Origin of the sequence: Marisediminitalea oceani, assembly GCF_003731635.1 — a bacterium.
Classification (GTDB): domain Bacteria; phylum Pseudomonadota; class Gammaproteobacteria; order Enterobacterales; family Alteromonadaceae; genus Alteromonas; species Alteromonas oceani.
In genome coordinates, this window is the sequence record NZ_RCUA01000042.1 from 1 (window position 1) to 43722 (window position 43722).

At 50.1% G+C, this 43722-nt stretch carries 42 protein-coding genes; 20 read left to right on the forward strand and 22 right to left on the reverse strand.

Annotated features, from left to right (window positions below; translation table 11 throughout):
• Positions 1–359 precede the first annotated feature (359 nt).
• The 9 genes from D9T21_RS12935 to D9T21_RS12975 form a co-directional block, all read right to left on the reverse strand.
• Positions 360–1100 carry a dienelactone hydrolase family protein gene (locus D9T21_RS12935; RefSeq protein ID WP_123325401.1) on the reverse strand — a complete coding sequence of 247 codons (741 nt, stop codon included), beginning with the start codon at positions 1098–1100 and terminating at the stop codon, positions 360–362.
• Positions 1101–1140: 40 nt separating this feature from the next.
• Positions 1141–1860 (reverse strand): HAD-IA family hydrolase, encoded by a 720-nt coding sequence (locus tag D9T21_RS12940; protein ID WP_123325402.1) that lies wholly within the window; start codon positions 1858–1860, stop codon positions 1141–1143.
• Between the two features lie 21 nt (positions 1861–1881).
• Positions 1882–2808, reverse strand: a complete 927-nt coding sequence (xerC, locus tag D9T21_RS12945; protein WP_123325403.1) for a tyrosine recombinase XerC — start codon at positions 2806–2808, stop codon at positions 1882–1884.
• Complete coding sequence (locus D9T21_RS12950) at positions 2808–3506, reverse strand: DUF484 family protein (protein WP_123325404.1); 699 nt, start codon at positions 3504–3506, stop codon at positions 2808–2810. Before D9T21_RS12950 ends, xerC begins: the two co-directional genes overlap by 1 nt.
• The gene (gene dapF, locus D9T21_RS12955; protein ID WP_123325405.1) at positions 3503–4333 is read right to left on the reverse strand and encodes a diaminopimelate epimerase; all 831 of its coding nucleotides are present in this window, start codon (positions 4331–4333) and stop codon (positions 3503–3505) included. The genes D9T21_RS12950 and dapF overlap by 4 nt, the downstream gene beginning before the upstream one ends.
• A gap of 147 nt (positions 4334–4480) precedes the next feature.
• Positions 4481–5731 (reverse strand): diaminopimelate decarboxylase, encoded by a 1251-nt coding sequence (gene lysA / locus D9T21_RS12960; protein ID WP_123325406.1) that lies wholly within the window; start codon positions 5729–5731, stop codon positions 4481–4483.
• On the reverse strand, positions 5731–5883 hold the full coding sequence (lptM, locus tag D9T21_RS12965; protein ID WP_123325407.1) for an LPS translocon maturation chaperone LptM: 153 nt from the start codon (positions 5881–5883) through the stop codon (positions 5731–5733). Before lptM ends, lysA begins: the two co-directional genes overlap by 1 nt.
• A gap of 47 nt (positions 5884–5930) precedes the next feature.
• The gene (locus tag D9T21_RS12970) at positions 5931–6998 is read right to left on the reverse strand and encodes an MJ1255/VC2487 family glycosyltransferase (protein WP_123325408.1); all 1068 of its coding nucleotides are present in this window, start codon (positions 6996–6998) and stop codon (positions 5931–5933) included.
• Position 6999: 1 nt separating this feature from the next.
• Entirely contained in the window at positions 7000–7518 is a 519-nt protein-coding gene (locus D9T21_RS12975; protein ID WP_123325409.1) for a phosphatase PAP2 family protein, read from the reverse strand.
• 218 nt (positions 7519–7736) lie between these two features.
• Between D9T21_RS12975 and rraA the strand changes: the two genes are divergently transcribed.
• From rraA to D9T21_RS13010, 7 genes are all read left to right on the forward strand, one after another.
• Positions 7737–8222: a ribonuclease E activity regulator RraA gene (gene rraA / locus D9T21_RS12980; RefSeq protein WP_105934634.1), complete on the forward strand. Its 486-nt coding sequence runs from the start codon at positions 7737–7739 to the stop codon at positions 8220–8222.
• A gap of 328 nt (positions 8223–8550) precedes the next feature.
• Positions 8551–9981, forward strand: coding sequence for a hypothetical protein (locus D9T21_RS12985; RefSeq protein ID WP_123325410.1), 1431 nt, complete (start codon positions 8551–8553; stop codon positions 9979–9981).
• A gap of 182 nt (positions 9982–10163) precedes the next feature.
• The gene (locus D9T21_RS12990; RefSeq protein ID WP_105934632.1) at positions 10164–10715 is read left to right on the forward strand and encodes a GbsR/MarR family transcriptional regulator; all 552 of its coding nucleotides are present in this window, start codon (positions 10164–10166) and stop codon (positions 10713–10715) included.
• A 13-nt stretch (positions 10716–10728) separates the two neighbouring features.
• Positions 10729–12096, forward strand: a complete 1368-nt coding sequence (locus D9T21_RS12995; protein ID WP_123325411.1) for a cytochrome ubiquinol oxidase subunit I — start codon at positions 10729–10731, stop codon at positions 12094–12096.
• Between the two features lie 9 nt (positions 12097–12105).
• Entirely contained in the window at positions 12106–13116 is a 1011-nt protein-coding gene (locus D9T21_RS13000; protein ID WP_123325412.1) for a cytochrome d ubiquinol oxidase subunit II, read from the forward strand.
• 271 nt (positions 13117–13387) lie between these two features.
• A complete protein-coding gene (locus D9T21_RS13005) occupies positions 13388–15019 on the forward strand; it encodes a S41 family peptidase (RefSeq protein ID WP_123325413.1) in 1632 nt (543 codons plus the stop codon).
• A complete protein-coding gene (locus D9T21_RS13010) occupies positions 15019–15405 on the forward strand; it encodes a hypothetical protein (protein ID WP_123325414.1) in 387 nt (128 codons plus the stop codon). The genes D9T21_RS13005 and D9T21_RS13010 overlap by 1 nt, the downstream gene beginning before the upstream one ends.
• Positions 15406–15455: 50 nt before the next feature.
• On the opposite strand, the gene D9T21_RS13015 is transcribed toward D9T21_RS13010, so the two are convergent.
• Genes D9T21_RS13015 through mpl form a run of 3 tightly spaced genes read right to left on the reverse strand, consistent with a single transcriptional unit; the run spans position 15456 to position 18259 of the window.
• Complete coding sequence (locus tag D9T21_RS13015) at positions 15456–16253, reverse strand: S1/P1 nuclease (RefSeq protein ID WP_123325415.1); 798 nt, start codon at positions 16251–16253, stop codon at positions 15456–15458.
• Positions 16254–16286: 33 nt separating this feature from the next.
• Positions 16287–16898 (reverse strand): flavin prenyltransferase UbiX, encoded by a 612-nt coding sequence (locus D9T21_RS13020; RefSeq protein ID WP_123325416.1) that lies wholly within the window; start codon positions 16896–16898, stop codon positions 16287–16289.
• An 8-nt stretch (positions 16899–16906) separates the two neighbouring features.
• Positions 16907–18259, reverse strand: a complete 1353-nt coding sequence (mpl, locus tag D9T21_RS13025) for a UDP-N-acetylmuramate:L-alanyl-gamma-D-glutamyl-meso-diaminopimelate ligase (RefSeq protein WP_123325417.1) — start codon at positions 18257–18259, stop codon at positions 16907–16909.
• 217 nt (positions 18260–18476) lie between these two features.
• Between mpl and D9T21_RS13030 the strand changes: the two genes are divergently transcribed.
• The 4 genes from D9T21_RS13030 (at position 18477) to D9T21_RS13045 (ending at position 21097) form a co-directional block, all read left to right on the forward strand.
• The gene (locus D9T21_RS13030; protein WP_123325418.1) at positions 18477–19445 is read left to right on the forward strand and encodes a class 1 fructose-bisphosphatase; all 969 of its coding nucleotides are present in this window, start codon (positions 18477–18479) and stop codon (positions 19443–19445) included.
• A 116-nt stretch (positions 19446–19561) separates the two neighbouring features.
• Positions 19562–20095 (forward strand): inorganic diphosphatase, encoded by a 534-nt coding sequence (gene ppa, locus D9T21_RS13035; RefSeq protein ID WP_105934623.1) that lies wholly within the window; start codon positions 19562–19564, stop codon positions 20093–20095.
• A 58-nt stretch (positions 20096–20153) separates the two neighbouring features.
• Positions 20154–20639: a DUF3299 domain-containing protein gene (locus tag D9T21_RS13040; protein ID WP_123325419.1), complete on the forward strand. Its 486-nt coding sequence runs from the start codon at positions 20154–20156 to the stop codon at positions 20637–20639.
• A 71-nt stretch (positions 20640–20710) separates the two neighbouring features.
• On the forward strand, positions 20711–21097 hold the full coding sequence (locus D9T21_RS13045) for a VOC family protein (protein ID WP_123325420.1): 387 nt from the start codon (positions 20711–20713) through the stop codon (positions 21095–21097).
• A gap of 31 nt (positions 21098–21128) precedes the next feature.
• On the opposite strand, the gene D9T21_RS13050 is transcribed toward D9T21_RS13045, so the two are convergent.
• Together D9T21_RS13050 and D9T21_RS13055 are read right to left on the reverse strand one after the other, a co-directional pair.
• Positions 21129–21746 carry a LysE family translocator gene (locus D9T21_RS13050; protein ID WP_123325421.1) on the reverse strand — a complete coding sequence of 206 codons (618 nt, stop codon included), beginning with the start codon at positions 21744–21746 and terminating at the stop codon, positions 21129–21131.
• 135 nt (positions 21747–21881) lie between these two features.
• On the reverse strand, positions 21882–23675 hold the full coding sequence (locus D9T21_RS13055) for a hypothetical protein (RefSeq protein ID WP_123325422.1): 1794 nt from the start codon (positions 23673–23675) through the stop codon (positions 21882–21884).
• 277 nt (positions 23676–23952) lie between these two features.
• Here D9T21_RS13055 and D9T21_RS13060 point away from each other — a divergent pair, with 277 nt between their 5' ends.
• From D9T21_RS13060 to D9T21_RS13075, 4 genes are read left to right on the forward strand one after another with little or no spacing between them, the layout of a single operon-like run.
• Positions 23953–24450, forward strand: a complete 498-nt coding sequence (locus D9T21_RS13060) for a TlpA disulfide reductase family protein (protein WP_123325423.1) — start codon at positions 23953–23955, stop codon at positions 24448–24450.
• 9 nt (positions 24451–24459) lie between these two features.
• Positions 24460–24684 (forward strand): DUF4266 domain-containing protein, encoded by a 225-nt coding sequence (locus D9T21_RS13065; RefSeq protein WP_123325424.1) that lies wholly within the window; start codon positions 24460–24462, stop codon positions 24682–24684.
• Positions 24675–25994, forward strand: coding sequence for a DUF3570 domain-containing protein (locus D9T21_RS13070; protein WP_123325425.1), 1320 nt, complete (start codon positions 24675–24677; stop codon positions 25992–25994). The genes D9T21_RS13065 and D9T21_RS13070 overlap by 10 nt, the downstream gene beginning before the upstream one ends.
• Before the next feature lie 18 nt (positions 25995–26012).
• Complete coding sequence (locus tag D9T21_RS13075; protein WP_338134018.1) at positions 26013–26948, forward strand: FAD:protein FMN transferase; 936 nt, start codon at positions 26013–26015, stop codon at positions 26946–26948.
• Positions 26949–27004: 56 nt separating this feature from the next.
• On the opposite strand, the gene D9T21_RS13080 is transcribed toward D9T21_RS13075, so the two are convergent.
• Positions 27005–27394, reverse strand: a complete 390-nt coding sequence (locus D9T21_RS13080) for a DUF3718 domain-containing protein (protein WP_123325426.1) — start codon at positions 27392–27394, stop codon at positions 27005–27007.
• 401 nt (positions 27395–27795) lie between these two features.
• Here D9T21_RS13080 and D9T21_RS13085 point away from each other — a divergent pair, with 401 nt between their 5' ends.
• Together D9T21_RS13085 and D9T21_RS13090 are read left to right on the forward strand one after the other, a co-directional pair.
• Positions 27796–31857, forward strand: coding sequence for a two-component regulator propeller domain-containing protein (locus tag D9T21_RS13085; protein ID WP_123325427.1), 4062 nt, complete (start codon positions 27796–27798; stop codon positions 31855–31857).
• A gap of 121 nt (positions 31858–31978) precedes the next feature.
• Entirely contained in the window at positions 31979–32365 is a 387-nt protein-coding gene (locus D9T21_RS13090) for a hypothetical protein (RefSeq protein ID WP_123325428.1), read from the forward strand.
• On the opposite strand, the gene D9T21_RS13095 is transcribed toward D9T21_RS13090, so the two are convergent.
• The 3 genes from D9T21_RS13095 to uvrA are packed head-to-tail and all read right to left on the reverse strand — an operon-like array spanning position 32362 to position 36306.
• Positions 32362–33069 carry a 2OG-Fe(II) oxygenase gene (locus tag D9T21_RS13095; RefSeq protein ID WP_123325429.1) on the reverse strand — a complete coding sequence of 236 codons (708 nt, stop codon included), beginning with the start codon at positions 33067–33069 and terminating at the stop codon, positions 32362–32364. The two genes, D9T21_RS13090 and D9T21_RS13095, sit on opposite strands and share 4 nt — an antisense overlap.
• Positions 33066–33473 (reverse strand): acyl-CoA thioesterase, encoded by a 408-nt coding sequence (locus tag D9T21_RS13100; RefSeq protein ID WP_123325430.1) that lies wholly within the window; start codon positions 33471–33473, stop codon positions 33066–33068. The genes D9T21_RS13095 and D9T21_RS13100 overlap by 4 nt, the downstream gene beginning before the upstream one ends.
• 7 nt (positions 33474–33480) lie before the next feature.
• Positions 33481–36306, reverse strand: a complete 2826-nt coding sequence (uvrA, locus tag D9T21_RS13105; RefSeq protein ID WP_123325431.1) for an excinuclease ABC subunit UvrA — start codon at positions 36304–36306, stop codon at positions 33481–33483.
• Positions 36307–36534: 228 nt separating this feature from the next.
• Between uvrA and D9T21_RS13110 the strand changes: the two genes are divergently transcribed.
• Positions 36535–37878, forward strand: coding sequence for an MFS transporter (locus D9T21_RS13110; RefSeq protein WP_123325432.1), 1344 nt, complete (start codon positions 36535–36537; stop codon positions 37876–37878).
• Positions 37879–37910: 32 nt separating this feature from the next.
• Here the strand turns inward: D9T21_RS13110 and D9T21_RS13115 are convergent, their stop codons facing one another.
• The 3 genes from D9T21_RS13115 to D9T21_RS13125 form a co-directional block, all read right to left on the reverse strand.
• Entirely contained in the window at positions 37911–38372 is a 462-nt protein-coding gene (locus D9T21_RS13115) for an NfeD family protein (protein WP_123325433.1), read from the reverse strand.
• A 5-nt stretch (positions 38373–38377) separates the two neighbouring features.
• A complete protein-coding gene (locus D9T21_RS13120; RefSeq protein WP_123325434.1) occupies positions 38378–39316 on the reverse strand; it encodes an SPFH domain-containing protein in 939 nt (312 codons plus the stop codon).
• 100 nt (positions 39317–39416) lie between these two features.
• On the reverse strand, positions 39417–39821 hold the full coding sequence (locus D9T21_RS13125; protein ID WP_123325435.1) for a VOC family protein: 405 nt from the start codon (positions 39819–39821) through the stop codon (positions 39417–39419).
• A gap of 209 nt (positions 39822–40030) precedes the next feature.
• On the opposite strand from D9T21_RS13125, the gene tkt reads away from it, so the two are divergent.
• Together tkt and D9T21_RS13135 are read left to right on the forward strand one after the other, a co-directional pair.
• Positions 40031–42028: a transketolase gene (gene tkt / locus D9T21_RS13130; RefSeq protein WP_123325436.1), complete on the forward strand. Its 1998-nt coding sequence runs from the start codon at positions 40031–40033 to the stop codon at positions 42026–42028.
• Positions 42029–42409: 381 nt separating this feature from the next.
• Positions 42410–43438 carry an IS110 family RNA-guided transposase gene (locus D9T21_RS13135; protein ID WP_123325438.1) on the forward strand — a complete coding sequence of 343 codons (1029 nt, stop codon included), beginning with the start codon at positions 42410–42412 and terminating at the stop codon, positions 43436–43438.
• A 94-nt stretch (positions 43439–43532) separates the two neighbouring features.
• Here D9T21_RS13135 and D9T21_RS22870 read toward each other — a convergent pair.
• Positions 43533–43722 (reverse strand): hypothetical protein (locus D9T21_RS22870; protein WP_206427267.1); only part of this gene is annotated, 190 nt, incomplete at its 5' end.

Genomic DNA, 43722 nt, shown 5'->3' on the forward strand with positions numbered 1-43722 from the left:
TGGCGTTTTAGATATAACCTTTCAGTACAGGTCTGACCCACCTTCCGGGGTCGCCCCTATCAGCGGCGTTTAACTTTTCTATTGATTTTAAATCCCGGAGGCCTGCAAAAAGCCTATGCTTTTTGGCAGTCCCGGAAACGCATTGCGTTGTCCGGGAGCCCCTCAACAGGATGGCGTTTTAGATATAACCTTTCAGTACAGGTCTGACCCACCTTCCGGGGTCGCCCCTCTCAGCGGCGTTTAACTTTTCTATTGATTTTAAATCCCGGAATTCTGCAAAAAGCTTATGCTTTTTGGCAGTCCCGGAAACGCATTGCGTTGTCCGGGAGCGCCCCTACCGTATTGTTTAAATTAGTACTTCAGCTAAGCAACGTGCGCTGAAAAAACTGCACAGCTTGCTGGTAAATCTGTAACGCCAGTGCGCCGTCATACCGCTCTCCTTCATCGCGCATAAAGGCGTGAACGGCGTTCACTTCCTGCCACTGGTAATTGAGGCCGCTGGCTACGCATTGCTGATAAATCTTCAAACGCCCTTCGGCCGGCACGTGGGGATCTTGTTTACCCCACACAAAATACACTTCGCCCTGAATGTCGGCCATGCGGTTGAAGCTTTGGTCTGCGTCGCTGGCTGGCAGGGTGTCGCTGTGAATGTCGGTGGCATACAGGCAATACGCGCTGGCCACAGCCGGATTAATTGCTGCCCGGTACGCCAGATGGCCACCAAGGCAAACGCCCATGGCTCCCACAGCGCCAGTGCAATAGGGCACGGCTTTACAGTGCTCAATAATAGCGTCGAGGTCTGAGTCGTAACTGGTTAACGGCTTTTGCCATTTGTCGTTATTGCCTTTGTCTTTGCCCTCATCATCATAGCCAAGTACCGTACCAATGGGGTTCAGCTCGTGGAAGACTTCCGGCACAATAACCACAAACCCGTGGCTTGCCATTATCGCCGCAGAGCGAGCGATGGGCGCGGTGTGCTGAAATATTTCAGAGTAAAAAACGATAGCCGGATAGCGTTGTTCACTGGCCGGGCGATAAATATAGTTGCGCATAGTGCCGGTGGCTGTGGCCAGGTCTTCGCTGTGCTGAATAATTTGCATGGTATTTCCGATTATTTCTGATTAGGTGTTGTAAAGGTTGTCAGGCAACAAACCACAGTAATTCAGCCAGGCTGTGCAGATGAACACTGGGCAGCACACTTACGTCTTCATGACGTAAGTCCATGGGCCGGTTTACCGCAATCCAGGCAGTTTGTAAGCCCGCCCGGTGTGCGCCGAGCACGTCTTTTTCGAGGTTGTCGCCCACATGGAGAATCTCCTGCGGCGCAAGATCAAAGGCTTTTGCCGCCTCATCAAACATATGGCGGTGAGGTTTGCTGGGGCGGCTCAGGCTGGCGTGATAGGTAGCAGTGAAAAATTCGTCAATACCTATTTGTACCGTGTCTACATTGCCATTGGTTATGGCGATTAACGGGATTTTTGCGGCCAGCGTGGCCAGTACCTGCCTGACCTCATCAGTCACAGCAAAGTCGCTGCGGGCATGATAAAAATAATCAAATAATGATTGCGCCGCCTGGTGCCTTTGGTCATCGTTTAACTGCTCTGCAGCCAGTCCGTGATACAGGGTTTCGTAGCGTAACCGGCCCATATCCGAAGCTAATCCCTGGTTGCCTTTAATCAGGTCGCGCTTGATTGCGGCCCATTGTGCGGCGGGTAGCGCGGCAGCGGCCGGATAAAGCTCAGCAATCCGGTTGTTCAGGGCTTGAGTAGCGCCCGCAATAATAGGCTCGTTATCGTACAGGGTGTCGTCTAAATCAAAGGTCATGGCTTTAACCGGCGAAACCGGGCGGTAACATTGCATCAAAATTTCCTGACTGACTGTTTAATCTTTCTTCTTACGGGCGCGAGGGTGGGCCGTATCATACACTTTGGCTAAATGTTGAAAGTCCAGGTGAGTGTACACCTGAGTGGTCGATAGATTAGCGTGACCTAATAGCTCTTGTACGGCACGTAAATCACTGCTCGACTCCAACACATGGGTAGCAAACGAGTGGCGTAATTTGTGCGGGTTAATACGCTGATTGAGGGTTTGCCGCCGCGCCATTTCAGTAAGGCGGTTGCCCACCTGACGATTGGATATCCGTCGCTTTTGACGGCTGATAAACACTGCATCATCCAGGCCCGCGCCCCAATGACTGCGAATGGCCAGCCAGCGCTGCAGGGCCTTCCAGGCTTTACGCCCAATGGGCAGCAGGCGTTGCTTGTTGCCTTTACCTGTTACGCGTAACTGACGGTCGCTGGTAATGTGCTTAAGCTCCAGCGAAGTAAGCTCGCTGAGGCGTAAACCACATCCGTACATGAGTTCAAACATGGCCTGGTCGCGGATAACGATCTCTTCATCATCCGACTCATTCAGCAAGGTAGACATATCGTCCACCGACATTTGCTTGGGCAGGGGCTTCTCTGCTTTGGGGGCGGAAATGCCTTCTACCGGGTCGATGTCGATAATCTGGTGGCGCAGCAGATATTTGCAAAACGTGCGTAGTGCAGATAGGCGCAGCGCAGTGCTGCGAGCGCCGAGGTTTTGTTTGCGGGCAATGGCGACGGCTTTTTTTACCGCTGCCTGGTCCAGCTGCTGCCAGCACGTCAGCTCAAGACTCAGCGCAACCTGTTCAAGCTGTCGGGCGTAATTTTTAATGGTGTGATCAGACAGGCCGCGTTCGTATCGCAGGTAATCAATAAACTTGTTCAGCCAGTGTTCGCAGTCCGGCGCCAGCGATGCAGGAGTGTCGGCTGCCGATACACTCATCAGTAACGCAGTTTCTCGGGCAGAACTACATTAAGGACTTCGCGTAGCTGGTTAAGCAGCAGGGTGTCCATATCGGGGGTAAAATGGTCGGCACTGCGACTGCTAACCGCCAGCACGCCTAAATTGCGGTTCTCACCAAGCAGGATCAAAGCCACGGATTCTGCTACTTCGTTGCCAAACATCAGCTGTTTTTCATGCTGGCTGAGGCGGCCAAAGAAGTACGGCCCCTGTTTAAAGCGTTTTTCCATAAACAGCCGTTGCTGTAATTCCGGCAGCGCATTGGCGCCTTTAAACAGCTTGAGTTCGACACTCGCCAGTCCCAGTTCATCCTGCAGAGTTTCCTGCAGTTTAATGAGCATTTCACCCACGTCTTTGCAGGTTAACAGGCGTAGATTTAAGTCGGCGTAGGCGCGGTAAATTTTTTCGTTCTGTTTGGCAATGCCAATCAACTGACTAAGTTTATAGTTGAGCAAGCGCACCTTTTTGCGCAGCTGCTCACTTTGCAATTCTACCAGCGACACGCTGCCTTTTTGCAGGTGGGGGATTTGCAGCGCTTCTAAAATACTCGGATGCTGAATAAAAAAATCAGGGTTCTCGACCAGGTACTGACTTACTTGTTCGGCAGTCAACTCGCCTACCTCAGGAAAGTCGGTATCAAACTGCAGAGTTGTATTGGCCTGTCCTGATAGTTCATTCATATATTTATTGTTCCGTCGTATACATGCTCAGCCGGTCCGGTCATTTTTAATGGGCTTCCTGGCCCTTGCCAGCGGATGCGTAAGCGCCCGCCAGGTAAATCCACCCGAACGTCTTTCCCTAATTTACCTTGTATTTGTCCTATTGCAACTGCTGCGCATGCACCGCTGCCACATGCCAGGGTTTCTCCGGCACCACGTTCAAACACTCTGAGGCGAATATGTTCGGCCGACAATACCTGCATAAAGCCCACGTTAACCCCTTCAGGGAAGCGTTCGTGGCGCTCAAGTTGCGGACCGATTGTTTCCACATCGGCACTTTCGGTGTTGTCTACTTCCAGCACGCAATGAGGATTACCCATGGAGACCGCACCACAAAAATGGGTGCTATCGTCGGTCCGAATAATATAGGTTTTTTCTTCTTTGTTGGCCTTTAACGGAATCTCTGTCGGGGTAAAGTTTGGTACCCCCATGTTTACCGTTACCTGACCATCCTTTTCGAGATACAGGATCATCTTGCCGGCTTTGGTGCTCACCAGAATCTTATTGCGGTTGATTAAACCTTTGAGCTTTACAAAGCGGGCAAAGCAACGCGCGCCATTACCGCACTGCGACACTTCTGAGCCGTCGGCATTAAAAATACGGTAATGAAAATCCTGGTCCGGATCGTAAGGCGGTTCAACCATCAGGAGTTGATCGAAACCAATACCAAAATTGCGGTCGGCAAGCTGCTGGATTTTTTCCGGAGAGAAAAAAACATTTTGGGTCACATTATCAATAACCATGAAGTCATTGCCGAGACCGTGCATTTTAGAAAAGTTCACCAGCATTCTGGGCCTGTTTATTTAAGTGTTGCAGACTATTTTTTTAGGTACCCGGTGTTGTTATGGCAGAAAAGGTGATGCAGTGTTCATCACAATAACCCAACTAACAACAACGGGTTTTAGCGCAACAGGACTTATTAGAATAGCTCTAGTTTACGTAACTTTATGCTCACCTTTCCAGAGATCTTTTAGATTTTCTCTTTCTCTGACCACATGAACATCGCTTTTATCTACCAGCAACTCTGCCGGGCGGCAGCGCGTATTGTAGTTAGAAGCCATTACAAACCCGTAAGCTCCGGCGCTACGTACCGCCAGCAGGTCGCCAGGCGCAATCGCCAGTTCGCGGTCTTTACCAATAAAATCACCGGTTTCGCAAATCGGGCCAACCACATCATACACATGGGGTTTGTGGGCCGGGTTTTCATCTACCGGAATAATCGACATCCAGGCCGAGTAGAGCGACGGGCGAATGAGATCATTCATGGCCGCATCCACAATGGCGAAGCTTTTATCCTCGCCTTCTTTTACAAACTCTACCTTGGTAAGCATGATGCCGGCGTTAGCGGCAATAGCGCGCCCTGGCTCCATGATCAGCGTTAAGTGCTCGCGACCGGCCATCTTTGCTGCAATGGCTTTGGCGTACTCTTTCGGGTGGGGCGGTGTTTCATCTTTATAGGTAACACCCAGACCACCACCAACGTCGAGGTGACTGATTTCAATGCCCTTGGCCGACAGTTCATCCACCAATTCCAGTAAGCGGTCCAGCGCATCCACAAAAGGGCCGGTTTCGGTAAGCTGTGAACCAATATGGCAGTCCATACCTACCACGTTAAGGTGTTCCAGGCTGGCTGCCAGGCTATATACCTCTACGGCACGCTCACGGGCAATGCCAAATTTATTGGCCTTTAAACCGGTAGAAATGTACGGGTGAGTTTTAGCATCCACATCGGGATTAATGCGCAGCGAGATAGGTGCCTTTTTGCCCAGCTTACCGGCTACCGCATTGATACGCTCAAGCTCCGGCTCCGATTCTACGTTAAAGCAGTGAATACCTTGTTGCAGGGCAAACTCGATCTCTTCCGGGGTTTTACCCACGCCAGAGAACACTACCTTGCTCATGTCGCCGCCGGCTTCAATAACCCGGGCAAGTTCGCCGCCTGAAACGATATCGAATCCAGAACCCAGTTTAGCCAGTACGCTCAGCACACCAATATTGGAGTTGGCTTTTACCGCGTAGCAAATCAGGTGGGGATGATCGCCCAGCGCATCGTTAAAGGCGTGCCAGTGACGCTCGAGGGTGGCACGTGAATACACGTATAACGGTGTGCCGTACTGGGCGGCCAGCGCCTTTACGTCAATGTCTTCAGCGTGCAGCGATTGGTTTTTGTAACTGAAGTAGTCCACTAGCGAGAATCTCCGGATGCATCAGAAGTCGAGTCGTCAGCAGGTTCACTATCACTGGCCGGCGGTTGCTCCGGTAAATATAAGGCGCCGCGGTATCCACAGGCCGAAATACTCAGTAACAACACCAGTAATAATGCAACACGTTTTGCCACGCACTCACTCCCCAAATAAAAAGTGCCGATATCATCGCAGAGGGAGATTAAAATGCAAGTGACATCAAACGTTCGCGGGTCTTTGGACCAAAATTTACCTGTTTCCACAGTGCTTCGCACAGCGGTTTGGTGTTGTGCCAGTCGCCGGCCACAATCCAGTCGAGCATAGGGGTTGGATCGTCGGGGAACTGTAACCCCTCACTGGCCGGCTCCAGTAACCAATCTTCCACGGTATCTGTATCGAGTTGGTAAAGGGGCTGACACAGACCCAGTGACATCAGGGTTTTGAGGTTAGAGAGTTGTTCAAACTGACCATTCAGGGGTTTTATCAGCAGTTTCTTTTTCAGTTGCAGTGATTCACTGGCCAGTTCAAAACCGCCATTGCTGATCACACCTGAACAGTGTTGCAGAGCATGGCGAAAGCCCGGCTTGGAAGGTGGGTGCCATTCAATGTGCCCCTGCGTGAGTTGCTGTTTCACCTTGGGGTGAAAACACACAAAGTGCTGTTCGGTGAGCGGCTCCAGCAGCAACTGAATGTCGTCGAGTTCTTCAAAAGGCAGGTAAACCAACGTGTGGCTGTTAGCCGGGTGTGGCGCCGGTTTATCCGTAATAAACGGCGGTACTATGGGCTTTTCAAAGTGAAACCAGTGCACGCCTAACTGAATATCAGTGGGGGCAAAACTGCGCATAATAAGCTTATCAGTAAAATGCTCGCTGGCGCGGGGAATATCGTGACTGAATGCCGCCTGATGACTCACCGATATCGAAGTTAACCCCTGACGCCGGGCTGCCCAGGCCGTAACGGGCTCAAAGTCGTTCAGTAACAGGTCGTAACCGCTCACATCAAGTTGCCGGATATCCCGGTAGAGTTGCAGTGGTTTGGCGTTTTTCAGCGTTTCCCACTGACTAACCTGCCCCTTGCGGGTGGCGAAAGTCAGGCCGCTGAACGTGCGGTACTCACCAAAACATTCCATGTCGAAATAATCATCCGCCGAGCGACCAGAAAAAACAAAATCCACTTCAATATCATCACGCTCAGCCATGGCCGCGGCCATAATGCGGGCACGGGCAATGTGACCGTTGCCGGTACCTTGTACGCCGTAGAGTATTTTCATGTTAAACCAGAATAGTCAGACTCAGTTGGGCAATGGTGAGGCCCAGTAAGGCACCAGCAATTACATCTGTAGGGTAGTGCACGCCCAGCAATATGCGGGACAAGCCAATCAGGCTCGCCCAGGTGTAGGCAAGCAGTGCGAAAGAAGGGTAGTAAAACGCGATGATGGTGGCCATTAACCAGGCCGCAGCGGTATGACCGGACGGCAGGCTGAATTTATCAGACGGCGTAACGTGAGCGGTCAGGTTTGCCAGAAAGTCGCACGGGCGAGGGCGTTTAAAGGCCTTTTTTAATACCACATAAATTGGTAGCTCCAGGCCGTACGCCATCAGCGCAGTGTAGAGAAAAATCTCACCGTGCTCAGGCTCGAAGCACATCAGCAGCAGGCCAATAACAAAATACAGGTAACCATCACCGGTGCGTGACAACCAGACAATAGCCCGGCAATCGCGGTGCTTGGTCAGATCGTACAACCAGTGAAAGATTGCAGTATCGTATTTGGTTATATTTTTCAGGCCCATCCCACGCGGCTCCTTTTCATCAACGCTATCAGGTTAAAAAGTGTTCGTGAAACACAAGTGACAGTTTTGCTAAAGGTTTATGACAGCGGCTGGCAACGGCAGGAGGGTAGAGCGAAATCAAACTTTTTGTGAGTAAAATCAATTTCTGCGCTAGGCGTTATCACTGTTAGAGTGCTATGCTAAAACCCGAAAACCTAGCTTACCAACAGGGTACAAACATGGACTATAACACTTCTGAGTTATGTGATTTATTCGCCGATAACGTGGATGTGGTCGATCCCATTTTCACCAGTTATGGCGGTCGATATTCCTTTGGTGGAGAAATTACCACCGTGAAGTGTTTTGAAGACAGGGAATTAATCGACCGGGTTCTCACCGAACCGGGCGATGGCAAAGTACTATTAATCGACGGTGGTGGCTCGCTGCGTCGCGCGTTGTTTGATGCTGAATCTGCGCAACTGGCAGTCGAAAATAACTGGGAAGGCGTAGTGTGCTATGGCTGTGTACGCGAAGTCGACAGCCTGTCAGATTTTGACCTGGGTATTCTGGCGGTTAATTCTATTCCGGTGAATGCCGACAGTCAGGGCACCGGTGATATTGATGTGCCGGTTAATTTTGGTGGAGTAACCTTTCTACCGGAAGACCATCTGTATGCCGATAGCACAGGCGTTATACTCTCACCTGAGCCGCTCGATATTGATTAAGCCGGTGGCCGCTGCCACCGCGATCTGCCGAACTACCTTGCTGGTACTTCCCACGTTCGGCTTGAAAAACGCCATTCTGTAGAGCTGAAAAACACAACATCCTGGGTGAATTCAGCTCGCTCTCCCGGCCATCCGTTTCGGGCAAAAATCTCAACCTTTAGTATACTGCGGGTATCAACATAAATACCTAAATTCCGTTTGTATTGCGATAACATACGGTTCACGGATGATGTCTCAGAACTGTACAGGGAGCTGTAAATGACTAACGGTGGCTATAACGCGCCACTAAAACCATGTTGAACGCAAAAACAAAATAATAAGGTTTACAGTGAGTAAGTTTGAACACCCTGACAACAACTATACTTTGCAAGTTAAGCAGCTTATCGAAGAGGTTTATCCAAAGGATGATCGGCTGGATTCGGTGTACAGTGATGCCAGACAATATTTTGCAGAGGCCAGCGCCCAGCAGTCAGCACTTGCGGAGTTACAGAAACAGCTTACCCGTGCAGAACAGCAGAAAAAAGGTCAGGCAAAAGCCGAGCAACTGCGTAAGCAGATAAAAGACCTATCCGCCTCCCACGACGATGGGCGCTATCAGCGTATTGAGCGATTGCATTCGGTGGCCAGTCAGCTGATTAGCCTGTGCGAAGGCGAAAGTTTTGAAGATACCCAGATGTTAAGCTCCAAGTTTCTGGGGACCCTGATGCTTATTACCCGCGGACCAGAACGCAATTTTGCGAGCCTGCACCAACGCTTAAAGCCACTTTATAAAGCGGTTCTGGCGTTACGGCTGGTGGACAAGGTGCACGACATGGATGTGCAGGACAACCGTTATCTGCGTTATTTAAAAGATTCCGTATTACGCTTTAAGGGCGATCGTGAACATCACGAAAAGTGGCAGGAAGAAGTGGCCATTCCCATTATAAGCTGCGCACTGTTGCAGGACATAGGCTTACAGTCACCCGAAGCGCTGTCTATTTTGCATGGCGAAGACAACAAGCTGGATGAGTTTCGCGTGCTGGATGAGCCTACCCGTAAACAGTTACTTAAAATTAATTTTACCCAAACTCTGGAATATCTGAAAAATGGGATGGGGATGCCGCGTTATATTGGCAACGATAAAGCAGAGCGGGATCGTTTCGTGCAGCGCCATACCGCCCTTAACGGATTTATGCAGACCCTGATGAAAGACACTTATTTGTCGAAAAACGGGGTTGGCGAGCTGATAAAAATACCGCAAATCTACGCATCTATTGTGCTATCAACCAAGCCGGATTTCTCCAGGAAAAACCTGCCCAAAGGCTACGTGTTTATCGAACAGCTGGCCAAAAAGGGCGCACTGAACGCTGAGTTAGCCAAGGCGTTTGTGCAGATTGTGGGGTATTTCCCCCTTGGTTTTGGCGTGACCTATATTCCACGCAATGAAAAGGGCATCGACCGCGAACAGTATGAATGCGCTATTGTTACCCGTTTGAACCCACCTCATCCTGCCGAGCCGGTAGGGCGTCCGGTAACCAGAAACCTCTCTTATATTAGCTCTGGTAGCGACGAAGTCATCAAAAAGTCGAGCAACCTGTTTTTTCCGGCTAATCGCAAAAAGCTAATGCGGATTGGTCGTGAGCGACTCATGGAAATTATGGGTCAGTTATCCGGTAATTTTTCACCGGAAGCCGTTGACGATCTAATCCCTTCTTGCTGGGAACCGGCAGACTATTTTTCGTTTAAGAAAAATCAAAACCTGTGGAATAAAGCCCGTTAGGTCGATTAGTCGGCCCTCATTTTTTATCTGATTGCCAGTTTCATCTGGCCACACCCTCTGCTTTCCCCTCGCATCTCTTACCAGCGCTTTGCTGAGTGCCGATGATTAGTGCCAGTAAATATTGATCTGAATCAAAGTTCGATCTAAACTTTCAGAAATTACTGAAACTTTAGAAGATAAAAATGAACATGTCACCGCTGGTCACTTCTGCTGTTATGCATTTTGGGGAAATGGGCAATCGCTGGGGATTTAACCGCACAGTTGGTCAAATTCTCGCGCTCATCGTATTACATGAAGAGCCATTGTCTGCGCAGGAAATTGCGGACGCCTTAAGTATCTCTAGAGGGAACACCAGTATGGGTCTTAAAGAGCTGCAATCATGGCAGTTGATTAAGCAACATCATGTACCGGGTGAACGGAAGGAATTTTTCGTTCCGGCGGGCACTATCTGGGTGCTGGCTAACCGGGTGTTTGAGGAGCGCCGCAAGCGCGAGATCGACCCTACCATGTCGCTGCTGCGCGATTTGATGATGGACACACCAAGCGGTGAAAAAGACATTGCCGTTCAGGCCCGCTTAAATGAAATACACGATCTACTCGAGTCGGTGACAGCCTGGTCTCAGGAATTACAGAACCTGGGCCCGGAAAAGCTTGACACCTTAATGAAACTCGGCGCCGGGGTTGGCCGCATTCTGGAGCTTAAAGACAAGCTTCTGCCAGCCAAATCTAACTAACCAGGAGGCCATTGTGGACGCATTGTTACTGTCCAGGCTACAGTTTGCCCTGAACATCAGTTTTCATATTCTCTTTCCCACCATCACTATCGCGCTGGGATGGTTCTTGTTTTATTTTAAACTTCGCTCAAACCTGAGTGGGCATCCGGTATGGATGCGGATTTACCGTTTCTGGGTACGGGTATTTGCCCTCACCTTCGCATTAGGCGTTGTGTCGGGCGTTACCATGTCTTTTCAATTCGGCACCAACTGGCCCGGTTTTATGGAAAAAGCCGGTAATATTGCTGGCCCGCTGCTGGGCTATGAAGTCCTGACCGCATTTTTCCTGGAAGCGACTTTTCTGGGCATCATGCTGTTTGGTATGCGCCGGGTGCCTAACTGGCTACACACGCTGGCAACCTTTGTAGTGGCTGCAGGTACTACGTTATCGGCGTTCTGGATCCTGTCGCTCAACAGCTGGTTGCACACCCCTCAGGGGCACGAAGTAATAGATGGTGTAATCTACGCTAAAGACTGGTCGGCCATCATCTTTAATCCTTCTTTCCCTTATCGGTTCAGCCATATGTTATTGGCTTCCGGGCTAACGGCCAGCTTTTTAATTGCGGGATTATCGGCCTATCGTCTGCTTATTGGCGATAACAAAATTGCCCCGAAACTCGCTCTTAAAACGGCCACCTATACTGCGGCGGTGCTAATTCCGTTACAAATTCTGGCTGGCGATATGCACGGCTTGAACACCCTTGAGTATCAGCCGCAAAAAGTGGCAGCCATGGAAGGGGTTTGGGAAACCGAGCAAGGCGCGCCGTTGCTGTTATTCGCTATTCCGGACGAACAGGAACGAACCAACCATGCCGAACTCGCCATTCCGAATCTGGCCAGTTTCATTCTTACCCATGAACTGAATGGTGAAATTAAAGGTTTGAATGAGTTTCGCGGCGAGCATCCGCCCGTTGCGCCGGTGTTTTACTCCTTCAGGGTGATGGTTGGTATGGGCGTACTCATGCTGTTTGCCGCCTGGGCAGGCGCCTATTATCTGTTCCGCCGGGGCGAATTACCCGACTGGTTAGGCAAGCTGTTTATCGCTATGAGCTTCAGTGGCTGGGTGGCAACCCTGGCCGGCTGGTATGTCACCGAAGTCGGCCGTCAGCCCTACCTCGTCAGCGGTGTTCTGCGTACCGCTGATGCTGTCACTGGTCTGCCATCACACAATATTGGCTTGTCATTCACGCTATACGCAGTGATTTATGCCGTACTGATGGTGGCTTACATCCGCACGTTAACCCTGATGTGTCGCAAGTCGGTGGGGATTGAGGAAATTAGCAAGGGAGACGCTGACGAAAGACATACTAATAAACTCGATATTGCCAACAGCAATGCATAGGAGCCCGACATGCCATTTGAATCACTCTCTGTTACCGCGCTGGGCAATATCTACCTGGGACTGTTGGCGCTTGCGGTATTGTTATACGCCATACTCGACGGCTACGACCTGGGCGTAGGGGTGCTATTTCCGCCCCATAACGAACAGTTTAAAGACGATATGATAGCCTCCATCGGCCCCTACTGGGATGCCAACGAAACCTGGTTAGTGCTGGCGGTAGGCATATTGCTGATTGCCTTTCCCGAGGCCCACAGCCAGATACTGCAAACACTGTATTTACCGGCCACCTTTATGTTGCTTGGGCTTATTCTGCGTGGCGTCTCTTTTGATTTTCGCGCCAAAGTGCCCCATAACAAAAAGCCCAAGTGGGATACCTGCTTTAAATACGGCTCCATACTCACCACGTTATCCCAGGGCTATATGCTGGGTATCTGGGTTACCGGATTGCGCACCGATATCTATGCCCAGGGCTTTGCATTACTGGCCGCTTTTGGAGTAACCGCAGCCTATGCATTTATTGGTGCCTGCTGGTTGATCCTCAAATCCGAAGGCGATTTACAGGCCAAAGCTTTTTACTGGGCTAAGCGCTGCTTGTTGGTGCTGGCCAGCGGCATCCTGGCCGTGAGTCTGCTTAATCTTACCCTGCATGATGAAGTGCGGGTGCTGTGGCTGGAAAGCCCGGTGGGCTGGGTGTTAATGACTATCCCGCTGACCTGCTTTGCGCTGTTGTTGCTATGCAGTGTGGTACTGAAAAAACTCCCCGAGGCCGACGGCAAAGGAGAATGGTTACCCTTTGCCATTGCCTTGCTGATTTTTGGTTTATGCTTCGCTGCGTTTGGTATCAGTTACTACCCGTACGTGGTACCGGGAAAGCTGGCGTTTATGGATGTGCTCAGCGATGGCAACTCATTGCGTTTTCTGCTGGTGGGGGCGGTTGTGGTAGTGCCCTGTATTTTAGCTTATACGGTGCTGGTGTATCGCATTTTTGCCGGCAAATCGGAAAAGCTGTCCTATTATTAGTAGGCGCTGTTATCTCCGGGTTGGTATTTACCGCCGTCTATCTTCTCAAATCAGAATGGCCTTACAGGGGCAGGGCCACTTGAGAAGAAAGCCGGTGTGATAACCGCTAAACCGGTTTAGTCTGGTAACTGACTGTTTTCAGATGATTCGTATACCTCTGATTTTAATTAAATGGTAAAGTTGCTGACAATTCCTTTTTTAACTGATTCCGCTGTTGATTTGGTTAGAAAAAACAACACGACAGAAGATAATAATTGCCAGGGAGGCAACTATGCGCTTATCTAAACTAGCGGCAGTCATCGTCGCAACCATTTCTTTTTCAGGGTTAACTGCATGCGGTGGCGGCTCCAACTCTTCGGGTCCTGCACCCACGCCAACACCTACACCAACCGGGCCATCCTGGCAACCAGGCGTATTTGCGTCAGCATCGTCGCTGGAGGCGAAGTGCGAATCGCCACGAACCGGTATTGATCCTTTCACCGGCCAGCAGTACCCGGATGGGGCGGGCAGCAGTCTGGAGGAAAAGCTGTGGCTTCGTAGCTGGACCAATGAGACCTACCTTTGGTACGACGAGGTGGATGATAACAATCCGGCCAATTATTCAGTATTAGGATATTTTGACCAGTTAAAAACGACTGCGACCACGCCAAGCGGTACCCCAAAAGACAATTTCCATTTTTATCAACCCACCGATGAATACAACGAACTGACTCAAAGTGGTGTTGCATCAGGTTATGGGTTCGACTGGGAGTTTGTGCGAAATACCTCGCCAAGAGAGTTAGTAGTCAGATTTGCCGAACCCGGCTCGCCTGCTGATCTGGCAGGCATCCCGCGGGGCGCGTCAGTAAAGCTGGTTAATGGCATCGATTTTGTTAATACCAACAGCAGCACCGATATCGATGCGCTGAATGATGCCCTGTTTCCTGCCGATAATGGCACTACTACCAGTTTTGTGTTTGAACTCGTTAATGGTGATGAACTGGCGGTGGATGTGACCTCAGCCGACGTTCAGGTATCGCCGGTGCAGCATGTTCAGGTATTAGACACGCCCGCTGGCAGAACGGGGTATTTTCAGTTCAATACCTTTATCCGCACCGCCCAGTATGACCTGATTGACGCTTTTGATGGATTTATCGATGAAAACGTCACCGAGCTGGTTATTGATCTGCGTTATAATGGCGGGGGCTTATTGGCTCTGGCATCTCAGCTGTCTTACATGGTGGCGGGTCCTGCCCAGACCAACAATGCTTATTTTGAAACCCTGCAATTCAATGATAAATCGCCAAACAGGGATCCGGTTACCGGCAATGTTATTCAGCCCACGCCCTTTTACAGCAACGAAATAGACTACAACGCCGGCCGTTTACTCAGTGCGGTGCTACCGAGCTTGTCATTAACCCGGGTATTCGTATTGACCACCGGTTCGTCTTGCTCGGCGAGTGAGTCAGTTATCAATGCGCTGCGCGGGATCGACGTAGAAGTTGTGCAGATAGGTTCTACCACCTGCGGCAAGCCATATGGCTTTTATCCGACTGATAACTGCGGTACTACCTATTTCTCCATTCAGTTTCAGGGCATAAATTACAAAGGATTTGGCGATTATGCCGACGGCTTCATTCCTACCGAGACACCCAACTATGGCTATGAAGTACCTGGCTGTGCAGTAGACGATGACTTTAGCCATCCGCTGGGCGATCCTGCTGAAGGCATGCTTTCAACGGCACTGGCTTACGCTGAAACCGGGTCCTGTCCTCAGCCAGTCAATCCTGCACCGGTGTCACCTGATGCGGTTAATGCGCAGAGTTCGGAGTCTTCACTGGCCATTGAAAATCCATTCACGCTCAAAGAACGCCTCATTCTGCAAAACAAAATCAATGAGCCCATTGTGACGGAGCAAGAGTAATGCAAAAGCGAATGCGAACCGGGCTTTGGGCCTGTGCGTCACTGGTAGTTGCCAGTGGCTGCGCACAAACAAGTGATAACCAGCTGTATCCTGCCACTGTAAATACCCTGACTAATCAGCAGAAAGTGCAGATAGAGAGGGTTATCAGTGATTGGTTTGGTGGAACCAAAGTTACTCTGGCTGACGATGTGTTTAGGAACTCTTCGTTAGTAACCATCGAGCGACGAGGGCATCTGGACAGTCAGGGAAGACTGGTTGAAGGTCGTCATAACAATCAGGCTTATTCGTTCACCTTATATAAAAAAGGGACGCAGTGCCTGCTGAGTAACGATGGAACGGGCCAAAAGATTGCGCTTGATAATCTTGAGTGTGTAGCCACTGAGTAATAATAAGACGCTCAGAAAACCATTAATATGGATTCTGAGCGTCAATGGTTTTATTTGGCAAACACTTCGTTCAGGTAGTGTGCAATGCGGATGCCGGCCTGCTGCAGGCGACGTTTGGCAGTGGGGATGTGATCGTAAAGATAATCATAAGCCATGCGGTTGGCGTCTTCGGGGTAGATGGTGTCACGGATTTTCGTGCTCTCGGTGATCCACACTTCCGGATCTGTTGAGTGCCACGCTTTTATGTCTTTTATCGTGATCTTTTTGTCGAGCCAGTCGGTCCATTCGGTATAAGACAGCTCTTTTTGGCCAATCATTTGTGAATCCCACACGCGGTGGAGGTTAGAATCCTGCCAGAAGAACCGTACTTTGACGTCGTTACCACCACGATCGGTGCCGTTGCCAGCATGAAGCGGTTGATGCAGGTCGCCGATGATATGCACAATAAAGCGCAGTGCCAGCTGTTTGTCTGCTTTAGAAGCCTTGCTGTCTTCAAGCGTGGCGCGGAACTGATTTAATGCGGTGACTGCATCGCCTTCTTCCGGTGCTTCGACTTCATGGTAGTGCTTGTCCTCAGGAACGGTAACGTAGTGCCAGGGTGAAGCGGTTTTCTGCCAGAACTTCGAAGGGTTCGACTTCATATCGTCAGGATAGGTGGAAGCTTCCGCGAGCGATTCGAGTGGCAGCAGCGCTTCTATTTGCTGTTTGGCTTCGGCAGAAAGGTGACGCTCGGCGATGGCTCCTGTTACGCGGTGGCCGGTTTGGCCCCAGCCAAAAGCGGGCAGGCTTAGAACTGATGAAGCTAGTAGAAGCAGTGCAACAGGGGCGTTTTTAGCGCGTGTTATCATTTTAATTTCCTTTGCAAATATAAATCCGTCGGGTTACTTATTTTGATAGCCCCAGCGTTCCATCAATGTCTGGTCTACGCCGATATGGTCGAGTACACGTGCCACGACAAAATCAATTAAATCACTGATTTGTTGGGGCTGATGGTAAAAGCCGGGTGAGGCGGGCATGATAGTAGCGCCCATTTGTGACAGTTTGAGCATGTTCTCCAGATGAATGCTTGATAGCGGCATTTCCCGGGTTACCAGAATTAGCTGCCCGCGCTCTTTTAATACGACATCCGCAGCACGCTCAATCAGGTTGTCACAAGCGCCTACAGCGATGGACGACAACGTACCGGTAGAGCAGGGGCAAACAACCATCTGCTTTGGAGCCGCGGAGCCGGATGCAACTGGTGAAAACCACTCTTCTTTACCGCATACCCGGATCTGCCCGGGATTGGCGTTAAAGCGTTCCGTAAAAAATGCGCTGGCTGTCTCGGGTTGAGCCGGGATCTTCATGTCTTCCTCGGTGGCAAACACCACTTTTGCAGCGGAAGATATCAGTACAAATACGTCATACTGAGCCGCAACCAGTTGCTCCAGTAAACGAAGTGCATAAGGCGCACCTGATGCGCCGGTGATTGCCAGGGTGATGGTCTTTTTCATGGTATCTCTCAGGCTTTACCCGCTAATACATCCAATAGCTTGTTATGGATCCCACCAAAACCGCCATTACTCATGATTAATACATGATCGCCAGGCTGTAGCATAGTCGCTAACTGATGAATGATAGCATCTACGCTACGAAATACCTGCGTGGGCGTGCCACTGTGCTTGGCCAGCTGTGCCATAGACCAGCCCAGGTTATCCGGTTCAAACAGTAATACCTCGTCGGCTTCCTGCCAGGAATCGACCAGCACATCCTTGTGAATACCCATTTTCATTGTATTGGAGCGAGGTTCCAGTACCCCTATGATGCGGGCATCGCCGACTTTCTTACGCAAGCCATCAAGAGTGGTTTTAATGGCGGTAGGATGATGGGCAAAGTCGTCGTAAACGGTGATGTCTTTCACGCAGCCGCGCACTTCCATGCGCCGCTTAACGTTTACAAATTCGCTTAATGCGGCAATGGCATCCGGCAGTGTTACGCCGGCATGATGGGCCGCCGCTATGGCCATCAGGGCGTTATCAACATTGTGCTGACCCAGCAGTGACCAGTTAACCGTGCCTACCTGTTCGTCCTGATAAAACACATTGAACGCTGAACCATCTGCATTAATCAGCTCAGCATGCCAGTGGCGGCCAAGGTACTGCTGTTCACTCCAGCAGCCTTTGTCGAGCACGGCGGCCAGATTGTCGTCACTGTCGGGTGAGAGCACCAGGCCAGTTGCTGGTACGGTGCGTACTAAATGGTGAAATTGTGTTTGGATAGCTGCCAGATCGGCGAAAATGTCGGCATGATCGAACTCAAGGTTGTTCATTACCAGAGTCCGTGGGCGATAATGAACAAACTTAGAACGCTTATCAAAGAATGCGCTGTCGTATTCATCGGCCTCAATCACGAAGAAAGGGCTTTTGCCGACCCGGGCAGAGATACCGAAGTTTTGCGGAATACCGCCAATTAAAAAGCCCGGCTCAAGCCCGGCGTATTCGAGTATCCAGGCCACCATTGAAGACGTGGTAGTTTTACCATGGGTGCCGGAAAGACCGATTACCCAGCGGTCGGTTAGCAGGTTATCCAGCAGCCATTGCGGGCCACTGGTGTAAGGCAAATTGCGGTCGAGTACGTACTCTACGGCCGGGTTACCGCGCGACATGGCATTTCCAATGATGACCATATCCGGCACGGGTTCGAACTGAGCCGGGTCATAGCCTTCGGTAAGGGTAATTCCAAGCGCCTCAAGCTGGGTGCTCATTGGCGGATAAACATTGCGGTCTGAGCCTGTGACTGTGTGTCCCAGCGATTTGGCAATTGCAGCGATACCGCCCATAAAACTGCCACAAATTCCCAAAATGTGTACGTGCATTAACTTTCCTGCGCTAATTTCATATCCGAACACTTTACCAGATGCGCAACGTGTTGCCTAAACATCTGATTTCCTTTCAGGGGTGAGTCAGTTTACAATCTAACCAGAGCATCATGCTCGAGGTTCAATTGCTGCCACGCGGCAACGGAGAGAACCAGCATTATCGACCCGTATAGTGCAACAATACCCTACATAGAAAAAAAGGCTTACATAAACCATGAAAAGACTTAATTCACAAATGCAACAAGATGGCGCTCCGCTCGAACTCATTTTGCTGATCCGTACGCTGTTGGCGGGCTGTAAAGAGATTTCGTTCCGGGTAAGTCAGGGCGCTTTGGCGGGCGTTTTGGGTTCAACTCTGAGTGAAAATGTTCAGGGCGAAACGCAAAAGAAACTGGATGTGATTTCAAATCAAATTCTTAAGGATATCCTTAAGGAATCGGGTTATGTAAAAGCGATTTCCTCCGAAGAGGAAGATGACGTGGTGCCCTGTCACCCGGAAGGGAAATACCTGGTGAGCTTTGATCCGCTGGATGGTTCTTCAAACACCGAAATTAACAGCCTGATCGGCACCATCTTCTCCATTGCCCACGCGCCGCAATGGATGGAGCCTGATGATCCTTCCGCCTTTTTACAGCCTGGTACGCAAATGGTAGCGGCCGGATACGTGCTGTACGGGCCGTCGACCATGCTGGCAATGACCACCGGCCGCGGCACACACATTTATACGCTGGATAAAACCCACGGGGGGTTCCTGTTAACTCACCCGAATATTCAGGTGCCGGAGCAAACCGCCGAGTTCTCTATTAACGCTTCTAACCAGCGCCACTGGGAGCCGCCTATTCAAAACTACGTGGCAGATTTGCTGGCCGGTACCGAAGGACCGCGTGAGAAAAATTACAACATGCGCTGGGTAGCAGCCATGGTGGGTGATATTCACCGCCTGTTATGTCGTGGCGGTATTTTCATGTATCCGTACGATAAGCGCGACCCGTCCAAACCGGGTAAACTGCGCCTGTTATACGAAGCCAACCCCATGGCATTTCTGATGGAGCAGGCCGGCGGTCTGGCTTCAACCGGCGAAGGGCGCATTATGGAAGTGATGCCGGAGGAAATTCATCAGCGTGTGCCGGTTATTATCGGTTCCAAAGACGAAGTTGAGGCTTGTCTGACCTATTACGACTAATTGGTTAGGCAAAATAAATCCTAAGTATGCCCGATACGTCGGGCAACAGGTTTTTATTTTTTTCGGTTAGCCTTATACTTGACGCAATTTTACTATTAACGAAAGGACAATCCCGTATGAGCTTAAACGCCGTACCAGCAGGCAAGAAACTGCCTGACGAAGTGAACGTAATTATCGAAATCCCAGCGCACGCTGATCCGGTGAAGTACGAAGTAGACAAAGACACTGGTGCTATCTTCGTAGACCGCTTCATGGCAACCTGCATGCACTACCCAACTAACTACGGTTATGTAAACAACACGCTGTCTGAAGACGGTGACCCGGTTGACGTGCTGGTTATCACGCCTTTCCCTCTGCTGGCAGGTTCTGTGATTAAGTGTCGTCCTATCGGCGTATTAAACATGACTGACGAATCAGGCAAAGACGCAAAAGTACTGGCTGTGCCAATCGACAAGCTGTCTACCCTGTACCGCAAAGTGTTTGAAACCTCAGACGTAGAGCCTCTGCTGCTGAAGCAAATTGAGCATTTCTTCGAGCATTATAAAGATCTGGAAGAAGGCAAGTGGGTGAAAATTGACGGTTGGGCCGATGCCGCTGCCGCTAAAGCTGAAATCGTATCGAGCGTTGAGCGTTACGAAGCTGAAAAGTAAGCGCTACGCTTATTGATTAAGGGCTCGATTCGTCGGGCCTTTTTTATTTGGAGAACCTATGTTGCGATTGATACAACAACGTGCAGCCTCGCTGCTGTGCTGCCTGATGCTCGTTTCTGGTGTGGTAAATGCCAGTGAAGTCAAAGAAGTGTACTGGGAAGACCTGGTACCGCCTGATTTCAATGAACTGGCACCGCAACAGGCTACCGATCACAACAACAAGATGGCTCAGTTACAACCCGATGCCCCGGTGGTGGATATCTATAATGGCGAACGGGTAAGAGTGCCGGGATTTATTGTGCCGTTAGAGGGCACGGCTGAACTGACTACCGAATTTTTGCTGGTGCCGTTTTTTGGTGCCTGTATCCATGTGCCACCGCCACCTTCCAATCAGATAGTGCATGTTAAAATGAACGAAGGGGTGCCGGTAGAGAACCTCTACGATGCGGTGTGGGTAGAAGGTATCTTCTCCACTACGCGATATAGCAGCGATTTAGCCGCGGCCGGCTACAGTATGCAGGGCGAAGCCGTTCATCCGTATTAGGTGATAAAAGCGCTCGATTTGTATAAAAAACGTGCTAATGTGAAAGTCTGTCTCTTTGCATTAAGCACCTTATGAAAAATCCCATTACCTGGTTCGAAATTTATGTTGATGACATGCCCCGGGCCTCAGCGTTTTACAGCTCGGTGTTTGCCATCGAATTTACCGATTTATTGGATCCTACGAATCCATCTGATAGCGCATTGCAAATGAAGGCCTTTCCGTCTGATATGGAAAGTCATGGTGCGTCAGGAGCGCTGGTTTGTGTTGATGGCATGCCGGCTGGTCAGAATAGCGTACTGGTTTATTTTTCCTGTGAAGACTGCGAAGTGGAAGAGTCGCGGATTGAGCCTGCTGGTGGCACCGTAGTGCGGCCTAAATTTTCGATTGGAGATTATGGCTTTATTACACTGGCAAAAGACACCGAAGGGAATATGTTTGGCTTACACTCGTTAAGCTAAACAGCTTTAGTTTGTGGCTGTGGGTAACGCTTTAGCCAAGTGCCAGCCACAACCCAACGCCCGCCATTAACGTACCCGCTATACGGTTCATGATGCGCACGTTGCCGCTTTGCATCAGTAATGTGCGTAAGGTTCTGCCGCCCGAGGCATAAATCAGCAGACAGCCAAATTCCAGGGTAAGAATGATGGCAATCAGGCTGGTTAGTTGTGCCGCCAGAGGCTTAGTGGCATCAATAAAGGGCGGTAACAACGCCACAAAAAAGGCCCAGCCTTTGGGGTTAGCAATGGCCGTAATAAAGCCCTGGCTGATAAGCTGTGTTCTGCCCACCCGCTGGTTACTGTTCTCCTCGCGCAATGCCATCCTGCCTCTGGACAGCCACATCTGAATGCCTAAATACAACAGATACAGCCCGCCAGCATATTTAAACAGGGTAAACACGTCCGGGTAGTTTAACAGCAGCGCCGCTACGCCCACCGCAGAAAGTGTCGCCACCAGGCCAACGCCAGTAAGTTCACCCAGCATCATCCATAACGCACGTTTTACGCCAATGCTCATGCCCAGTGTCATGGCCAGCGTCATACACATTCCAGGTGTCACGGACACAAAGAAAAAAGTGGGTACAAACACAGACAGTAAAGCCCAGCTCATGGATGATTTCCGGTTCAATAAATCGAGGCGGGAAATTGCCAGAAAAGTCATTCACTGGCAACCTTTCTGTTGCGGTAATTATGGTTTGATAAACGGGTAATGCGCCGGGAGATTCTGGCGCATTACCCGCAGTGCTTATTCCTCGCTGGCCGCTTCGGCCTCGTTTTCCTTAGCCTTTTCTTCAGCTACCTGTTGCTGTTTTAACTCGTCGATAAAGGTTTCGTATTGCGCCTGCATTTGTGCGATATCACGGTCAATATCGGTTTGCCAGGTCTCTCCAAAGTCACTGGTGCTGACAATTTGGCCCTGATCGCAAAGAAAATACAACGTAGTACCAGTAGTCAGTTGCGGCAGTAGCGAATGGCAATTGTCTTTGGCCACGCCATGCAGCTGCCAGCTACTGCTGTCATCAGCGTTGCTCAGTGCGGTGGTGGCAATACGGATTTGGCTTTTCTCGCCGCTCGACTTGCGGTTACGACTGAGTGTGATGACTTCATTGTTGTCGGTGAGTACCGGTAAACTTACATCAGCCTTAATATCGCCAAATAAACTCAGGTTGCGGTTGATGGATTGCCAGGTCAGACCGTCATCTACACTTATCAGTTGTGAGCCGACCCCATCCCACTGGCTAACTTCAACGGCTACCAGTGCGCCATTGGCAAGTTGTGCCATATTGCGAAGTGAGGTGCTTTTGTCGGTCGACCAACTGTTATCTGCCGGATTGTAGTCGTGACGCTTGTTATCGTTGAAAATGCGCAGTGTGCCTTGTTGGGTAATGGCCGCAAACAGACCGCCATTCTGGATAAGCCAGTCGTTAGGGTCTTTTTTCACGTAACTACCTACTTTCTGCCAGGGGGTATTTAACTGGTTAAACCGGTATACCTGATATTGTTTGGCAGAGCTGGTAAGGGCAAAGTAATTATCGGCTGTCTGGCCCATCCACACAATCGCTTCATCGGCATCTACTGGCTTGGTTAACTGCCATTGTTGCCAGTCGGAAGACACAAAAAGCTGGCCTAACTCACCACCCACGGTTACTTTGCCGTCGATTTGCAGTGCAGCATAGAGCTGTGAATTGGTTGGCAGGTTATGGGTTGTCCAGCTACCATCTTGCTGGATTGCCAGGCGACCGAACTTAGCAGCCAGCGCGCGTTGCTGCGTCGTTGGTAGTACAATCGGGCTGGCCGCCAGAGCGTTTTCGGTTGCCAGTACACTGAGCTTTTCGCGCAGCGGGTCCAGTTCATCGGTTTTCCAGCTTTGGCTGGTTTTGCCATTAAGCTGTTGCTGAATTTGCGGATACTGAGGCAGTACGATACTGCCTAAATCCGACTCTTCAAATACCCGCGTAACAAAGGCTTTGGATGAAGTGGAAGTGCTCCAGAATGAGCTTTCCTTAATGCTTAGCAACGGCTGAAACAGCACGGAGCCAAGGTCGGTGAGCGTGGTGTCACTTACCGCAAATTCACCGGCGGCAGAGAATACCGGCATCGAAATCCACGATGACATATCGCCACCGTTATAAAAGCTGTACAGAGTTGAAATCATATACTCGCCCGGTGGCATGCTGCCGATAAACAGCTGGCTGTCTACCGTTCCCTGATAAACCGGCGTCAACTCATAGACTTCAGGATCCCAGTCGACCTTATCTTCGTCGATGGTTTTACCTTTCTTTTCGGCTTTCTCTTTAGCCTGGGCGATGGCGGCGGCTTTAATCGCGTCCATGTTATCGGTTCGAACCACAATCACGGCTGTCCAGCCTTTATGTAACGGCGCGAGGCGTTCGGCATTGTTGATAACCTGTAAGGCGACAACCCCATGAGTGGCTGGTAAGGGCTGATTTTTGGCGATGGCGGTGGAGCGAATCTCGTATGTGGCACAACCGCTTAGCATGCTGACTAAAAATGCGGCAACAAGTAAAAAACTACGCATGATTTTATCCTGTTGAAATTATTATTCCCTGGGTGTTAGCTCAGGCCGATGACCTTAAAGCAACTTTGTCTGCATCATCAAACTGAGCGGTGACAAGAATATACGGCAAAGTTATTGGTAAAAGCGAGCGGATCTGCATTCCAGGCAGAAAATTTCGTTATGTGCAGTACGAGCCAGGGAAGGTTTTACTGCAGAGGAGAATTTTTGGCTTCCTTAAGCTTTCCTTAAGGTTTGATTTTTACACTGATCATCAGTTAATCATCAACAGGATTCTCAGATGGGTCGTATCCGAGCCTTGGCAGGCGTTATCAGTTTATTTGCTGGTCTGCTTTTTACTACTGCCAACCTGGCCGTTGCCGCACAACCAGCACCCGAGCTGGTGCTCAATTTAACCAGCCAACAGGTAAAGTTATCTGACTACCGGGGGCAGGTGGTATACCTCGATTTTTGGGCCAGCTGGTGTAAGCCGTGTCAGCGCTCTTTTCCCTGGATGAATGACATGCAGGCGAAATATGGTGAACAAGGCTTCACGGTAATCGCCGTTAATCTCGATACTGAAAGAAAGCTCGCCGATGAGTTTTTAAGTAAGTTGCCAGCCCACTTTCCGGTGGCTTTCGACCCCTCGGGCAACTCAGCCCAAACCTACCGCCTTAAGGGCATGCCTACCAGCTACCTGATTGATAAAACCGGACAACTGCGCATTGCCCATCAGGGATTCCACGTTGATAAACAAGCCAGCTATGAGCAGGAAATTCAGGGCCTGTTGGCCGAATAGGAGTTTAGTATGAAACGCAAATTATTAGCTTTTGTAGCCCTTGCGGGCGTTCTTCAATTAAGCGGTTGTGCTTCGCTTGGCGTGCAGCCCTGGGAACGTGATTTGCTGGCGAAGGATGAAATGGCATTGGGTGCTGAAGGTGTCGATTTAGGCCTGGATGATCACATTTATTTTAGTAAGGAAGCCACCAGTGGCGGTCGTTCATTTGCCGGAGGCGGCTGCGGATGCAACTAAATAATAAAGCAACAGTAGCCAGTGCGCTGGCCGGTGCAGCCTGCGCGTTATTAGGTACTCCGGCTGCTCAGGCCGAAGAGGGAATGCTCAAAGACTGGCAGTTCGACACCGCGATTCTGTATTACGGTGAAACTGACCGGGTGAGTCTGGCCGAAGGTGTGATTAACGCCACGAAAACCAATGATGATGACAGTATTTTTAACGTTAAACTGGTGCTCGACACACTGACCGGAGCATCTGCCAACGGGGCCGTGGCACAGCCTTATGCGCAAACATTCTCCCGTCCGTCAGGCAAAGACGGTTACGTGGTTAACGCCGGTGAAACGCCGCTGGATGATACATTCCGTGATACCCGGGTACAGGTGTCGGGCTCATGGATGCAACCCTTTTCTGATACCTGGCGGGCTACCGGCGCCGTGAATGTGTCTACCGAGTATGATTACTTATCATTGGGTCTGAGTGGCTTACTGGAAAAAGATTTGTTTATGCGTAACACCACGTTGTCGGCGGGGTTGTCGTTCCAGTTTGATTCCATCGACCCGGTTGGCGGAACGCCTGATGCACTCACCAGCATGCTGGTCCCGACCTATCTCGGCGACGACAACGATGAAGGCGAAGACGAGTTTGAATGGGACGATGACTACGAGGAAGGCGAAAACAAAACCGGCTCGGAAAGTAAAACGACGACTGACCTTATCTTAGGCGTTACCCAGGTAATTAATCGCCGTATGCTAATGCAGTTTAATTACGGTCTGAGTGTGGTCGATGGTTACATGACAGACCCCTACAAACTGTTAAGTGTGGTGGACAATGCCGGTATGACCCAGGATGTCATTTATGAAGGCCGCCCGGACTCACGCACCAAGCACAGTTTCTTCTGGCAAACCAAATATGCGCTGGATAACGCTGTGGTGGATGTGTCTTATCGTTTTGCTACCGATGACTGGGATATTGACTCGCATACCATTGATTCACGTTTCCGTTTTAATTTAGGGGATAACGATTACATTCAGCCGCATTTGCGCTATTACCAGCAAAGTGCTGCGGAGTTTTACCGGCCGTTCCTTAACCAGGCCGATCCGCTGCCAATGTATGCCAGTGCCGATTATCGGGTTGGAGAAATGACCGCTTATACCCTGGGTTTAAAGTACGGTCATAAAATGGAAAACGGCCATGAATGGGCAGTCCGTGCTGAGTATTATCAGCAGGATCCGAAAAACGCCGGGTTTAACGAGCCGGGCGTGCTGGCCGATTTAGAGCTTTACCCCAGTGTGAAAGCCGTTATATTACAATTTAACTATCACTTCTAAGGTATGCACAGCCTACTGATGGCCGCTAAACAAGCCAACCCCGCCGGGGCTGCCCCCACAGCAGACCCGGCGGTTACCATACAAGCACAGGATGGCTTTTTGCTGGGCACTTTCGATGCCATGGCCAGCCCCTGCGAAATCCTTATTGAAACTGATAATAAGCAACTCGCCCGGCAGCTTACCCAACTGGCTTGCAATGAAGCAAAGAGGATCGAATATAAGTACAGCCGATACCGGGCCGACAGCGTGATCAGCGCCATTAATAGCAGTCACGGCGAGCCAAGGGCTATTGATGACGAAACCTGGCGGTTATTAAGTTTTGCCAATACCTGTTACCAGCTCAGTGAAGGTATGTTTGATATTACTTCCGGGGTACTGGGTAAGGCCTGGCACTTTGACGGCTCAGACCGATTACCAGCGCAATCTGATATTAATGCGTTGTTAACCCTGATTGGCTGGCAACGGGTAGAGCTAACTGCAGAATACGTTACTTTGCCGGCGGGCATGCAACTGGACGTGGGTGGCATTGGCAAAGAATACGCTGTGGATCGTGTTGCTGCGTTGTTGTCTGAACAGGCACCGGAAGTGTCAGTGGTGGTCAATTTTGGCGGTGATATTCAGGTTACACGCCGGCGGATTAACGACCAGTCCTGGTATATCGGCATTGAAAACCCTCTAAAAGCAAAGCAGGGCGAAACCCTGGTGAAAATTTTTCAGGGCGGGCTGGCTACCAGCGGCGATGCCCGTCGATACCTGTTACATGAAGGCAAGCGATATAGCCACATATTAAACCCTAAAACCGGTTTCCCGGTTGAGGAGCCACCCCGTTCGGTAACGGTTGCGGCAGATTCCTGTACGCAGGCGGGGTTACTGGCTACCCTGGCAATGTTACAGGGAAAAGGGGCAGAAGATTTTTTAGCCAGCCAGGGCTTAACGCACTGGGTATACCGCTAAAAAGAAAGGAGCCTGAGGCTCCTTTCTGTGTTTTTGAATACTTTTATAGCGGCTAATCAGCGGGCCGACGAGACATAAACAATAACCGGCTCGTCTGAACTGCTGGTCTGCGCGAGATCGTTTATCGTCACTGACGGTTTGGCTTTATTGCCATAAGCGCTGCGATTGTTGAGGTACACAAAGGTGTCTTGTGCGCGGTATTTATGCGCAAATTTTGCCACCGACATATCGTTACAGGTAATACGGTTAATATTTCTTCGTACTGCATCGCCCATTCCCATCCGGAACAGTCGCCCTTTCATGGTATCCAGGTCGTTGTTAACTGCGCTGACGCAAAGCTTTGTTTCCGGGCTACTGTCGGCTGCGACAAACTGAATATCCTGTGCCTTGATCTGGCTGGAAACCGATAGCGCCGCTATCACTCCAGCTAATTTGAAGTAGTTCATGATTCATCTCCAACATAAAAAAAATTCCAAGCTACGATAGGCACCTTCGCATCCTGTTTTATGTTGTTACATCTATAGGCAAAGTTAATGCGTAAGGTACTCACCGGAGCAACTCCTTTTGCGTCTTTAGACTATAGTTGTAAAAATATTGTAAATAAAGTGTTTGGTGGCAGATAACCGGCCACTCGTCTGAAACGCTTCTCTGATCTGATTTTCTGCACGCAATTTAACCACTATTCGTGGCCAGCACGCACAGGACCAAAATCATTAAATATCACGATTGTTGGTTTTTTAGTCGACACCCGGGTAAATATCGGGCAGCATAGAATTCAGGCTTAGTAGTTGAAAAATAAAACATAAAAAAATTATAAAAAGCATAACTGGCACAACGTAGTGGATGTATGGCAGTTTTTGAGATCGGACGTCAAAAAGGAAATGCTCAACGGTTATCGCTAACCGGCACTTTACTTATGGGTTGGGTGCTGGTGGTTTGCTCTATTGGCCATGCCTTGGCTGAGGGGCAGGTATTCAGACATCTCACTGTGGATGACGGCCTGCCGCAAATGTCGGTTATCGATATCGCTAAAGACCATCGGGGATTTATGTGGTTCGCCACAACCGATGGCGTTGCCCGCTACGATGGTTATGACTTCGTGACCTTTCGTCATGATCCGGCTGACCCCCTCTCGCTACCTACTAATACCGTAAACACCATAGTCCTGGATAGCGCAGGGCTACTGTGGGTTGGCACTGACACCGGCCTGGCCATCATTGACACTCATACCATGACCTATGCTCCGTCACCGCTCACCGATAGCAAGGCTCTGGTAGAGCTTATTGGGCAGGGCGATACTGTTTGGGCATTGCTCAATGAGCATCTTTATCAGATTCGCGGCCAGCAGATTTTAAGGTCAATCAGACTGCCTGCCGCAGCCTCAACCCGTCATAGTATTCTTCCAGCCGAAGGGAAACTGTTGTTCCGGGACGCCCGACAGCAGGTTTGGTGGTTGTCAGACGATGATAGCTGGCAGCGGGCGGCATTGCCTGAACTCGTGGAAAGCGCTGGTCTTTACCATGCTGGTGATAATTTGTTCTGGTTCTCCCCTGAGGGGGTGTTTATCGCACCGCGAAGTGACATTAGCGCAATGCGTAGTGTGTCATGGCCAGCTCAATACCCCACGCATTTAATGCGGCTTGCCACGGTTGTTCATCAACGCACTAATGGAAATTACTGGGTAAGTATTCATGGCCACGGTTTGTTGGTTTTTGATGAGCAGTTGCGCCTCATTGATCATATAAAACCTAATAGCGACTCGCCGTTGACGCTCAGTAATGGTGAAATAAAGTCGGTATTTGAAGATGAGCAGGCAGTGTGGCTGGGAAATCTTGGTGGTGGTGTAAACGTATTCTGGAAACGCGAAAATCGCATTTTGCAGTTGTCTGCGCAGTCGGAGCCTGTGTTAGATGAGCCGTTTATTCGCGGGGTGGGTGAGTACGAAGAAGCTTTACTGGTGGCCACCAACACCAGGCTGGCAATGTACAGCGATAATGCCCGGCATTATAAGTGGCAGAAAGACATATCCGCAGAGGGCGAATGCGCTCACGTCAACACGTTCCCGGTAAGTTACGTTACCCGTCAGGGGGAACTCTGGGTAGGCAGCGATAATAAACAGGGGGGCGATTGCAACCTGTTCAAACTGGAGCCTGAGCGTCATGTGCTAAAGCCAGCACGCGGGCTGATGGCGGCTGATAAGAATAAGATAACCGCCATGTTCGAAGATCATGAAGGCTATCTATGGGTCGCATCACTCTATGGGCTTTACCGGATAGCAGAGCAGGCCGGTGAAGATTTTACCTGGCTCTATGAGGCCGCAGGTATCCCCCGCAATCAAATTATCTGGCACATATCGCAGGACACTGACCACCGTTTGTGGCTGGCAACCCATCACTCAGGTATTTTGCTGGTGGATCCTCTTCGCCAGAGTGTGAAGCGATTGCATGCCGCCTCCAAACCACCAAATGGGCTGGCGCCCGGTCAGATTAAAATCGTGCTGCATGCCTCCAATGGTGTTACCTGGGTTGGGTCCAGCCTGGGGCTATATCGCTTTGATCGCAAAACCGAAACCTTCTCCGGTTTTACGGTTAAGGATGGCTTAGCTAATGCGCATATCTACAGTTTGCTGGAAGATGAAGCCGGCAACCTGTGGATGAGTACCAACGATGGCTTAAGTCGATTCTCTCCAGACAGCGGACAGTTCTGGAACCTGTCGGTGAGTGATGGTTTACAGGGGCGTGAGTTCAATACCGGCGCTTTTTTAAAACGGCAAAATGGCCATCTGGTATTTGGTGGTATAAACGGGGTTACTCAATTCGACCCGGCTCAGGTTGCGCCGCAGGCTAATGCATCAAGGGTGCAAATAAGCCGCTTGCAACTGCTCGATGAATCCCGGGAAGTGGCAATAACACCTCCACAAAATGGCTCGCTAAGCCTAAATTATGATCACGTGCAGCTGGCTCTTACCGTAAGTAATCTGGATTTCATTAATCAGCATGAGGTGGCCTATCGTTATCAGCTGTTGCCGCTAAGCAAGCAATGGATAAATATTCCGCCTGGCGAGAATGCAGTGTATTTCTCGCAGCTTCCCAGCGGGACTTTTGAGCTGAATATTCAGTCGCGTAATCACGACCAGCAATGGAGCGAACCTCAGCGCTTGCTGACGCTTACAGTTGCTCCGGCACCGTGGGTTACCTGGTGGGCGTTTTGTTTGTATGCAATAGCTGCTATTGGAATGCTGACCCTGGGTTATCAATGGAGGCTGAGGCAGCTCAGGCAGCGCCAGCAACAACTGGAAGGACTGGTTGAGGAAAGAACCGCACAGTTAAGTAAACAGTCGGAGCTGCTGGATGAAAACAATCAGCTATTGCGCTCAACTCTGGAAGAAAAAAATCGCATTTTTGCCGATATTACCCATGAGTTTAAAACCCCTCTGACCCTTATCTTAAACCCGGTGAAAGACTTGCTGGCGAGCTCTGATGGGAATCAGGCCAATTCACTAACCCTGGTACAGCGAAATGCTTTGCGCCTGAACCACCTGGTTAATCAGCTCATAGGTTTTAATGATATGACTCAGCCGGATGAAGAGCATAGCGTTGCCCAACTGCAGCAGGTTATCAGTAGCGTAGCTGGCGACTTTGACAAAATGGCAGCTAGCCGGGGAATGAAGATCGAATGGCACTGCCCGGAGATAACGGTGGGCCTCTCGGTGCCGGCATTGGAATTGATTCTGGGGAATCTTTTATCAAATGCGGTGAAATACGGTGAGGCAAAGAGCACTATTGAGTTATCGGCAGAAACAACAGACCAGGACCAGTGCACTGTTACAGTGTTCAGCCAGGGTGTGCCTATTCCGGCATCGGCAGACTTGTTTGAACGATTCTATCGTTTACCAGAACACCGTACCGGGGTGGCCGGTAGTGGACTGGGTTTAGCGTTAGTTAAACAAACGCTGGAGAACTATCAGGGGTCTGTTTGTTTTGCCGCTCGGGATAATGGTAATGCGTTTATTGTTTCACTGCCGGTAGTTATTCCTCAGCAACCCTTACTCACAGAGTCGGGGCAATCTGCAAAAGTCTACGACAGTGCGCTGGCGCTGATGTCGGCAGATAAAGTGTTGCAGTTTGATAATAGCGAACAAAAAGCTGCTCATGAACTGGTGATAGTAGAAGACGATCCGGATATGAGTTGGATCCTGGCCAATAAGCTTACCGGTCACTTCTCGGTAAACACTGTTGATAGCGGCCAGGCGGCGATCGAGTGGATAACCGAACATATCCCCGACATTGTTATTCTCGATTTTATGTTACCTGATATTACCGGTTATCAGGTGCTCCAGGCTGTTCGTGGTAATGAACTTACCTGCCATATTCCGGTATTAATGCTAACAGCCAAACACGATCGTGATACCCGTTTACGCAGCAAGGAGGCGCTGGTTGATGCGTTTCTGACCAAGCCCTTTGACGACGAAGAGCTGATGTTAACGCTGTTTAACTTACTGCAAATCCGTCAGCTTATCGGGCAAAAGGCGAATACGGCATTAACCGCACAGCAACAGGAACCGGTGTTTGACTCCCCTTCAGACCAGCAGTTTTATAATAGGCTCAACGCGGTACTTAATGAGTGTGCTGTTGACGCTGACTTTGGGCTGTCTCAGTTAGCCGACAAATTATTTATCAGTGAGCGGCAGCTACAGCGCAAATGCAAATCGGTATTTAACCTGACGCCCAATGCCTACATACGTAACTACCGGCTGCAAAAAGCGCGACAGTTACTGGAGCAGGGCGAGAGAGTTTCCCAGGTTGTAGAGCAATGCGGATTCTCATCCCACTCCTATTTTTCACAGTGTTTTAAAGCGCTGTTCAACGTTACCCCCTCCGAGTTTATCGAGCAACACCCACTGCACTAGGGGTTACAGGCAAAGTTGTCGTATTTCTGGTAAGCAATGGCGGATCTTTGATAGCTCAGGCAACCTGTCTGGTTATAGGCTAACCAAAGCGTATTCTTTTGGTCAGTCTCTGAGGTTTTTGATGGACGTTGTTGTGGTCTCCGTGTTCTTCATTCTCGCCCTTTTCGCCCTGGTTAAACGCTGGTCTGTACCGCCCCAGGAGTTAATTGATGACTATTACAAGGTAGCCAATGTAAAGGTCTGGCTGCAGGAACAGACTATCCAGTTTGGCGAGCAAAAGATGCCGGTTGGTGAGATTTCCAGGTTGACTATTGAAGGTCGGGGCAAGCCAAATAAGCTACCCACGCTGGTGGTGTATTTCTTTGATCCGGATGTTGATGAATGGGAAATCGCCCGCTTTCCACCCGCCCGGATGGATGAGGCCAATAGTGCACAAAGCCTTATTCGTGAGGCGGTCGAGAAAGCGGGGGGGCGATCGGTGGTTTGTGTAGACCGATTCAGTGACTAATTTTGGCCCTGACCATAAATTTGTTCGGCGCGGTTGAACAACACCCAGGACGTTAAAATGTATTTGTGATCACTTACTGGTACCTGACCACGGTGGGTGTGGGTAAAGTAAGCCGGTGCAATTACCATCCTTCCGGCCCGTGGCTGAATAGATTTGTTCTGATAGTAAAAGTCAGTGCTACCGCCTTCCTCAACGTCATTGAGGTAAAACATGAACAGTAAAATACGATGTAAGGGCTCATTGTGCGGCTTCTGAGGGAACACTTCAGAGTGCCAGTAGGGGTAACCCCCATCGCCTTTCTCATAACGCTGGGCGTTAATGTCACCGGTACGAAACAGATGGCGCATTAATCCTGGCAGCGCCGGAATGCCAATTTCTGCGAAGTTATCGGCGGTCAGCTTAACCGGCTGGCCAGTTTGCGGGTCGGGCAGGGTGAGCCCCAGCGGACCAACAATCGCAAAATAGTATTTTTTCAGGTAATCATGGATGGCACTGGCAACCGTTTGCATAACCTGCGCTTTCATGGGCGCAAACTCGCTGGCTTTACTAAATGAGACATCCAGCGAGCGCTTTTTGTCGGTATCCACACCGCCACCGGTACGGCCTGCTTGTAAGTGCTTACTATTATCGAAAGTCTCGATTATTTGCTGACATAGTTCAGGTGCTAAGGCATTGTCGATAACTTCAATAAAGTCTGTGCTCACACCTTGTCCTGCTCGGGTAGTAAGTGCTCTGTGAGGCCCGCTTTGATCTTGTTTGGGATGGGTTCGGACTTACCGGTCTGGTAATTAAAGTAGACCTGCACCGAGGTGCCGGAAGCGCAGCGTTTACCGTTCTGCCACACTTCCTGATAGGTTTCGAAGGAGCTATTACCAACGCGTTTTACCCAGGTTTTTATCTGGACGGGTGTACCGTAAAAAATCTGGGCGTAAAAATCCACGCTGTAATTGGCCAGTATCAGCGACCAGGTGTCCATAGACAGGTCCGGCATGACAATGTGGTACAAAGGCGTGCGGGCCTCTTCAAACCATACTACCAGAACCGTGTTGCCAACATGTCCTGCACCGTCGGTTTCACTCAGGCGCGGGTTTAAATCTATTTCAATCATGCTTCACCTATTTCAACATGGGCTTTAAGAATCGCCCGGTATGGGATACATCACTGTTAGCAACCTCTTCCGGGGTGCCTTCAGCGATAATTTGACCGCCGCCGGAGCCGCCCTCCGGACCGAGATCGACAATGTAATCGGCAGTTTTTATTACATCCAGATTATGCTCAATCACCACTACGGTATTGCCATGATCCCGCAGACGATGCAGCACTGCCAGTAACTGTTTAATATCGTGGAAGTGCAGGCCGGTTGTCGGCTCATCCAGTATATACAGGGTCTGGCCGGTATCCCGTTTCGACAGCTCTTTAGCCAGTTTAACCCGCTGTGCCTCACCACCAGATAAGGTGGTAGCCGACTGACCCAGACGTACATAGGATAAACCCACATCCATTAAGGTTTGTAATTTACGGGCGATAGCCGGAATAGCGTCGAAGAAATGCCGGGCATCTTCAATGGTCATTTCCAGCACTTCGTGGATATTCTTATCTTTAAACTTAATTTCCAGGGTTTCACGGTTATAGCGCTTGCCTTTACATACGTCACAAGGCACGTAAACATCTGGCAGAAAGTGCATTTCTACCTTGATCACGCCATCACCCTGACAGGCTTCGCAGCGTCCACCTTTTACGTTAAAGCTGAAGCGGCCTGGCTTGTAGCCTCGTGAACGCGCTTCCTGAGTGCCAGCAAAAATTTCCCGGATAGGCGTAAAAATACCGGCATAAGTGGCCGGGTTGGAACGCGGCGTACGGCCAATGGGGGACTGGTCGATATCCACTACCTTGTCGAGCAGCTCCAGGCCTTTCATCGACTTATAGGGGGCCGGTTCACTGGTTGTGGCTTTATTTAACTCGCGCTGGGCAATCTTATAAAAGGTATCATTTACCAGCGTCGACTTACCCGAGCCCGATACACCGGTGATACAGGTCATTACGCCGGTTGGTACGCGTAGCGTGACGTCTTTAAGGTTGTTGCCGGTAGCACCGGCCAGTTCCAGCCACTGCTCATCTTTGGCCGGATTACGCACTGCCGGAATATCGATTTTCTCTTTTCCGGATAGATACTTACCGGTCAGCGACTGTTCGTTATTAACGATATCCTCGAGGCTGCCCTGAGCAATGATTTCGCCGCCATGAACACCAGCACCGGGGCCAATATCAATAATGAAGTCAGCATCGCGAATGGCGTCTTCGTCGTGTTCAACCACCAGTACGGTGTTACCCAGATCGCGCAGGTGCGTGAGGGTTTTCAGCAAGCGTTCATTGTCGCGTTGGTGCAGACCAATTGAAGGCTCATCCAGTACGTACATGACACCGACCAGGCCTGCACCAATCTGGCTGGCCAGCCGAATACGCTGGGCCTCACCACCAGATAAGGTTTCTGCACTGCGTGACAGACTCAGGTAATTGAGTCCGACATTCACCAGAAAACGCAGACGGTCGAGGATTTCTTTCAGTATCTTATCGGCAATTTGTGCCCGTTGGCCGGCGAGTTCCAGATTTTCGAAGAAATCAAAGGCACCGGCAATCGACATATCCGCCACGGTCGGCAGGTTAGTCTGGCCGATAAACACATGACGGGCCTCGGTACGTAAACGGGTGCCGCCACAGCTGTTACAAGGCTGCTGGCTTAAAAACTTAGACAGCTCCTCACGCACCGTATTTGACTCGGTTTCGCGGTAGCGGCGTTCCATGTTAGGTATGATCCCTTCAAAGGGATGCTTGCGCTCCATAATATCGCCGCGGTCGTTAATGTAGCGGAAGTTAATCGACTTGCCTTTAGAGCCATACAGCACGATGTCTCGGAACTCTTTGCTCAGCTCGCCAAAGGGCTCTGTGAGGCTGAACTCATAGTGATCGGCAACGGCCTGAAGCATCTGAAAATAATAATAGCTACGTTTGTCCCAACCGCGGATAGCACCGCCAGACAGGCTCAGTTCGTCGTTAACCACAACCTTAAACGGGTCGAAGAACTGCCGAGTTCCTAAACCGTCGCACGTGCCACAGGCGCCTGCCGGGTTGTTGAACGAGAACATGCGTGGTTCCAGTTCGCTGATGCTGTAGCCACAGTGAGGACAGGCGAAATTGGCCGAGAAGACAATTTCCGGCTCGGTGCTGTCATCCATGTAGGCCACTTTGGCGTTGCCGTTGGCCAGCTGCAAGGCGGTTTCGAAAGACTCCGCCAAGCGCAACTGTAAATCATCGCGCACTTTAAAGCGGTCGATCACCACTTCGATGGTGTGTTTTTTATGTAAGTCCAGCTCCGGTGGGTCCGACAGGTCACACACTTCGCCGTCAATCCGGGCGCGAATGTAACCCTGGGCAGCCAAAGACTGCAGGGTTTTTACGTGTTCGCCTTTACGGTCCTGAACGATGGGCGCCAGCAGCATAAGCTTGGTGCCTTCCGGCATCGCCAGTACCTTATCAACCATCTGCGAGATGGTCTGGGCATCGAGTGGCACATCGTGATCCGGGCAGCGTGGCGTGCCCACACGGGCAAACATTAAACGCAGATAATCGTATATTTCAGTAATGGTCCCCACGGTTGAACGGGGGTTATGTGAGGTGGATTTCTGTTCAATCGAAATTGCCGGAGACAGGCCTTCGATGTGATCTACATCGGGCTTTTCCATCATCGATAAAAACTGGCGGGCATAGGCAGATAAAGATTCCACGTAACGACGCTGACCTTCAGCGTAGAGCGTGTCGAATGCCAGGGAAGACTTACCCGAACCCGATAAACCGGTGATGACTACCAGTTTGTCGCGGGGAATGGTGATATCGATGTTTTTGAGATTGTGCGTACGTGCACCGCGAACTTCTATTTTATCCATTCGAACCAGTTCAGAATACAAAAGAAACAGTATGCCATATACCCGTGTCGCGGGTATAGGCTGTGGTGTTATGAATATGGTGCATCAGGCGTTTAAGATCAGTCGGTCGCGAACCATTCACCATATCGGCGGAATTTCGTACAAAGACCAACAGGCTATAGGGACAGGCGTTTAAGTTATGCTACAATTCGCGCCCCGTTTAACCCCCATAACAGAGAAGAAAGCACCTTGAACGCCATTGAAGTCCGTGCCGCATTAACGCTTGCCGTTGTTTACGTACTGAGAATGCTAGGGTTATTTATGGTCATGCCGGTTCTGGCGGTGGCTGCTACCGAATTCAGTGACTACTCGGTGATGCTGGTGGGCGTGGCGATTGGCGGTTATGGCTTAACTCAGGCGGCGCTGCAAATACCGATGGGGATGTTGTCGGATAAATGGGGGCGCAAGCCGGTTATTTTACTCGGGCTTGCCGTATTCGCTTTAGGCAGTATTATCGCTGCCATGGCTGATTCCATGATGTGGCTGATTGCCGGGCGAATTCTGCAAGGGGCCGGGGCTATCGCCGGTGCCATTATGGCATTGGCTACCGACGTGACCCGCGAGCAACAGCGGGCCAAAGTGATGGCGATTATTGGCATTGCCATTGGCTTTTCGTTTTACATCGCGGTGGTGATAGGGCCGTTGATTGCAGAAAGCTGGGGACTTGCCGGGGTATTCTGGGTCACCGGTATTCTGGCGTTGTGTTGTTTACCTCTGGTGAAATGGGCAGTGCCTGACAGCCCCAAACATTTTAATGCCGATACCCTGCCGCGTATGGACCAGGTATGGCAATTGTTTACTTCTCGTGATTTATGGCGTTTGAATGTCAGCGTTATGCTGCTGCATATGATGATCACGCTGTTGTTTGTGCAGGTGCCTTCCACCATGGTGAAGCTGGGTTTGCCGCTGGACAACCACTGGACAATCTACCTGCCGGTGTTATTGGTCTCGGTATTTTTACTGGCCATGATGATGCGCAGTAGCCGCGGCCGCACGCCACGTTCAATGTTACTGGCGGCCGTAATTATGCTTGGCAGTGCTTTTGCACTATTGCCTTCGGCGGGGCACAGCTGGTGGTTACTGGGCGCTGGCCTGTTGATATTCTTTACCGGTTTTAACTACCTGGAAGCAAACTTTCCGGCGCTGCTATCTACCATTGCTCCGGCCGGTCAGAAAGGCACGGCCATGGGCATATATGCCAGCTTTCAGTTTTTTGGTGCATTCCTGGGCGGTATTCTTTCCGGTGCCGTTACGGCACAGGCCGGCCCTACTTCAGCCTATTATACTGGTGCCGTTATCGCTGTGGTTTGGTGTGTAATTGTGGCGGGGATTCGCGCCGGCGAAAAGCTCAAGCGAGTGGCTCTTACCGTGCCAAATAATACACAGCCAAAGGCTAGTCAGTTAGCCGAGCTAAACAGCTTAAATGGGGTGGTGGAATATGTTTTTGATGCCAGCCAGAACCAGTTATACCTCAAGGTAAACAGTGAGTTTGATGAGCTCAATGCCCGGGCTATAATAAGGCAGTGGAGTTAACCACTGCCACCTGGATGGCGTAATTTCTTCAACTATTTTGCGGCAGCCGGGCGGACATGAAATATCCCCACCTCGGCGTTGGTCACTTCTACCTCAGTACCGGCAGCGATAGGCTCATCACATTGCACGGACCAACTGATACCTGAATATTTATGCGTACCGGGAGCTTCGGGAGCGATAGCCTCAGACAGGCGGAACCGTAAGCCGTTGAAGTCACCATTTACCGTTTTCTTTTCTACCTGTTGCTGCATTTGCTTAAGCGGTTTGTAGAGCACCAGCGCAATAATACCGGTTAGCACCGCACAGCAGAAAAAGGCATTGATGTAAGTTGCTTCAATGACGCCGGTGTAAAAAATACCGGCGGTAATCAGCGCTGCCAAACCAACAAAAAACAGCACAAAGGTGGCGAATCCCAGTATAGCCACCTCAATGATTAACAACACTAAACCGGTAACTACCAGTACCGTGGTAACGTTTTCGTATATCCAGTCCATAGGCGTTAGTCTTTGTTGTTCATTTTATTGATGATAGCCATGGCCTGGGTCACCAGGCTGGCCGCTTCAGTATTACCGTCGGGTAGCAACACAATGGACGACTCTTTGGCAATCGCCTGCTTCGCTTCGATGGCTTTGGTAGCCAGGTCGAGCTGAATAGCTTTTTGACCTTCTTCTGTATCGGCTGCTTCACCCACTTTGCGTAATGCTTCAGCCTGGGCTTCGGCTACCGCCAGGATCGCCTGGGCTTCACCTTCGGCTTTGAGTACCTGTTCGGCTTTATCGGCCTCTGCAGCCAGTACGACCGACTGTTTAGCACCCTCAGCACGGTTAATAGCGGCCTGACGATCACCTTCTGATTCGAGGATTTGCGCGCGCTTTACCCGCTCGGCTTTCATCTGCGCTTCCATGGCTTCCATTACCGAATTTGGCGGCACGATGTCTTTAATTTCGTAACGCAGCACCTGAATACCCCAGGGGCCACTGGCATCGTTAATCGAGGTTACGATGTTGGTATTAAGCTGGTCGCGCTCTTCAAAGGTTTTATCGAGCTCCATTTTGCCCAGCTCTGAACGCATGGTGGTTTGTGCCAGCTGGGTAACGGCAAATACGTAATCGTCGACGCCGTAGGTGGCTTTGTATGGATCCAGTACCCGGAAATACAGCACACCGTCGACATGCAGCGAAATATTGTCTTTGGTGATGGCGCTTTGTTCTGGTACGTCAACCGCCTGTTCTTTCAGTGAGCGGTCGGCAGCAATGCGGTCGATAAAGGGCACGATAAAGTTCAGGCCAGCCTCTTTGGTTGACTGGTATTTACCAAAACGTTCAACTAAATAGGCCCGGTTCTGCGGCACAAACTTGATGGATGATTTAAGTAAAATCACCACTAATATAAGGATAAACAGTTGCGGAGTGAGAATATAGTCCAGTAATACTTCCATGATTTACAGCCTCTAACTATTTTGACTTATGGAGCTTAACCCAATCCGGGCAAACAGGGTACTGGCTATTTGTATCAAGGCGTAACAACCGTGCTTTGGATCAGGCGTCCTTAACCTGCAGCAGGTCCCACTTATTGCCGTACAGGTCCTCAAAGATGGCCACGGTGCCGTAGTCTTCGTCGCGTGGCGTTTCTATAAACTCCACGCCCTGACTTTGCATAAACTCGTAGTCGCGCCAGAAATCGTTGGTTTGCAAAACAAAGAGCACCTGATCGCCAGCCTGATTGCCCACAGCAATCTTGTCCATTTTTGAACGGGCCAGGTTGAGCATGATGCCGGTGGAGGATAATCCGGGTGGATGTAGCAATACCCATCGTAAACCGTTTTTATGTTTTTCGTTAGCGATGAGCGTAAAATGGAGCACCTCTGTAAAATATGTGATAGCTTCATCATAGTCGTCTACCAGGATGCCAACGGCATTCAGGCTTTGTATGCGATCTGTCATGGCAGTATGCTCCGAAATGTTACATGCCTGATATAACGTGACAGATTTGCCCCAATATAACCAGACTTTGCCCTGAAAATGTGTTCATAAGCAGGCATTTGTTAACGATTAGTGTATTGAGGCTTCTTTTTTTTAACTTATAGGTTGTGTTAGACCACCAGTTCAACTTATTATTTATAATATAATAGTAACAAAGGGTCTTTACACTCATGTCAGTATCAACTCAAGTCGCTGCTAATGCTATTCGTATGCTCGCAGTGGAAGCAATTCAAAAAGCCAAGTCAGGTCACCCTGGTGCACCAATGGGGATGGCAGACATTGCTACCGTACTGTGGCAGCAATTTTTACAGCACAATCCGGCAAATCCTAACTGGGCTAACCGTGACCGCTTCGTGCTGTCTAACGGCCACGCTTCTATGCTTCAGTATGCCTTACTGCATCTGAGTGGCTACGACCTGCCAATTGAAGAACTTAAACAGTTCCGTCAACTACATTCAAAAACCCCGGGGCACCCGGAGTACGGTTACACTGCTGGTGTTGAAACCACAACCGGGCCATTAGGCGCAGGTATCGCTAATGCCGTAGGTATGGCTATCGCCGAGAAAACCCTGGCTGGTCAGTTTAACCGCGATGATTTCGATATCGTTAATCACTTCACCTACTGTTTCCTGGGTGACGGCTGTCTGATGGAAGGTATTTCTCACGAAGCCTGTTCACTGGCTGGCACTTTGAAACTGGGCAAACTGATTGCGTTCTGGGATGACAACGGTATTTCCATCGACGGTCACGTAGAAGGCTGGTTTACCGACAACACGCCAATGCGTTTTGAATCTTACGGCTGGCATGTGATTAAAGGTGTGGACGGCCACGACGAGGCTGCATTACAGGCAGCTATTGAAGAGGCACAATCGGTAACCGACAAGCCTACTCTGATTTGCTGTAAAACCGTTATCGGTTTTGGTTCACCGAATAAATCGGGTAGCCATGACTGTCACGGCGCGCCGCTGGGCGATGATGAAATCGCTGAAGTGCGTAAGCAACTCGACTGGTCGCACGGGCCGTTTGAAGTGCCAGAAGATATTTATGCGAAGTGGGATGCCAAAGAAAAAGGGAATGCCGCAGAGCAGCAATGGGAAGCTAAGTTCGCCGAGTACGCAGCGGCTTACCCACAACTGGCAGCTGAGTTTGAGCGTCGTGTAATCAAACAGCAGGTACCAGCCGATCTGAACGAAAAGGCCGACACTTATATTCGTCAGTGCCAGGCTGATATGAAAGACATGGCTACCCGTAAAGCCTCGCAAAACGCGATTGGTTTCTTTGCTGGTCAGCTACCTGAAATCATTGGTGGCAGTGCCGACCTGGCGGGTTCCAACCTTACCTTGTGGCCTGAAGCAAAAGGCATTCAGGATGATGCAGCCGGCAACTACGTGTTTTACGGTGTGCGTGAGTTTGGTATGAGCGCCATCATGAACGGTATTGCCCTGCACGGTGGTTTTGTGCCGTTTGGTGCTACCTTCCTGATGTTTATGGAATATGCGCGTAATGCTGTGCGCATGGCTTCATTAATGAAAGCGAAGTCGATTTTCGTTTATACCCACGACTCTATTGGTCAGGGGGAAGACGGCCCGACTCACCAGCCTATCGAACAGCTGGCCAACCTGCGCCTGACCCCGAATCTGACTACCTGGCGTCCATGTGATGCAGTGGAAGCGGCCGAAGCCTGGCGCCAGGCGCTGATCAAAGAAGCGGGTCCAAGTGCGCTGGTATTTACCCGTCAGGGCACCAGAACCATGGCGCGCAGCGAGAGCCAGTTAGCGGATGTTGCGAAAGGCGGTTACGTGCTGAAAGACTGTGCAGGAACCCCGCAACTGGTGCTGATTGCTACCGGTTCAGAAGTAGCTTTAGCCGTGGATGCAGCGGCTAAGCTGGCAGATGACGGCGTGGCAGTACGAGTCGTATCTATGCCTAGTACTGAACAGTTTGATGCGCAGGATGCGGCCTACAAACAGTCACTGCTACCAACTGGTGTACCAAAGCTGGCTATCGAAGCCGCCCATACTGACTTCTGGTACAAGTATGTAGGCATCGACGGTGATGTAGTCGGTATGCAGACCTTCGGTGAATCTGCACCGGGTGGCGTACTGCTGGAGCACTTCGGTTTCACGGTAGAAAACGTAGTAGCCAAAGCCACTGCATTGTTAGACTAACTATCCTCTGATGCCAACAGGCCTGAGCCTGTTGGCATCCCGGTTTCGCTTCGCGAAGACCGGGACCTCCCAAATAGTCTTACTATTTTAAAAAAAGCTAGTCATATCACCACAACAGAACCAGAAAAGACCCTACTTTTCAGCTTTATCAGTGCTCTCCTCGGCGGTGCTCCGAAACAGTCTGACTAAATCAAAAATAAGCTAGTCATCCCGGCCTCCGAGCCGGGATCTCCCAATAGTTCTGAACCAGCTTAGACAACCTTTTCAGGAGATCCCCGCTCAAAAGCATGCGGGGATAATGAAATGGACCCACCCTTTAATACGGCTTCGTAATGAGCCATGATGAATTTGTTCAACCATCAAACAAGGGCGGATCCACAAATGAATATTACTACTGTCGGTTTAGATATTGCAAAGTCTGTGTTTCACTTTTATGCGGTGAACCGTGTCGGTAAGCTTATTAAGAAAAAGGTACTTAAACGTGCGCAGGTGATATCAACATTTCAACAACTTGAGCCTTGTATCGTTGTAATGGAGGCATGCGGAAGCGCGAATTATTGGGCCAGAGCAATCCAAAATTGTGGTCATGAGGTCAAACTGATAGCGCCTCAATATGTCGTAGCGTATCGTCGAAAAAATAAAAATGATTTCAACGATGCTGAAGCAATAGCGGAAGCTTCACAACGCCACAATATGAACTTTGTCCCCATTAAGAGCCAGGCTCAGCAAGATATCCAAATGTTGCTCCGCGTTCGCACACGTTACATTGATTGTCGGACTAAATTGAGTAATCAAATCCGCGGGTTATTAGCGGAGTATGGCTTGGAAACGAATGTCGGCAAAGCCGCTCTACGTCGTTTCCTACCAGAGGTGCTTGAAGATGCAGGTAACGGCTTAAGCGATGAATGCCGAAGCGTGTTTGCAGAACTTTATCTGGAGCTTATCGAGTTAGATAACAAAGTGACTGCGAGTGATAAAAAAGTGGCGACAGCGATTAAACCAATAGAGGTATGCCAAAGAGCCCAAACCGTCGTCGGCATAGGTCCAATTACAGCGGCGTCGATTTACGCTGCGATTGGTTTAGGAAAGAACTTTCAAAATGGTCGTCATTTTGCCGCCTGGTGCGGTTTGGTTCCTCGCCAACATTCGACAGGAGGGAAAGCCAACTTGTCTGGTATCACCAAACGTGGCAATGCTTATTTACGAACGTTACTGGTACATGGGGCGAGAACGACATTGAAGTACGCCAGCAAAAAGGACGATAAGCTGAGTCTTTGGGCGGAACATTTGAAGGTAGAAAAGGGTTACAACAAAGCTTGTGTTGCGTTGGCCAATAAATTGGCTCGAATTGTTTGGGCCGTTATCAACAGCGGTAAAGATTACCAACGGATGTATGAGCAGAAAGCTTAAGTGGTATAAAAGAAGTTAAGTAAGAACCGGAAGAAAACAAACTCACCAGCAGTTGCGAAATGATTTTGATTTGATGATAAACAGTTAAACTGGGTCACTTAAACACTATGCCCGTCATTGGCTCAAACAAAGAAGCCGTAGGGATGATAAGTTGAGTGACAGCAAATTGCATCAAGGCTAAGGGAGACGAATCTCCCTGTAACCAAGCCGAATATATGAAGGCAATAATTTTGTTTATTACAATGTCAAAATCACTTGCAAACCGGGTGGGTCCATATATGACG

What these genes read in the sequence shown, in the direction of transcription:
- D9T21_RS12935 (WP_123325401.1), bottom strand. Translation starts at nt 1,100, where the DNA reads ATGCAAATTATTCAGCACAGCGAAGACCTGGCCACAGCCACCGGCACT.
- D9T21_RS12940 (WP_123325402.1), bottom strand. Translation starts at nt 1,860, where the DNA reads ATGCAATGTTACCGCCCGGTTTCGCCGGTTAAAGCCATGACCTTTGAT.
- xerC (WP_123325403.1), bottom strand. Translation starts at nt 2,808, where the DNA reads ATGAGTGTATCGGCAGCCGACACTCCTGCATCGCTGGCGCCGGACTGC.
- D9T21_RS12950 (WP_123325404.1), bottom strand. Translation starts at nt 3,506, where the DNA reads ATGAATGAACTATCAGGACAGGCCAATACAACTCTGCAGTTTGATACC.
- dapF (WP_123325405.1), bottom strand. Translation starts at nt 4,333, where the DNA reads ATGCTGGTGAACTTTTCTAAAATGCACGGTCTCGGCAATGACTTCATG.
- D9T21_RS12970 (WP_123325408.1), bottom strand. Translation starts at nt 6,998, where the DNA reads ATGAAAATACTCTACGGCGTACAAGGTACCGGCAACGGTCACATTGCC.
- D9T21_RS12975 (WP_123325409.1), bottom strand. Translation starts at nt 7,518, where the DNA reads ATGGGCCTGAAAAATATAACCAAATACGATACTGCAATCTTTCACTGG.
- rraA (WP_105934634.1), top strand. Translation starts at nt 7,737, where the DNA reads ATGGACTATAACACTTCTGAGTTATGTGATTTATTCGCCGATAACGTG.
- D9T21_RS12990 (WP_105934632.1), top strand. Translation starts at nt 10,164, where the DNA reads ATGAACATGTCACCGCTGGTCACTTCTGCTGTTATGCATTTTGGGGAA.
- D9T21_RS13000 (WP_123325412.1), top strand. Translation starts at nt 12,106, where the DNA reads ATGCCATTTGAATCACTCTCTGTTACCGCGCTGGGCAATATCTACCTG.
- D9T21_RS13005 (WP_123325413.1), top strand. Translation starts at nt 13,388, where the DNA reads ATGCGCTTATCTAAACTAGCGGCAGTCATCGTCGCAACCATTTCTTTT.
- D9T21_RS13010 (WP_123325414.1), top strand. Translation starts at nt 15,019, where the DNA reads ATGCAAAAGCGAATGCGAACCGGGCTTTGGGCCTGTGCGTCACTGGTA.
- D9T21_RS13015 (WP_123325415.1), bottom strand. Translation starts at nt 16,253, where the DNA reads ATGATAACACGCGCTAAAAACGCCCCTGTTGCACTGCTTCTACTAGCT.
- D9T21_RS13020 (WP_123325416.1), bottom strand. Translation starts at nt 16,898, where the DNA reads ATGAAAAAGACCATCACCCTGGCAATCACCGGCGCATCAGGTGCGCCT.
- mpl (WP_123325417.1), bottom strand. Translation starts at nt 18,259, where the DNA reads ATGCACGTACACATTTTGGGAATTTGTGGCAGTTTTATGGGCGGTATC.
- D9T21_RS13030 (WP_123325418.1), top strand. Translation starts at nt 18,477, where the DNA reads ATGAAAAGACTTAATTCACAAATGCAACAAGATGGCGCTCCGCTCGAA.
- ppa (WP_105934623.1), top strand. Translation starts at nt 19,562, where the DNA reads ATGAGCTTAAACGCCGTACCAGCAGGCAAGAAACTGCCTGACGAAGTG.
- D9T21_RS13040 (WP_123325419.1), top strand. Translation starts at nt 20,154, where the DNA reads ATGTTGCGATTGATACAACAACGTGCAGCCTCGCTGCTGTGCTGCCTG.
- D9T21_RS13045 (WP_123325420.1), top strand. Translation starts at nt 20,711, where the DNA reads ATGAAAAATCCCATTACCTGGTTCGAAATTTATGTTGATGACATGCCC.
- D9T21_RS13050 (WP_123325421.1), bottom strand. Translation starts at nt 21,746, where the DNA reads ATGAGCTGGGCTTTACTGTCTGTGTTTGTACCCACTTTTTTCTTTGTG.
- D9T21_RS13055 (WP_123325422.1), bottom strand. Translation starts at nt 23,675, where the DNA reads ATGCGTAGTTTTTTACTTGTTGCCGCATTTTTAGTCAGCATGCTAAGC.
- D9T21_RS13060 (WP_123325423.1), top strand. Translation starts at nt 23,953, where the DNA reads ATGGGTCGTATCCGAGCCTTGGCAGGCGTTATCAGTTTATTTGCTGGT.
- D9T21_RS13065 (WP_123325424.1), top strand. Translation starts at nt 24,460, where the DNA reads ATGAAACGCAAATTATTAGCTTTTGTAGCCCTTGCGGGCGTTCTTCAA.
- D9T21_RS13070 (WP_123325425.1), top strand. Translation starts at nt 24,675, where the DNA reads ATGCAACTAAATAATAAAGCAACAGTAGCCAGTGCGCTGGCCGGTGCA.
- D9T21_RS13075 (WP_338134018.1), top strand. Translation starts at nt 26,013, where the DNA reads ATGGCCGCTAAACAAGCCAACCCCGCCGGGGCTGCCCCCACAGCAGAC.
- D9T21_RS13080 (WP_123325426.1), bottom strand. Translation starts at nt 27,394, where the DNA reads ATGAACTACTTCAAATTAGCTGGAGTGATAGCGGCGCTATCGGTTTCC.
- D9T21_RS13085 (WP_123325427.1), top strand. Translation starts at nt 27,796, where the DNA reads ATGGCAGTTTTTGAGATCGGACGTCAAAAAGGAAATGCTCAACGGTTA.
- D9T21_RS13090 (WP_123325428.1), top strand. Translation starts at nt 31,979, where the DNA reads ATGGACGTTGTTGTGGTCTCCGTGTTCTTCATTCTCGCCCTTTTCGCC.
- D9T21_RS13100 (WP_123325430.1), bottom strand. Translation starts at nt 33,473, where the DNA reads ATGATTGAAATAGATTTAAACCCGCGCCTGAGTGAAACCGACGGTGCA.
- uvrA (WP_123325431.1), bottom strand. Translation starts at nt 36,306, where the DNA reads ATGGATAAAATAGAAGTTCGCGGTGCACGTACGCACAATCTCAAAAAC.
- D9T21_RS13115 (WP_123325433.1), bottom strand. Translation starts at nt 38,372, where the DNA reads ATGGACTGGATATACGAAAACGTTACCACGGTACTGGTAGTTACCGGT.
- D9T21_RS13120 (WP_123325434.1), bottom strand. Translation starts at nt 39,316, where the DNA reads ATGGAAGTATTACTGGACTATATTCTCACTCCGCAACTGTTTATCCTT.
- D9T21_RS13125 (WP_123325435.1), bottom strand. Translation starts at nt 39,821, where the DNA reads ATGACAGATCGCATACAAAGCCTGAATGCCGTTGGCATCCTGGTAGAC.
- tkt (WP_123325436.1), top strand. Translation starts at nt 40,031, where the DNA reads ATGTCAGTATCAACTCAAGTCGCTGCTAATGCTATTCGTATGCTCGCA.
- D9T21_RS13135 (WP_123325438.1), top strand. Translation starts at nt 42,410, where the DNA reads ATGAATATTACTACTGTCGGTTTAGATATTGCAAAGTCTGTGTTTCAC.